This is a genomic window from Bacillus sp. ME78, assembly GCF_903970865.1.
Classification (GTDB): Bacteria; Bacillota; Bacilli; order Bacillales; family Bacillaceae_G; genus Bacillus_A; species Bacillus_A cereus.
The window spans coordinates 1-57671 of sequence record NZ_CAJCKK010000022.1 but is presented as its reverse complement, the minus strand read 5'-3'; the positions used below and the strand labels follow the sequence as shown (position 1 = coordinate 57671).

The following is a 57671-nucleotide window of genomic DNA, read 5'->3' as shown; positions in this document are numbered from 1 at the left end:
TTTTTTTCGTTATTTATGTTTTCTGATGTTCCGTTTCCTTTATCCCCATCAAATGCAGCGACAACTTGATCATATGTCATGTATTGTTTTAATGAATTATATGATTTGAGTTTATCATAATAATTTTTATTACCTTTAAACTCTTCGAGTTCCTTGATTTTATCGTTTAGTTCTTTTTCTTTTCTTGTATTATCGGAAATAAGTCTATCTATTTCTTTTTCGGAAAATGTTTTACTTGCAGTAGTAGCATTTGCTTCTTGAAGGCTTGGTACTATTAATGCCATTCCAAAGAATAAGCTGATTGACACTAAAAATGCTAGACTCGTAACAATAAAGGTCTTTTTAATTGGCTTTTTATTTATTAATTTAACTAGCGCAACAATAAAAGTAACGATGGTAACCAGTATGAATAAATAGAAAAACCATACTAATGTCTTAGTGAACGAATAGATAAGTATATCAGGATGATCGTCCTTTAGTTCAGATACGATAGTGAATATGGTGAAAAAGGTAATAATGAAAAATAATATAATCCCTGCAACTATAGTTACCAGTGATTGTTTTCTTGTCAGGTTCATGTGTATCCCCTTATAAAATGTAAGATTTCTCAACCAAGCATAACAAATCCAGTTACAACTATTTTGTCATATTTTGTCGAATGGAAATAAAAAAGAGAGCCGAAGCCCTCTAAAATCATTTATCAATAATTATCCCCACTAGATTCAAAATAATATGAATCTGAATTAACACAGCAGATACATGTTGTCTGTTGGATAAATAATGGACTAAGTGAAGCGTTAGCTGTAGTGGCATTTGAGAAAGTAATACTTTGAACATCCTCAAATAAGAAAGTTTTTCTATCTCCTGGTGTTAATGTAATTGTTTGTGGAGTTGTGGAATTAAATGTTCTGATAGTCAATGTAACAAACGCGGCAAATACAGGGCTAAAACTAAAGCGAATTAGAGTTTTATTGTGATTAGTTGTAAAATTTTCAAATAGGGTAATTGTAGAACCGGGTGGAATTTCAAGACTTGTAGGGGTAGTTTCAGAGCCGAAAATTGTAAATGTCTCTATGAAACAGTTATTGGAGCTTGAAGGGTTGCATGATTTGTCTTTTTTCTTGTAATATTTCTTTCCATCTTTACAGAAATAATCTGCCATATCTAATCATTCCTTTCAAAAAAGAGTTTAAGGCTGTCCCATATATATTATGAAGGTTGTATAAAAAAGTTCTAGTTTAAAAAGAGTAAATAAAAAAGGCTAGGATTTCCCCTAGCAAAGGGTTATGTCGTACAGAAAGGTACAAACTTAATGTTTGTGATTTCATTATATAGCGTTTCTGAGGTGGAAGGATTGACTCATAGCAATCTTTACGTAACTTTTACATGTAATTGAAGTATTTGATAACACAGACATAGACTTATTAGAAATTGAAATTATTAAAGGAATCTATGTATGTGTAAATTTTTAACAAAATTATTATTGGAATAAAAAAATGGTCCTTACTATTACGTAAGAACCCCATAATCGAAGAAAAAAGTCGTATGTGAAACCAAGTGGGAATCACAATAATATTTTAACACCTAAATATATAGTTGTCTATACAACTAATTAAAAAATTGTTATTTAAACGAAGAAGCCCTAGATTTAGGGATCTAGGGCTTCTTGTGTCGGTATAACTCACACAATTTTATGAAAAGAAAAGAACTTACTGAAGATAACACATGAATGTTTCGTAAATGTATCAAAAAAGTGAACAAAATAGTTATTTGAAAAAAGGACCTCTTACGGAAAGATAAGAGGCCATCAAAAAATGTTGTATTTGAAACACGTGATATTTCACGAAGGTATTATAATATTAATATCTATATATTATGTATATAAAATTTAAAAGTTTGGTATAAATAATAAACTGTATAAAAGTCTTATTAGAAAAAGAAGCCTTAGGATTATGGTGATAAGTGGACGGACAATCATGCTGTTTTAATGAGTTTACTAGATGAATATGAAGTGTACTGTAACGAAAATAATATAAATCCGATATGGAACGGTTAAGGAAATCAAACAAAAATTTCACTTTGTTATAAATGAAAAGGCAGTTGTTTCCGCAACCACCTTTTTATAAAACAGAGCAACTTTTTCAAATATAAAATATGAATGATACTGAAAAAGATTATAGGACGTTAGCCAATTTTTATAATTCAAGTGACGAATTCAAATTATGAGAAAGGACTATTGTATTGTACGAAATATTTTTTGAATGGTTACAAATAAAAAAGCAGCTAGCAAAAGCTAACTGCTCGGTTCTCCAAGGGGGAACAAGGAGAAAGTAACTTAATGGGTTGTCTACATTATTGACGGAATATTGAGTTTTATTCAGGGGGGTTACTAATTATGTAGGTTACATGAGAAGTCCTATTAACATCCAGGCTGCCCCGATTAGAACTAAAGTTTCAAATGTAATCCAAAATTTTCTCTTTTCTGGTTTTTGAAATTCTTTAATTACAGAAAATACGGCACTTATTCCTACGAGAGTGAAAAGAGCGATTCGAATTGTATCAGTCATGTGTATCACCACCTAAGATTTGAATAGTTTAATTATATATTAGTTTCCGTTTTGTGGAAATATAATAGAAAGTGAGGAATAACAATGGGACAAGGAAACCGTGGGATGGCATTTGAAATGCTTATTAATCTAGCAAATGAAATGTATCAAAGAGGGGGAGTGGCGCTTATAAACAAGCGTCCGACTCCTGTGAAGGTGTTAAAAAGCAAAGGTGGCCGTGTACTAAGTGGATTCTATGAAGCTAAGAGTACAGTAGACTATGATGGCGTGTATAAAGGACGAGCTATTGCATTTGAAGCGAAGTCTACAGAGAAAGATACACGTTTTGATTTAAAGAACATTGCACAGCACCAATTAGATTATCTGGAGAAAGCAGAGAAGATGGGAGCGATATGTTTCTTCCTAATTGAGTTTAGCAAGGACAAGTCAATATTCGTCGTACCACTATCAGTCATTCAATCTTATGTAAGGATGTCTCATCAACCGAAGGGCAAGAAGTCCATACCAAGAGCAGACTTTGATATTTATGGATACTTAGTAGAACAGACAGAACGAGCGCCAGTTGATTACTTACAATACGTAGATGAAGCAGTAGCACCGGTTATGTTTGATGGAATAATTCAGATTGATCAGGACCATAAGAAAGTAGCGAATAACATTGAGGTAGCAAAAGAGAAGATGGCTAATAAGAAACGTAAGTTATTAAAGGCTTAATGGATAACGGAACCATGCAGAGTGGATGATGGGGGCTACTTGCTATGCATGGTTCCCTTCTTCAACAAAGAGATAGTAAAATTTCACGTACCTGATGTAAATGTAAAAAGACAAATTCAGAAATAGGGGGATTCCTTCATGGAGAGACAATTAACTTTATTACCGGCTATTGATAGAGAGACAGAAAAACAGGTTCAGAAAGAAGTAGTGAAAATACTAAAGGAATACCGCGCATTGAAAATGCGTTTTGAGAATGAAGTGGAGTTACAACACGAAGGAATCAGTTTGTTCCCGGAGATTAGGGACACAAGATATATTAGCAATATCAAGTTCAAGCAGATCGATAAGGTTTTACAGTACGTTTTAGACTATGACGAGGCAGAAATCATCAAGAGGAAATACTTAAATGCAGATAAGCCGAAAGACAGCTTTATTTACACTGAATTATCGATGAAGAAAGATCACTTCTATTATAAGAAGAAAAATGCGATTCGATTGATCGCTACATCTTTAGGGATGATTTGAAGATATAGAAAAATAGTATATTTTGTAATATTTGTATGTTAATATATTTTAGTAATTTGTTTTTAATATATTAATAGGGAGATTAAATTATGTTTAAGAAAATGAATCTATTATCAGTTCTATTTGTAAGTATATTGATTTTACTTACAGGGTGTGGAGGCTCTTCGTTAGCTTTTAAAAAGGGAGACAAGTACAAGGAAAGTGATGGACGTAGATTTATAGAAGTAGTAGAAGATAATGAATGGAAAATGCACGAAAAGAAAAATCGTACTAATGAATATGCTTTATATAAAGTTGAGGAAACTGAATATAAGGCTGGGGAGTATGCTGTTGTATCATTATCTTTGAAAGAGCAATTTGGTAAAAGTGATCCTTTGCACTTGTCATCTGGACCTGAGAAATATTTAGTAGCACCTACTGATAACGGAATGTCTATTGGAAGAGTAGATTTTGATATGAATAATCATTGGGAAAAATTCCAAAAGAATTTTAAAGAAGCTGAAGATAAGGAAGCTTTTTTAAAGGAAGTTGCTGAAAAGCTTAATTATAAATATGAGAAAACAAACTAAATAGTACATATAGAGTAGAGTCATTATATTGATTCTGCTCTTTTTGTATTTAAAAACGTCGACAAAACGCCGATAAAAAAGGGGGAATTTTAGAAATGAAAATAACGATAAATTATATGTACAAGCCCTTTGACAACCGCATATCGAAGAGGATTAGTACACCTATAAGTGAAACGTTCTTATGCGAGAATGTCACGGTAACGTATACCGCATAGTAGGGCGGGCACGGCGGTACGAACCCGCGTTAAGACGAAAAGACCAATGAGTTAATTACAATGACATATTCCAGTGTGGCGGGTGTGAGATAATTCGCATTCGTCATGCTGTTTTTATTGTATTTATCAATCAGCTCGGAATGCGTCCTCTGGGTTGATAATAAATATAAGTCTATTTCTCTCTAATATGTCGGTTCTTGAAAATGGAATGGGGGTGGTTGCTCATGATTGAGTGACACTTGCATTCTAGAAAGCTAAAAAGTATACGTATCTCGTACATTAGTAATTACCCATGATTCTTATTAATGACCAAAACGAGGGCAAAGAGTTCCACTCTTTGTTTGAGCCAATACAGCGGAAACATTCCCCTTCCGTCCCTCTAGTGTATTGGTTCAAACAAGGCGTCGGAAGAAACATATACGTCTTGGATATAAATATTTTATAATTTGGCATTGGTCAGCTAAGGCCCTGCGACAGCCGATGTATTGACCAGCTTTATGGAGCATAAACGAGAGAGTCCCTAGCTCTCTTTGAACCGATGACAGCTCTTACGCATGGAGCGCCTACTGAACGTCGTCGGTTGAAAGAGGTTATGGAAGCTCTTGTGTTTCTTCCAGTCACCGAACGTAAAGCGCGTAGCTAATAAGGGCTAAAAAATTACATGATGCGGTGGCTTGGAGAAGGTTGAGAGTATCAGCCTTGATCTAAGAGAAATTTTTGCCATTTGTTTTCTCCCTTTTCTCCCTTTTCTCCCATCCTCTTGAAAGCTGTCACTTCGGTGATGGCTTTTTTGATATAATTAAAGAGAGGGGTGGATAAAATATGAATTTAAATGAATCTATACTTTATTTTGATAAAGAGAAGATAACAGAGGATAGAATAGTATCTCATGTTAGACATTATGTTGAACTAGCAAAAAGAGGTTTAAGTGTAATTGAAAATGATGATAAAGAAGCTATGAATTGTTTAAAAGAAATCAGAAGAACAATGTCTGAAGAGTACAAGTATTATACTAAATCTAAAGTCCAATCAATAATGTGGGATAGCGACTTGTATAGTACATACTATCACTTTATACAAGAAGCCTTTGTAAAACAAAACTCTCCTAATGCATACAAAACTTTAGGGAGTAACTTATATGATGTAATGGATTACGGAAGGCATTATTATAGAGAATATTTAAAGTGAGCATCCATAACGGGTGCTTTTTTCTTTGCTATATAGAAATTACATATTAAACAGACATTTATATACGTGGTTACTACACGCTAAGGAATAGTAATAAAAAGATGAGACCGATGAAACCATATAAAAACCAAAAGAATCCTAAGATGGGGAATGTTTTATGAAATTTAAGCATGGTAAACCTCCTTGAGTATATAGAGGATTATAATATATCGTCGGTCTATATAGAAGGAAAAACAGAAATTGGTATATGCTAAACGAGGGTCTGGAAAAAATGTACATTTGGATTAAAGGATTCTATGCAAATAGGTAGAATGTAATTACTTGGTTTACATTTTAATCCAAGGGGTACAAATTCGATGCGACGTGAAAAGGATTTGTTGAAACAATGGAAGGCGGATTTACAAGCTGTTCAAGAAGAGAAAAGGCTGAAGAAGAAGGCTAAGAAAAAGAATAAGAAATATAATATTCCGGGTAAGACAGCTGACTTCATGGATGGCAAGAATACTTATCGTAAAGAGAATGGGGTATGGAAACAAAGAAATAAATAATGTGAGGATAAATAAATTTGATTAAGTTTATAGCAATTATCGTAGGCGCTGCCGTAATCTGGGTGGCGTCTTGTTTGTTGTTAAGGAAAGATAAGACGTGAGATAGACTTGCAAATTAAAATATTATTAGTTTGAAACATAGACTAGTAAACAAACTATTTCTACCTTTTAATCATAGAATATGATGAATTCTACTTTTAGAGGAGGTAATCATATCTATGGGATGGGATAATAATTTTGGACATTCTCGAGATTGTAATAGATTTTGGGATGATTTAGTATTTTGCGGTTGTGGCCGTAGACGAAGAAGAAACGATTTTAACGACTGTCATTGTAAACGTGACTGCGATTGTGATGAGTGTCGTCGTAGACGTAATCATGACCGTGATCGTGAACATGAACATGGTGAACATAGAGAGTGGTAAATTCTTTTGAAAGAGTGCATATCTTAATCGCACTCTTTTTTATTATGCTTTTATTAGTACTTATTAACTCGAAGGATACAGTTTCAATTTGATTTAATACCTAACAAAACAAACGAACATAATGAACGAAAATAAATGTTCTACTTAACTGTCTAAAAGTTGATACTTTTAGATGATGCGGGGAAATGATGTGAAAAATCATTGAAATCATACCTTAAATCCATCTAAGGGTTAGTCTGAAATAGAATATATAAAACAATGATAACTTTTAAATAGTATTAGGGGATGATTGATGAAATTAGTTTGATATGCACGAGCTAGTATAAGAGAGCAAGATCTAGAATTGCAATTTGAAACGGTAGGAACATATGGTTGTACAAAAATATTCACTGAAAAATAGAACGGAGCGAAAAATCTTATGGAAACATAAAGTTGTTGAAATTTTTTTGTGAATTCATTAATATGGAATTATATTTATTGTTTATTTGATTCCGTTTATTCCCACACTTTATGTGTTGTGGTTGAGTTGTAGAAGCAAGTTGCGTCTTGTTTCAATTGTGAAAGGGCTTCTTTGAGCCGATTAGTGTATATATAGCTTATTTTGCTATGTACATTTTTAATCGACTTGAAGAAGCCCTTTTTGTGTTGTTTTCAAGTCTGTTTGATTGGTAGAACTCATTATTACACGGGGTAAAAATTATTATTTAGGGGGATTTATTTATGAATATCAGTTATGAAGTATCTTTATTTTGTTCTGCGCATCCAGATGAACTTATTCCAAGTTTACGTGCATTACGAATGAGAGTTACAAAAGAAGGGGCATTTTGGGAACGAGATTGTTATCAGTTTTCCGTTAAACCATCAAACTTGTCACAGCGAACAGCAAAACAAGCAGGGGAAATCTATTTGTATCATGTTCATTTTAATGGATGTGTACGGGATTTCCTTTTTTTATTGGAAAGATGTTTTAGAGGGACGAGTTTTCGCTTTACTGCTATCCGTGGCTTTTTAGATGTAGAAGGTTATTCACTTAAGAAATGGAAACCAATTCTACGTAACCACCATATAAACTCTGCAGATGTAGATTGTATTTTCAAGAAAGATGATCTTGTAATGATTGTGCATCACCATGGAGGTTTAGAAGTGGCTAAGCGTGCGGAGAAAGGTGAACAATTAAAAAAAGTAAACTTTCTAGAGATAGATAGCTGGTTACAAGCACTAAATCCTACAAAAGAGGATCTATTCTCTTTAACAGGTGTGAGTGTATCGTAATGAGTGAGTTACATAACTATATGGAAGTGTACAGACAGAGGGAATGATAGAAATCCGTAGTGAAAAATGACTATGAATTTCTGTCTTTTATTTTATTCAGGGGGATTTTAGTATGAATTTATTTGAACTGTTTGGTTTAGAGGTAGGAGAAGACATAATGGTACAAGATGTGAGAACAGATAAACAAGTTCGCAATCGATACAGTTATGATGTAGGTGAGAAATTAGTGGGAGCAAAGAAAGAAATACGAGCTTTAAAAGAATCATTTTTAGTATCATTTTCTCTAGATATTTTAGCGGAAATTGAAAAAGAATCCGCAGTAGAGGCGCTAAATGTATTGGATCGAAACACATTGATTCCATTTTCTTTTGAACAAGAAAAAGAAAATGATGTCCCGCCACGTGTTGCAAAGTTAAAGCAACTGCTAGTGGGCAGGATTAATAAGAATCCAATTGTAGATACACCGACTGCAAGGAAACTATATGTTCAAGCATGTAGAAGAATATGGCATGATATACAGTCGGTACATACCTCAGAACAATGGGTAGATCTTGTTGTCTCTTATGGTATGGAAATGAGCAATGGTTGGTCTGCATTTAGAAAAAATAAGAATGTAACATTCACATTTAAAAGAATGGTAGAGGAATATTTTGATGAGTTTGTTAATGCAAATGGTATGGAGTTATTAATATTAGGAAAGAAATTCATATCACTTTGTACAAATTCAAAAAGTGTTAATTCTACGTACCTTCGTGTATCACATGAGCTAACATGGAATGATTTACTTACGAAAAAGGTTACAACTCGTAAGAAATCCGCAGCTGTGTGGAGTAGGAAACTGCCAGATACCCTACAAAGAAAAGGGATAGGAGTAGAAATTGCTACCAAACCTGAAGACGTAGTTGCTATGTTTGGGTTAAAGGGGATGCAATTTGGTCATTATTGCACCGAACAATACGCAAAAGAACATATTGGGCATGTATCTGAAGCGTTACATGATTTAGCTCGTATATTGGGGATTCCACCTGAGTATATAGGGTTAGGAGGACGCTTAGGACTTGCGATTGGTGCGAGAGGAAGCGGCAATGCATTAGCACATTATGAACCTTCTACCAAAGTCATTAATTTAACTCGTGATAATGGAGTTGGGGCATTGTGTCATGAATGGGGACATGCATTGGATCATTTCTTATATGATTGTAGTCATGATTTTCAAAATGGTAGCCTTGCTTTCTTATCAAGTGGGAAGAGTATTGGGAATATCTTGCCTGCTATTATCAAGGAAAAGATGCAAGCTGTGTTAGATGCTTGCAAACAAGGAAAAGTGGCCAGAGTAATCAACGTGGAAAATGCCTACAGTAGAAAGTGGTATTTCTATGGTGGTGTTATCGATAGTTATGATGTGTTTAAAGGAAATATTTCAAATATTTTAGAATCACATCATGCTAGTTTGTGTAGGAAGCTTGATACTTTATCAGGAGCAACAAAGACGCGTATGGAGCGTAAAATTGAAAAAGAATTTGAGAAAACCGCACAAATGTTAGCTGCATATCATTATAAAAAAACAGGCGAAAAACTTGGTGAAATATCCTACCAAGTGAAAGGGTCTGTATACTTTGATACAGCCATTAAGTTAGATAAGAAGAGAACCAAAAAGTATTGGTCTACGAATCATGAGATGTTTGCTAGAGCATTTGAAGCATATGTAGAATCAGCTTTGCTAGATCAAGAACATAGAAACGATTATTTAGTTTGTGATACATATTCTTTTGTGTATCCGTTAGGAGAACAAAGAGAATATCTAAATAGAAGTATAAAGAGTTTAATGGAAGTATCTGTTCCATATATAATAAACACTATACAAGGAGTGGGGAAAAATGAATTATAACATTCAAAAAGGTCAATTTCGTTTAACAAGTGCTTATCCAAGAGGTAGCTGGTGGGAATTTTATCGTATTACTTGTCCGATTTGTCATGATACAGGTAATTGCATGTTACATGTTTCGCAAGAGAAGGTAGCATGTACGCGTGTAGAAAGTAAATGGATTTATGGAAAAAACACGGGCAATCCAAGCTACATTCACTACATAAATGGAAAAGAGAAGTATCAATTGCCTGAGGTGGATGAAGTTCAGATTCATGATAAGAAAAATAATGAGGAATTAGATGTGTTTAATCGTAAGTTAATGGATTTCATACGATTACAAGAGCATCATCATACACATTTATTACGAGATAGAAAAATGACTGAAGAACAAATACAAGTACGTCAATATCGCTCTTTTTTAAAACAACAAATTGAGTTAGAAGAGAATAATACATATACGACAGTTTGGGAAAAATTATTTAATCAGATTGGGAATAAAAACTGCTGGCAGGGAATTCCGGGATTTTATGAGATGAAGAAAGGTCAACTTTCTCTTCGTTTGATGTCAGGTTCTCCTGGTATATTGATTCCTTTTCGAAACCAGTACAATCAAATTGTTGGATGGCAGGTTCGTGTTGATAAAGTGAAAAACTCCATTCATATAAAATCGGCACCTACTGGAGTTCAAGTGGAATTAATCGAACAACCTAATGTTGTAAAGATAACTAAAAATGGTGATTGTATCTTTGAAGGCGAACTAGAAGTGAGCAAAAAGGTAGAGATTCCATTTCATGAGGAACGAATTGTTGTAAAGATTCATAAAGGGCAAAAATATTTGTGGCTCTCATCAGCAAACAAAAATCAAGGAACTGGTGCAGGAGGTAGTGAAAATCCACTTCCTGTACATGTAGCGGTGCCAAGCTCACATTTGAAACATTGGAAGTCTGGCACGTTGCATCAAACAAAATCAGTGCTGATTACAGAGGGACCTATGAAAGGTGCGAAACGTTCCACTATAACTGAGTAGTCTCATGAAATGTGGGGATATATTTGTAGAATATATCTAACTATTTACTCGAATTATTAGGTGAAAGTCCTAATCATGACTAATGAACATTGTCATGACTATAATACTCCAACGTGCGATGTGGACTGTAAGCTACATGGTGCGGAGCTTGGAAAAGTCGTAATTCAAGTAACCTAAAACCTCGGTCATGGTGAAAATAATGCGGTAGTCCTTAAAAGCAGTCTATGATGAGACAACAAACCCATGTGTGAACTGTCGTGAGGACCTTATTCTGAAAAGAATACAAAGTAAATAACTTACACTCTCTTTCATAGTGTAATGTTCTAACTAGTTGAAATGCTAGTTTGCATAGGAAAACAATTGTTCATTAAATTCCATATGATTTACCGGCAGAGAGTGGGCATCTAAGGACATGCAAATAAAGGGATAGAGTAAATGGAACGTTTGAAGGCTATGTTGGGAGAGATTACAGTCTCAATGAAACTCATAGCTGGCAGAGGTGTCATAGTAGTGATGATTGTTGTCTCAATGACGTTACTATAAGGAACCATTCCGAAGTGTAACAGAGAGGAAAAAACAACGGGAGCGAAGGACACCAGTCGGTAATTTAATATTTCTTAATCTATCAACGTCCAAATGAGGTTAATCCGAATAAACAGCTAATTCATGAAATCTACTCTTCTTTAACAATGAAATAAAGAAGGTGATGTAGTGAAGGTAAACAGACGATTGATTAATTCTGAAAGCGACCTAATCAAAACACTAGAGGATTTATACTTTATGTCCAAGGAAGGTAAAAACTTTTTCAGCATCATGGAAATATTATCTAATGAAGAAGTGATCAAAACCGCCATCCACAACATAAAGAGTAATAAAGGAAGCAAGACTGCGGGGATTGATGGGAAAACTATTGATGATTTTCTACAAATGGAAACATCTAGTTTAGTAGAGCTAATCAGGAACACTATTAATAGCTACACACCACAACCGGTAAAGCGCATCTACATTCCAAAAGGGAATATCAAATCCAGTAAGAAATCTGAAATGAGACCATTGGGTATCCTTAATATGATAGACCGCATTATTCAAGAGCTAGTGAGGATGTTCATTGAACCTATTGTAGAAGCTAAATTTTACAAGCATAGTTACGGTTTTCGTCCCTATCGTAGTGCGGAACATGCTCTAGCCAGAATGAGAGACGTAGCGCGTAGAAGCAAAACGTATTGGGTGGTTGAGGGTGATATCAAGGGTTATTTTGATAACATTAACCATAATAAATTACTAGAAATTATGTGGAATATGGTGATTAAGGACAAAAGACTGTTAGCCATAATTAAGAAAATGCTAAAAGCAGGATATATGGATGAGGGAAGGTATTACAAAACAGATAAGGGTACGCCACAAGGAGGAATCATTAGCCCCTTACTAGCAAACATTTATCTGAACGGTTTTGACTGGTTTATAGCCAAAGAATACGAATACCATCCATACACCAATAGGTATCAATCAAGAAAAGCTGCATACCAAAAATTAAGAAAAGAAGGACAATGTCCAACCTATTTAGTTAGATATGCAGACGACTGGGTTATATTAACAACTAGTGAAGAGAATGCAACGAGGTTGTTGAAAAAAGCAGGGAAATATCTCAAACATGTACTCCATCTTGATCTGTCGAAGGAAAAGACACTTATCTCCGACCTGAGGATAAGACCTCTAACATTCCTCTCCTATAACATGAGGTTTGGAATGACAAAGGAGAATAAGGAAGCACCGTTACTATATCCTAATATGAAAGCGGTTAGTAGGTCAGTTGAAGAGATTAAAGTTATTGTTAAAAAACTAAGGTACAGTCCGGACAACGAGTGGTTTGCTACAAACATAGAAAAAATTAACGAAAAATTGATTGGATTAAGCAACTACTTTAACAAGGGCATTAGCAAACGTACACTAGAGAAAATTGACAATAGGCTATTCTGGGGAGTTTGGAAGTCTTTTAAAAGTTATTTTAGATATGAAAAGGATACAAAGATGGCAATGAAACACTTTGTTCCTATGAATATTTTAGGAAATCGTATTAATAGACATGAAAAGTATCAAGGAAAAACTCTAGCAATAGAGATTGATGGTATCTTGATTGGTATAACCAAGAGTGCCATTACTCCAGTACAATACTCCAGAAACTTTAATCAAGATATGACACCTTATACGCCTGAAGGAAGAAAACTTTATGCCAAAACGATGGAAAAAGTTCCTCCTCTTGCGAGACCAGCTACATATAAAGCAGATGAGTTATTTATAGCTCATTCAGATAAGAGTCGGGAATTTACAAACTTCGAATATATGATGAACAAAGACTATGCGTACAATCGAGATAAAGGTAAATGTCGAGCTTGCTCATGCTACTTATATGGCAAGGCACATTGCTATTATAAAAAGAATACATTACCCATGGATGAAATCAACAAGGTCAAGAATTTAATCTCTCTTTGCAATGAGTGTCACTAGTTGGTACACAATAGCAAACCAATTGAAGGCACAACCAAAAGAGTGAAATTGATTGAAGAGCTGAGGAAGACAATAAGAGATTAAGAAATATAACAACGCACATCGCGAGATGTCACGTTGTACATAAGAACAAATTATCGATGGCAAGCCGTATGCGGTGAAAATCGCACGTACGGTTTAGAGTGGGGGAAAAGATGGAGATTATTTCAAAGTCTTACCTATCACTATCAGATCTAATTGCTGATTTGGTTCCAGAGAGATTTAATAAAGAAGAACTTTCTGAAGTAGGGACAACGGTTCTTGCGATTCCTGGTGTAAACGCTTGGCGAATTGCTATGCCTGTATTAAAGGATATGGGGATAGAAAATGTCTATTTAGCGTTTGATGCCGATTTAGTAGAGAATAAAAAAGTAAGAAAAGCTCTTATAGATTTTGCGACAGAGTTAAAGAAAGAAGGCTATAACGTAATCATAGCTGCATGGAACCCAACGCAAGGTAAGGGGCTGGATGATACAATGCAAGCGGGATTTAAACCTGTATTTAAGAGGTTGTGAAAGTCATAAAGTAGGTTGATATTTTAATAAATAGGTAGATTGAAAAAGATAGAGTTTGTAATTCTATCTTTTTCTTATATCCAATTACTACAGAGGATTTAAATTAACTAAAAGAAAGGTAGAAGAGAATATGAATACATCTATGAAAAAAAATCTAGTAAATTTACGAGTTGATTTTGCTTTCAAACGCTTGTTTGGAGTAGAGGGAAACGAGGATATACTCATTGGTTTTCTTAATGCGGTATTACAATCCTCTTTAGATGAGGAAATCATTTCTTTGCATTTAGATGATCCACATCTTCCAAGGGAGCAAAAGGATGATAAATTGTCTATTTTAGATTTGCGAGCTACTCTGAATAATGGTATAAAATTAAATATAGAGATACAGGTTCGCGACAAAAAAGACATGATTGAGCGATCTTTGTTCTACTGGGCTGGCATGTATTATTCCCAAATGACTCAGGGGATGAAGTATACAGAATTAAGACCAACTATTTGTATTAATATAGTGGATTTCATACTGTTTCCAGAAGAAGAAGACTTTCATAATGTTGGTGTAGTCATGAACAAAAAATCGGAGCACATAATTTCAGAGAATATGCAATTACACTTTCTTGAGATTCCAAAAGTAATTCGAGAATGGCAAGAAGATCGAATGGATCCATGGGATGATATATTAGCACGTTGGCTATTATTATTTCCTGCATATGAAGATGAGAAATTAACTACAATCCTGGAGGGAATCGCGATGGAAAAAGATCCAGTTTTGAAAAAGGCAATAGAGGATTGGGAGCGTTTAAGTAGTGATAAGGATTTTTTACGCATATATGAGGCAAGAGAAAAGGAAATAAAAGATAGAATTTCTGAAATAGAAACGGCAGAAGAAAAAGCAGTAAAAGAAACCAAAATACAACTAATTCAAAACTTAATTAAAGTAGGTGTACCTATAGAAAAAGTTGCTGAGGCTGCTGAGTTAACTATTGAAGAGGTAAATGAAATTTTACAAAATAAATAGGTGAAATTGATAAAAACAGGTAATTGCGTCATACATGCAATTGCCTGTTTTTTATTTTTCCCCATTCTAATTAATATTTCGAAGAGAATTTTAGCGTATATACCTTTTTTATAATCTATTGTGTTTCAGAACTTTTAAACTAAAAAAAGGAAATATATTGCATATTATAAATTATGGAATTAAAATATAAAGATATATAATTACACTTACAATGAACTTCCGTAAAGTGTCTAGCACATTTATTTAGATGAAGTAGTTGAGTGTACCCAAGTATTATTTTGAGGGGAAATAATCATATAAACGTAATTTGAATGAGGGAGATAATTTATGAAATTTAAACAAACGGTATTAGCAGGCAGTATTATGTTAGCAACAACATTAACACCAATGATAGATGCGCAGGCAGAAGACAAAAAGTTTAATGATGTTCCACAAGACCATTGGTCCTTTAATGCTATTACAGATTTAGCAAATAAAAATATTGTTGCAGGTTACGGGAATGGTATTTTTGGTTTCGGTGATAATATAACGCGTGGTCAAGTAGCTAGAATGATATATAATTATTTGAAACCAACAGATGACCCTAATGTTAAAAATCCATTTACTGATGTCAAAGGGCATATGTTTGAAAAAGAAATCTTATCTCTAAGTAAAGCTGGTATTATGAGTGGCTATGGTGATGGGAATTTTGGACCTGATAATATCCTAACACGCGAGCAGTTAGCTGCTGTGTTAACAAGAGCTTTTAATTTAAAAGCAACAGCAACTACCACTTTTAAAGATGTGGAAAAAAACTATTGGGCTACGAATGCTATCAGTGCATTACAAGAAAATAAAATTGCTGCTGGTACAGGAAACAATATGTTTGAGCCAAAAATGGTTGTAACTCGTGAGCAATATGCGCAATTTTTATACAATGCAATTAATATGAAAGAAAAAGCAACAACGGAACCAGATAAACCAGAAAAAGATAAAAATGGTGGTACAACAACGGAACCAGATAAACCAGAAAAAGATAAAAATGGTGGTACAACAACAGAGCCAGAGAATCCAGGTAAAGACAATGATAATGGGACAACTAATCAAGAAGATAAAGCACCACCTACATTAAATAAAGTAGAAGTAGGTAAAAAAACATACAAAGCAGGGGAAAGTGTACAAGTAAGTGTAGAAGCTGAAGATGACGTTTCTGGTGTCCAATATGTGTTCATAGATATAAAAGGCCCTGGAGGAGAAGAAAAGAGAGAGACAGCAAATTATGACTCTCAAACTAAAAAGTGGGTTGCTAATATTCCACTAAGCTCATATGCACAGTCTGGAGAATATATAGTAAGTACAATAGTTATGTATGATAATGCTGATCATCCTGTGGTATATAGGGGTGATAGAGATTTTAACGTGAATTTCAATGTTACTGCAAATTAATTCGTGAATTTTAAAATGTTAAAATTTAGTGATGTCGCATAATAAAAGCAAGATAGATGATGATTATTCTATCTTGCTTTTATTTTTCTTAAATATGTAAAGAAAGTCTTGTGTTTTAGAAATCGTATTGCTATAATATAAGGGTAATAAGATTTAATAATAAAATAAAAAATTAATCAGTTCGCATATAAGAGAAGACCTCAATATGCGCCATGTCCTTGGGGGACGTGTGCGTGTATTGGGGTCTTTTTGCGTTTTGCGAGCAAAAACACCTGGAGGTGCAGGAATTATGTTGAATTGGTTGTCTGCAAAACTTATGACAACATCAGTAGGAGATTTCTTACTGGCAAAAAGTAGTTTTTCGAAAGGGCTTGGTGGTAATGGTGGTGGCGGTAATGCTGAAACTGTTCAAAAAAGCATGAACACTTTGGTGAAAACCTTAATTGGTTTTGGGGGAATTTGGGTGGCAGCTTGCGTTGTATTTGCAGCTATTAAACTATCTGGAGCACAAGGGAAGAACCCTGAAAACCGTACACAAGCTATGATTGGTTTAGCTTGCGCAGCAATTGGAGGCTTTGTCATGATCAAAGCTTACGATATCGCTGCTTGGGTTACGACAATCTAACATAAGAGTTTGTACAAGCTCTCCTCTATTTGGGGAGAGCTTCTCTTATATAAGGGAGGAAAAAGAATGAGAAAAGTAACCGTTCCTGTTGATATGACTTCGGAACAAAAAACACTATTAGGTGTGCTGAGCAAACGCCAATTGATTTATCTATTAGGTGGTGGAGCATCCCTTTATTTATATGTACCATTTTTATGGCGACTATTTGCACCTATTGATGCGGTAGTAGCGTTTTTTATTTGCTTAATTTTAGCACTACCAACGGTAATTGGTGTTATAGCGTTTGCATTTATATATAAAGAAAAACAACACATGTATTTAGATAAGTATTTAATTATTAAAATGCGTAGCCGCTCTGAAAAAGGTAAGTGGAGAAAAGGGTACGAGCCAACTATATGGGCAAAGGAGAATTTGTAAATGTTAGAAATGATATATTTTGCGGCGATAGCCATTGTGGGATTTTTCTTTTATCGGAAAATGAATGGAAAACCGTTGTTTGGTTCTAAGAAAAAGGGGAAAAAGCAAGGTGGAGTAGAGAAACACACTACTGAAAAATCTGGAAAGAAAAATAAAAAAAATACGCCTGCTGAATCGGAAATTGATGAGGATAATGTTGACTTCTTTCGTACTTTTGTAGAAGACATTAAGGAAATTGATAATCATATGATTCGGTATCATGATGACACATTTGTCCTGATTGCGGAAGCACATCCAGTTAACTATTATTTACTCTCCAATATGGAACAAGAAGCGATTGATATCAAAATTGAATCATGGTTAACCACATTAGAGTTTAATACGAAAGTATATATTCAAAGTAAGTTTGTAGATTTAACAGATCCTGTACGAAAAATGACAGAAACGATGAAAGGTGCGAAAGACCTTACACCAGAGACGGTTCTATATGGTCAAGAAGTTATTGATAACTTAGAGTACTGGCAACGTTCGCAACCTCGATATGAACAAAAACGTTATTTAATTTATCCATACAAGGTTGATATTAGTACGATTACGGCTGATACAGAGGACGAGTTAGAAGAAAAGATTGTAGATAAGGCATTTAACGAACTATATCGTCGTTATAATGCATCTCGAAATCTACTATCGAAAGCAAAAATTAATGTAGAAATGTTAACGAAAGATAAATTAATAGAACTTTTATACGTAGCATTTAACCGTCGTAAAGCTGTAAAAGCTCGTTTCCAGGACTTAATTGAAAACGAGAATTTCTCGCTATATTCAACAGGGGAAACGAATGAAAGAAAACTAGAGTTAATAAAGAAAGTGTTAGCGGAAGAAAAGGCAGAAAAATCAAATAATGGGGTGGCGTAAACATGAAGTTGTTCGGAAAAAAGAAAAAGGAAAAGAAAAAAATAGAAGCAGAAGAAAGGGACGAATTGGAGCTAGAGGAGGAAGAGTTGGAAGAAGAGGAAATACCGACGCAATTAGACAATCAAACAACAGTGTTTGATGTTATTGCCCCAGAAGGAATGAAAATTGATGCAGAAGATTATGGGGTCATTAAACAATCTTTAGGAAATAATACGTTCTTCCGTCCGTTTTATATTCCACGTGATGGGTACCCGCGTATGATGCAAACCAATTGGCTCAACATGTTAACTTCGGCTGGGGAAGTGGATGTCATGATCGATATTCATAAAGAGCCAAAAGCTAAGGCAATGCGATCATTAGATATGCAGCTGACGATGTTACGCTCCAATCTTTCTTTCCAACGTACACGAGGAAACATTGACCAAGAAAAAGACTTAGATGCAAAAATTCAAGATACAAACAATTTAATGGATGAAATCCAGTTCAATGAAAACGACTCCTATATGGTGAGTACCATGGGTGTTGCGTATGCCGAATCAAAGAAAGAATTGGACGTTTTATGTGAGTATATTGAAGATGAAATGCAAGCATCTCACTTTAAGATAGCAAGTACTTGGAACCGTGTGAAAAGTGGTTTGAAAGCTACTATGCCACTAGGAGCACCAAATACGCTGCAAGATACCTATCGAAATATCGATAGACGTGCGTTATGTACATTTGCACCTTTTGTGTCAGGTTCCGGAAGGTTTAACGGTGGGATACCAATAGGAAAGAACAAAATTACTGGGCAAATAGAATTTTTAAATTCATTCGGGAATGCAGATTATCGTCCTCCAAACTATAACATTGGTGTAACAGGGATCTCGGGTTCCGGGAAAAGCTTACTTTTAAAAATGAAGTTAGCTCGTGAAACGTCACTTGCAGATACGCATGCAATGATTATCGATCCAGAAGGAGAATTCGTAAAAATTACAAAACGTTTAGGTGGTATTAATTTAAACATTTCACCTGAAAGTAATATCATTATCAACCCTTGTGCAATTGCTGTAACAGAACTTCAGATTACGGATAAAGATGAAGAGCTAGAAGCACTTGAACAATACGATAAGAAAGAACTCGTAGAGCGTGATGGCGTGAAGTATGTAAGATTTGTACCAATTTTAGAGAAAATCAATGAAATACTCGGATTCTTTGACATTATTATTCGCGGACAAGACTTTGATCAACCAGGATTAAATGTATTCCAGCGTACAATGCTAGAAGATGCAATCCGTGAAGTGTTTGATAAACATGGTATTACCTCACATCCTTCATCTTTATATACAGATGAAGTGAAGAAGGTGGATGGACAATTAATTCAGTCCCAAGTGAGAAAGTCAGAACCAGAGTTAAAAGAAATCTATGATGTCATAGTAGAACATCATGGAGACGATGTGAAAGCAGAAGAATTGATTGCCGCGATTCGTCCATTCTTACGCGATGGTTCAAAACCATTATTTGATGGACAAAGTCATTTTGGCCGTGGTGTAGAAACACAGTTAAATGAATCGCGTGTTGTTAATTTTAATATTAGTCATTTAGAAGAAGGATTCTTAAAACCAATTGCTTTCCACGTTATCTTGAACTATATCTGGGAGCATTGGATTAAGAGTCCAGAACATGCTATCAAACGAAAAGTACTATATGTGGATGAGATGTGGCAGTTTATCGACTATGAACAAACGGTTAACTTCTTGGAAAAAGTAGCACGTCGTTCACGTAAAAGAAATGCCGGTATGTGTTGGGCAAGTCAGGACTTTGTTCGTATTTTAGAAAATGTAAAAGCTCGTGGTATCTTGCAATCTACTTTCTCTTATTTCTTCTTAGAACAAAATAAGATTGATAAGAAAAAAATTCAAGAGAACTTTAATTTAACTGCTGGGGAATTAGATATTATCCTAAACAACCCAGGAAAAGGAGAAGGAATTTTCCGTGTAGGAGATAGTTCGGTTTGGATTCAAACAGATCCATCAGATAAAGAAATGATGTTCATTGAATCCAATGAAGCTGTACTACAAGAACTTTTAAATAATATGAAAAAGGTACAAGGGTACGCAGGTTAATAGCGTACCCTTGATAGGGAAGGTGAAATTATGCTTGATAAGATAATCGGATGGGTTGGCGGCTTAATCGTTTCTATGGTTAAGACCTTCCTTTCTCCTATCTATAAATTAATTGATTCTATCCCCGATTTAATTTTTGGTGGGAACAGTACAAAATTAAATTTTTTATTTAAAGAAGACACAGTTGGGAATGTATTGAGTTCGGGATTACCAGTCATGTTTAAATTTGCAGCCTTTTTAGTCTTAGTCAGTGCTGTAATTGCTGGTGCAAAGTATTCAGCAGCTGCCATTAATCCAACGAATCGAACATATATCATTGAATATGCGAAAGATTTAATGATTGTTTCTATTTGTATTTGGCATTTAGATTTCTTTTATAACTTTGTAATTGATATTAATACTTGGGTAACATCGGAGTTTAAAAGAGCGATAGGAGAACATTCACTAGATATTTTTAAACCAGGTCAGACCATTGCAAATTTGACAATGGATAATAATAAGGATGACTATTTATTTCAAATTTTTGCGATGTTGATTGAAGTTGGATTATCACTTTGGGCAAACTTCTTCTATTTAATGCGGGCAGTATCTATTTATATTTTGATGTTAATGGGACCGATTATGGTTGGTATGTGGTTATTCCCGCAAAAGAAACAACAAACGCTATATTGGATGCGTGAATTTGTTGGTACAGTACTCATCCAAGGTATCCATGCGATTACTATATGGTTGATTTTTGTACTAGTAGGCAAAGCAGATAATACCATTATTAAATTAATCTTATTTGCTATGTTTATTCCTATAGGCGAAATTGTAAAAGGGTTCATTGGTTTAAGTACAAATACGGTGGGAGCAGTAAATCGAGCAGGCACGATGCTTGGAATGGGTGCCTTAGCAAGTATGGCGGGCATCGTTAAAGGAATACGTGATGACCATCGTAGTAATAAAGAGAAGGCAAAAGCTAATAAAGAAGGCGAGGAAGATAAAAAAGAAGATGCTGATAATCCTAAAAATGCGTTGGGAGCCAATTTAGGGACAGATGTAGGTACAACATCTCGTGCAGCTCGTATGTTAAAAGCAGGTCAAATTGGAAGCATGGTTGGAAAAGCAACGGGCGGACTCGCAGGATTAGCAATGGGCGCGGGACTTGGACCAGAAGGAATGGCAGTAGGAACATTTGCTGGAAGTAAAGCAGGTGGAGTTCCTGGTGCTGTAGCAGGAAGAACATTAGCAGCTGGACTTGAAGGAGTTGCTAGTGCTGGGAAGCATATTGGTTCCAGTGTGAAGAAAGGTACAGACACGTATAAAGGGTTAAATGGGGAACAATATCCAGAGTTAACAGATGAAGATATTGCACAAGATTTAGCCACTAAAGATTTTGAAAATTGGAAAGCTGATAATCCTGATTCTGCAGTTGCGAGTCGTTTAAAACAAGCATTTCCTGGTGCATCCGATGCAGAGATTGCAAAAAAAGTAGCGAAAACAAATAGTGATCAAATGTCTCATTTCAAAAATCAGCGGAAACAAGATTTACAAAATATGAAGAAAAATGCTACACCATATGGAAACGCCAGAGATTTAGTCAACGCTGCGACTAATGCATTCCAAAAGGGATATGAGGCAGACCATAAAGATACATTTATGAGTCAATTACCAGAAAATATGTCAGCGGAAGAGAAAGAGAAAAAATGGAATGACCATCTGAACTCAAAAGTACAAGGATTTAGAAGCCATGTAGAACAGGTTGCAACAAAAGCTGGTGCAATGCCAGTTGATGCGAAAGATAAGAAAGGGAACAACCTGTTTGATAAGTCCTATGTGAATAAAGATGCTTTTGCTTCTCAACTTGCACTTGGAAAAGTTGGAAAAGTAGTTGAAGGGGTAAAAGGAGAAACACTAGAGAGTGGCCATCAAAATATGGGACAAGTAGACTCACTTGTGGGTGCGTCTACTGCTGCATTTAAAAAGGCATATAGTGCAGATCATAAGGCTGGATTCATGAAGCAATTCCCTGCAGATGTACCACAACAAGAAAAAGAGGCTGCATGGAACAAACACTTGAGTCAAAAAGTGCAAGGATTTAAAAATCATGCACAGAAAGCTGCCGAACAAGCTGGGATTATGCAACAACAAGATGGGACTAGCTTTGCTAATAAAGATGCCTTTGCTTCTCAGTTATCACATCAATTACAGAGCAATCCAAATATAAATGCAATGGGTGTATCTAGTGTATCTGGCATTCAAAAAGCAGTAAATGGTGTAAAAACACATAGTTTAGCAAATGGATATGGAAACCAGAAACAAAAAGGTGTAAGTAATGTCGGGAACTTAGTACAAGCATCTACAGAATCTTTTAAACAAGGATATGCAGCGGAGAACAAAGCAAACTTTATGAAAAACTTGTCTCCAACTATGTCTCAAACGCAAAAAGTAGAAGCTTGGCAGTCTCACTTGAATGATAAAGGTAATGAATTTAAAGCAGTTGCTCAGCAAGCGGCGGTACAAGCGGGAGCAATGCCCGTACAGGCAAAAGATACGAGTGGTAAGAGTCTACATAATCAATCGTATATTAATAAAGGTGCCTTTGCTTCGCAATTGACGAAAGGTTTACAAAGTCATGCTAGTCTTGGAACAGTGAGTCAACAAGTAGGTTCTGGAATTACTAGTGCGATTCAAGGTGTTCGTTCACACGGTGTTGCGACAGGTGGTGCAATCAATAAAGCTGTGTTTGCAGCTACGCAGACGCAAGCGAGTATGGCACGTGCAGGAAATCTGTCTGTTTCTGAAATTGAACGCTCATATGCGGATGCATCAGCTAGTGTAGCAAATATTTCGCAAAGTGCTGGGAAAATGACGATTCCAACTTCAGCAGTGGGACGTATGACACAGCAAAGTAAGATGGTTGGTGTAAGTATGATGGAAGGTGCCAAACATCTCGTGCATACAAAAGGTATGGAAAATGTATCACAAGCATACCTTAATGCGTCTAGTGCTGTTCAGCAGGCTGGTGGAAATGCAGTACAAAGAGTGATGAGTGGAACTGCAGCTGCCGTTCATACTTCGTTAGGAGGTAACTCAGCAGAACGCCATTACAGTGTGACAAAAGGATTAAGCTATGCAGCAGGTGTTATTGGTGGTGTAGGTGCTTATCAAGCGACTGCACGTATGGTAGGCAAACATAATCCGTATAACAAAGCTGTCCAAACAGAGGCAACAGAAATTCAAGAGATACTTAAAATGGTACCAACAACAACGGATGCTACTGGAAGACAATCAGTTGCTCAAGGTGCAGTACGTCTTGTTACGACAAATAATAAATCATGGATTGAAGCGAAAGATTCCAGTGGAATGACACAAGTTGTATCTCGTTATGGTAGTGGAGATAGTAGTATTCGTTCCGGACAAGTGGTATATCAAGATTTAAATATTTCAGACGGTCAATTAACACAGCATCGTAATGGTATGAAAGCTATGCCAGCGTATATTCAAGATTCTAGTGGCGGGAAAATTAGTATCAATCGTTCTATCAATATTAACCCAAATCAATTAGTAGGAAATCAAAATCAAAGACCTTTACAACAGAAACCAGTATTTACTGAACCGCCACTTACAGTAAATCATAAGGTAGACAATGGTCACTTCTATATGTCTGATTTAGACCAAGGGGGATACCAGAATGTGCAAATGGTGGTAGAAAGAGATCGTAGTTATATGGTTGCTACCACAACAGATGGTACAGTGTCACGTATTTCTCCGTTCGGAAAAGGAGATACGCGATTGCAAGCAAACCAAAGGATTGAAAGGGTTTGTGAAGTGCAAGATAGCAGTATTAAACCGAGAGAAGAAACCCTAGTAACTCATACACAGGACGAAGTTGTACGTACAGAGACACATTTGAATTTATCAGAACATGACCCACAAAACCTGATTCCATTTGCGCCAAACCCTCGCTTAGCGCAGCGAAGAAGAAGAAATAATGAAAATGGAAAGTATGGAGTGACAAGTCTATGAGTCAAAATCCTAACGATCCAAATAATCAGAAGAAAAGTAACCCTTTAAAAGATGCAACATCTCACTTTATTAAGAAAAAGGGGATGCAGGCAAGCGGGAAAATGGCAAAAATGGCAGGGAAAGCAGGAAGAGCGGCAGCGAAAGCTGCTGCCAAACTGCTAAGAGCTGGTATAGTAAAAATTGTCGGAGCTATCGTGGGAGCAGTAGGATTACCTGTTGCTCTCATTATGGCTCTTATTATTACTGTATGTGTTATTCTGGCATCTTTTGTACCATTTACCGATGATGAAAGTAAAACAGAAGAACAAGTGAAAAAGTATATGGAAATTTCAATGGCGTTAAACGTAGACTGGAAAGAGGTCGTCGCTTTTGACATGGCGCGGTATGATAATGATTTGACTGGAAAAGATCCTCACGATGCTATATCATATTTCTTGGATATCCAATATGAAGAATATACGGAAAAAGAGGTATGTGAGGCAGGGCCGAATGGTCCTTGTGAAAAAAAGAAAAAGGAGATGCAAAAAACCAAATCTGAAAGTTATTCCGGACCAGATGTAAAAAAGATATTGGGAGATACAGATTTTAAGAAAAAAATAGATGAAATTAATGCAAGCGGAAGTAAAAAGGTAACAGTATCTTCTCATGGTTTAGAGAAAGCGATGGAACTTGCAAAATTTAGTGAGAGCCAAAAAGATCGTGCTCGTGAGATATTAGCCGCAGGGATGTTAGAAGGGCTATATGGTCATCTTGCTCCTACTACTGGTGGATTTATTGGTGGTATGTGTGTAGGTAATGTGAGTCCTGGTGGAGAGCCTGTTAACCTTAATGCAAAAGTTACAGGATACCTTCCTAAAATTAAAGAAATGGCAGAAAAACATGGTGTTGCTCAATATGTTGGTATTTTGGCTGCCCAAATGATGCAGGAATCAGGTGGATCAGGAAATGACCCGATGCAGGCTTCAGAGGGGCATTATGGAGACATGAGCCCATCTTGTATAGGTGTAAAGGGGAATGCACGTGTAGGATGTATTAAAGATCCCAACATTTCTATTGAAGCAGGCGTACAAGAATTTAAAGATGTGTTAGCAAAGGCGAATGGAGATATAGCCCTAGCCTTACAATCTTATAATTTCGGGTCAGGATTCATTAGCTATGCATTAGCGAAGGGTGGTTATTCAGAAGAAACAGCCATTGAGTTCTCAAGAAGTAAGAATCATTTAAACCCAGCTGGTTGCTCCGATCCAAATAACTTCAGGACAAAGGTTAACGCGTGCTACGGGGATTACACGTACGTTTCTAAAGTTTTAAAGTATTACAAAGATTTAGGTTGTGTGGCAGATGCATCTGGCGAATGGATTTCTGATAAAGGTTGGAAATGGCCAACGAAAAGTGGTCGTATTACAGATACATTTGATGCAGTTCGTAAGGGAATACAACATAATGCTGTAGATATTGGGGCTATGACCACCGGAAAAGCTGGAGACCCAGTATGGTCGATGGAAGTAGGTATTGTAACAGCCCAAACAGGAAATGTAAATGGTGGTGGTCTAGGTGTTTATGTAGACCATGGAAATGGTATTGTATCCCGTTACTTACACTTAAGTAAAATATTAGTTGCACCAGGAACCATGGTAACAAAAGGACAAATAATCGGGGAGATGGGCGGTTCTAATTATAGTAAAAAAACTGGTTTACTTAATATGAATGGATATGCTGTCCATTTAGATTTCCAAATTCGTATTAACGACCAACCAACGGATCCAATGAAATTCTTTAAGAAAAATGATGATCCAGGTCTATCATCTGGTGGTGCTCCTACAATGACAAATGCTAAACGACAAAAGGTATTGGAAGAAGCAAAAAAATGGGTTGGACAAGGGAAAGTGAGCTATGTATCCGGTGCTAGAAATCCAGCTGCAGGTAGTGCAGATTGTTCTGGATTCACACAATATGTGTTTAAAACCAGTATAGGTGTTCAGCTAGGAGATTGGACAGGTGCTCAAATTGGACAAGGAAAACAGGTGCCAGATATCGGTCGTGCACAACCAGGAGATTTAATTTTCTATGAAAATCCTAACCATGTATCTATTTATTTAGGGAATCAGAAAATGATTCATATTGGTGATAATAAGGGTGTACAAATTACAGGTCTAAACTATACGGCAAGAGGACAACATATGTCGCAAATCCGTAATGTAATAGACTGATAAGGGACGAGAGTAGATGAAGAAAATAATCAACATTTTATCCAATATGCCTCGTAAGTACTTGGTCATATTAGGGATTATCGTACTAGTGGCAGGTGTTGCTGCTTATAATACTATTCATGATTATATGATGAAATCACAAGTGCAAGAGGAAGAACAAGTAAATCAAGATGAAATCGAGATATTAGGAGATAAACCAAAGGGGTTTGATACAAAAGAAGAAGAATATATTGCGAAAACAAAAACAGTTGAGGATTTACTACGAAAAATTTCTAATGGTAGTTATGATGTACCGTATTTATTTACAAATGCTGGATTTGGTATTGAGCCAATGAAAATGACAAGTAATGAACGTATGCTTGCTACAGAAGCTGTTCAAAGATATTTCCTAAATGGGGATAAGTTTTACAATGCACGTATTACCAAAATTGACCGTGGGAAAAAAGTAGATACATTTCATATAGAGGTTTTAATACAACAGGTAAACTTCTTGGAACCACGACAATTTAAAATTCAGGTAAATCAGTATGCACAAATTGTAACACCAATTGAACAAATACCACATGGACAAGAAGAAGTACCTGTGGATTAACTGAAAGATAAGGGTTGTGAATAAAAATCACAACCCTTATTAAAAAATATAAAGAGCACCTAAAAATATTGAATATTCACAATTTTCTGATATAATAAAGTTATGGTTAAATGGAATTTATATATATTAGTGAAATGGTATAGATGCGGAGGTAAAAAGAATGAGATTATTATTTGGAACAGCAGCAAACTATTTTGCAGGATATTCATCTGGAAGAGGTTCGGGATTTTTAGGGACATTATTTGGATGGGCTTTATTAATAGGTAGTGGATACCTGTTGATCACAAATTGGGATAGTATCACAGTTTGGATGCACAGTTTAGATATTGTAACAGGATTAGATGGTTATGAAGACATGAGCAATGGATTTATATTCATCTGCTTGCTTGTAAGTGGTTTTATTTTCATGCTATTGTTACCAGTCTTCGCAATTGTATTAATAGTGGGTGTGGTATTCCTGAATATTGTCATCTGTACAATTGTATTATTAGTATCACCAAGTACATATAAAAAAAATAAAGATGTGGAGAGTGAATGGAAATGAGTACAATTCTAGTTTTAGGTGGTTCAAATGGTAGAACATTAGAGAAGTTAGCGAAAAAAAGAGATTGTCAGGTAATTTTTCACGATGGAAAAAATCATGGTGGTGTAAAGAAAACCTTTCGTAGTGTTATAAAAAAATGTGATGTTATTGTAGTGCAGAAAGGTGCATGTGGTCATGTGTCTATTGATGTAGCAAAAGAATACGCAAAGAAGTATGATGTCCCACTTTTATTTAATCAGGGTTTTGGAGGAACAGGTGCGTTAGAGATTGGGTTAAAGTATTTGCAGGCTGCATGAGGTTTGATACATATGAATGGAATTATAATTGCTAAATTGATATATATATAATTTAAAGTATGATAGGAGAAAGGGACATATTTAATAATTTCCAAGTGTTATTGTAATGAGCAATATCGAAAAGATAAAGAAAGTGGAGGATGTAAATAAGAATATGAATAGTGATACTAGATATAAATCGGGTTTCATCATTTTGATTTATTTTATAATGACACAATTTGTGGGTATAATAGGTGTACAATTGCTAGCGAAGACAGGCTGGTATGATATTCAAGGAAACCAACAGCAAGCAATCCAACAACTTCTAGTGCATTGGGAACTAATTGGATTTTCACTTACGTTAATAATCATTTTTCTTATATATAGTAAAGAATTAATAAGTGATCCAAAGTTATCGACTAAATTATCAAGAAATTCATTCGTATGGATTTTAGTTGGGATTATATTAGTATTTGTTGCGCAGATGGTTGGTAGTTTGCTAGATAAGAGTTTATTTCAGTTAACTACACAATCAGCAAATACGTCTAGTACAGTTTCTGCTGCAGCAATATCCCCTGTGGCACTTATTTCAATTGTTCTTCTTGCACCTTTAGTAGAAGAGTTTGTTTTTCGTTATGCGGCCATAAATATCTTAACTCGAAGGTTTAAACAAACCTGGGGTATACTAATAAGCTCATTTTTCTTTTCTATTATACATTTTGACTTTCCATTTATATTTGGATATTTTCTAATTGGACTTGTACTTGCTGTAGTATATGTGCGTACTAATAGGTTACTAGTATCATTTTTTGTTCATGCTAGTATGAACTTTATTATTGTTATGCTTCAGATTTCTTGATGAAATGGAAGACAAAATCGCGCAATTTTTCATTGACATCTATAACGAATAAAAAACTATCTTAAAGATTTATCAACTAATGAATATATGATTACAAATATCTTTAAGTCAGAAGGTGTTGAGAAAAATTCAATTTGCAAAGAACGAAAAAATTTGACTTTTAATTTTGGATAAAGCACAAAGTATAACTATCACAGTGTAGATACACCAAACAGCCAGGGAACAAAAGTAAATGAAGCTCAAATGAATAAAGTATTAAGCAAAAGTGGAATGTAAAAAACAACTTGGAGGGAATACATATGTCAGCATTTTTAAATTTAATTGCTTTAATATCATTAATTACTTCAATCGTATTTTTCGTGAAAGGGTTCAAGAATAAACCGAAATTCAAGAAAGCCACTTTATTCTTTTGTGCAACATGGGTTTTATGGTTCGTATCAGCTATGATTGACCCGGAACCAACAAAGGTAAATGGAAAGCAAGAAGCTAAGGCAGTAGATAAACAGGAAGCAAAGCAAGAAATAGAAACTAAAAAAGAAGAAAAGGTGAAACAGGAAGAGGCCAAGAAACAGCAAGAAGCAGAAGAAAAGGTGAAACAGGAAGAAGCTAAGAAACAGCAAGAAGCAGAAGAAAAGATGAAACAGGAAGAAGTTAAGAAACAGCAAGAAGCAGAAGAAAAGATAAAACAGGAAGAAGTTAAGAAACAGCAAGAAGCAGAAGAAAAGATAAAACAGGAAGAAGTTAAGAAACAGCAAGAAGCAGAAGAAAAGAAAGATAGCGGGTTAAATGAAGTGCAAGCACAAGAAAAAGCAGAACAATTGAAGCTGGCGCAAGGTCAGGGTGCGCGTAATAAAGATGTCAAGTTATCACAATTAGGGGTTCAAACAATAAAAGATGGAATCAAATATACGACACCAGCGCAAGATATTCACATTGAAGCGAAAGATAGTTTAACAAGAATTGTTGCCATTATGCCAGTCGGAACAACGAAAGAAAAAGCAAAAGAAGTTGGCGATTCATTGGCACGACAAGTAGCAAGTTTTGGAACGATGGGATTATATGTTGATTTACGCTCACCTAGCAAAGACTATTTAGGCGAATATTGGGAGAATTTTAGCGGTGATATTGGTATCTTTGACAGTAACGAAAAACAGTTAGCACGTGGATACATTAATAAATTGAATCCAACTAAAATAAAATGGTAACTTTGACAGAAAACGAGTTATTTTTTTGGGGGGATTAGTTGTATTTGTAGTTTGCTGGCGATACTCCAAATTACAAATACCTGATGAGTATAAACGTTTCTATAAATCTACTAGTGTATGTTTGTATCTATAATAGGGGTACCGCCACATCGCTATCAAGCTAATAAAAAGAAATGCTCCCTAAAAAACGAAACTCAGGAAGAAGCAAAGGCAGTTGTAAACGACATTATTACTGATCCTAACGGAAAAACACTCTTAACTGTTGCTATGGCATTGGTAATAGGAGGGATATTTATGGTTGGTAGTATTGTAAATTATGACTATGAACCACCTGTAAATCCAAATATACGAAACGATCATTCTTTCTCATTATGTTCACTGGTAGCCTTTTTAGAGAAGCTAGATGTGTTTATAATAAAACTAATGAATTGGATAATATGTAGCCTATAAAAAATCCTTGCCATTTCCATAAGATGGCCAGGATTTTTTATGTACAAAGGAAAAGACACCCTAAGGTGCCTTTCTCCGACTAGAATCACTTTAATTTTAATAACATCATTTTACAACGACAAATATATCTTTAATCTTTTATATGATATTTTATCATTTTTTTAGTTAATTGCATGTAACTGGTGAAAAATAAGTTATTTTTTGTAAATCCCTTTTCTCCATATCCATTCAATAGGACCGTAGCGGAAATATTTACTCCAAATTTTGCTTAATATAATTTGCACAAAGATAATTAAAATCCCGAAGATACATAGTTGCCAGTAATATACCTGTGAGACATCTTTGAAGTACAACGAAAGAATGACAAGGGTTAGTATACTTTGGCTAATGTAATTCGTTAAAGCATACTTGCCTACGTTCATAAAGGGTTGCAGCCACTCTATATATTTTTTATTCTCACAAACCCTAAGTAGAGTACAAATATAGAATATAGCTAGCATTTTCCCTCCAAATAAAATCCATAGTTTTATATCCTGAGAGTAATAGACATCCGTATTTATAAAATAGTAGATAATAGGACAAGAGAGAAGGCATGAAATGCATAACGAACTCCACTGGATAAATCTAATTTCCTTTATTAATTCCGGTACCTTTTTAAAAATATCTTTCTTACCAGCCCATAAACCAATTAAAAATAAGCCTATATATTCCGGAATTCCTATTAGTAATTGTTGAAATTCCTCGGTCATTAAAAAGAACAGACGAGCTCTTACTTGATGTGAATAATGTGTAAAAAGATTTACAGTGTGATTGGTAGTGTTGCCTGTAAACATATATTGATAGTAACTTGGTACTACGGAAATAGAAGAACTTGCTTGTATAAATAAAATAGCATGTAGTGTATAGCTAACAAGTAGAGAGATGCAGCCAACTATAAAAATAAGCTTTGTAGATCGCTTATAAAAGAACAATAGGATAAAACCAGCTAAGGCATATGCGTGTAGAATATCTCCATACCATAGAAAGATAAAGTGGAGTAAACCAAAGAGTAGCAAAATGCACAATCTACGGCTAAACAGTTTATACATAGAATAGCCTTTTTCTTCCGCGTTTTTTATAAAGATATAAAATCCTACTCCAAATAAGAATGCAAAAATAGTATAGAATTTTGCTTGTATAAACAAATCTATTAAAAAACGAATCAATTTATCTGTACCAGAGTAACCGGCTTGATTAAAGGGATCTAGTCCCGTCATAGTAGGTAGATTAGCAAATAGGATACAAATTATGGATATTCCCCTTGTTATGTCTAAAGAATGAATACGAGCGTTTTGTTGCATGTAAATTCCCCTTTCTTACAAAGAAAAACGAGCACTATATTAAGTAGCGCTCGAATTACGTCTCGCAAAAAATCCGTCATATGTGGCAGCTGACACTGCACCTTCTAGGCGTTCAATTTCTTCGCCTCTGTTATAAGCTACAACAACTGGAGTGCCAGGAATGTTGAACTCTTGAAAGGCACTTTGATTTTCTGGTGTAGAAATATCAATACGATAGATGGTTCTATCATGCTTTTTTGACATACTATTGATATCTGGTGCAGCCTTTTTACAATAATGGCAGGTTGGTTGATAGTAATACGTAATAAACTCTTCATGGGATTGTATTTTTTGCTTTAATTCTTCTTTTGAAATATCTTTAATATTTTTGGGTGATTCTTTTGTTTCTGCAGCTGACACCATTGTTTTGTTTGGTGTTACAGTCTCTGGGTTAACAGATTCATTTTTAGTTAAAGTAAAGATAACGATACAAGTAACGCATAACGTAGTGACAATTGCTCCAATTTTGTAGATTTTTTTCATAGTAAATTCCTCCTTAAAATAAAAAAAGGACAAACCTCGCCCGAGTTAACTGGGCGTAAGGTTTGTCCTTCACGCTACGTACAATAGAGTATAAACAATGGTAACAAATTTTCTACTTATATTTTAACATGGAATCTATATAAAATACTATATAAATATTTAGGTTAAGAAACAAAAACCAAGAAATTATTAATAATTTCACGTACCATATAATTAATAAAATACAATCCAAAAAAGAAATAAGGAATTCTATTTTATTAAATGAAAACAGAGTAGGTGGAATGATATGAAATATTGCATATTTTGCATATTGAATATTATGATATACTTTCGAGGTATGATACATATTTTCTTTAGATTGGAAAACTAAACCTTATCTACCCATTTTCAGGGGCACCGTATGGCGTTTTTTTTCTAAAGTGAGATACATTTTTTATTGTTGAATTTGTTGTGTAAAGCGGGAGATATAAATTTAGAGAATTGACATTTTAAAACATGAAGAATATAATTCATATATGAAATATATTTTTTGTCTCAGAGAAATAAAAAGATATATAGGATACTTATAAAACCCCATGCGTAGTATTTGGCATAAAAATATCATTATTTATATCTAAATTGTCTAGTATAGACTTCATTCTCTGAAGAAAGGGTGTTTTCTATGCAAACAGCGGCAAGGGAGTTATACAGTGTTATTAGAGATGTTTATCATCAATTACAGTACAACCTTGAAACAGAATTAGAACAGTACAACATTAGCACTGTGCAATTTGGAGTAATGCAAATATTATCTGAAACGGAAAAGGCTTCTATGTCGGATTTGAAGCAAAAAATTGGATGTGCTCCTAGTAATGTGACAACTATGATTCAAAGAATGAAAAGAGACGGTTTTGTAGCAACCACTAAAAATCCATCTGATCAAAGAGAAACTCTAGTCTACTTAACTGAAAAGGGAAAAGATACCAAAGATAAGGTGGCTATTCAATACAAAACATTTCTTGAAGAAAATTTTTCCTATTTTAACGAGGAAGGGTTTAGTTCTTTATTTGAAACTCTCAATGACTACAAGCAGCATTTATCACATGTTAAAAAGGGATAAACAAAAATGTAACTACTAGTTACATTTTTGTTTAAAATATATTTCATATACGAATCATTTTTAGGTAATTACTTCATATATGAAGTAATTCGGTTATTTGATTCATATATGAAACAAATTTATTGAATAAGGGGAGAGATTAACATGAATGACAGAGGAATAAAACCCATGTTGTTTATACTGGCAATTGTAGCATTTTTTATTGGAATGGATTCTTTAGTAGTATCACCATTGATTCCTGATATTGCAAAGGCAACCGTAACACCCATTGAAAAAGGAGGATGGCTCATTACCTCTTATGCTCTATTTTACGGACTAACAGCACCGTTATTTGGTCCGATTTCAGATAAAATTGGGCGAAAACAAATGATTGTAACTGGAATGTTTATTTTCTCAGTAGGTACTTTTTGTACAGGGCTGACACAAGATTTCAGTACAATTTTAGTATTCCGTGCTTTAACTGGATTATCAGGAGCAATGGTTATGCCGAGTATTTTTGCGTTAATAGGAGATAAAATCCCTTATAAAATGCGTGGAATGGCAATGGGGATGATAATGGGAGCAATGGTTGGATCCACTGTGTTAGGTGTACCAATAGGCGCATTCTTAACTTCTATTGGTAATTGGCAGTGGACATTTTATGGTATAGGAATATTAGCACTTTTAGTTACATTTATTGCACTTGGTGCATTGCCTAAAACACCAGCCACAAATCAAATACCAGTATCAGCACCAGTTGCAATGGTTTCAGCTATTAAAACAGCATTTACAAATTCATCTGTGTTTTTCGCATTATTATCTACGTTCTTGTGGACAATTGGATTACAAGGCATGTTCTCATACATAGGCGTATATTACAAAGAAAATTTTGATTACAGTGTTGAAAAAATTGGGATAGTAATTTTTCTTGCAGGTGCCGGTAGTATTATCGGTAATGTAATTGGTGGTAAATTATCTGATAAAATTGGTAAAAAATCCGTCGTATCAATCGCTGCCGTGATTGCAGCAATAGGAGTTATTAGTTTTTCACTACTTACGAATTATGCTGTGCCTGCAATTATTGTTCACGTTTTATGGAGTGCGTCTATTGGTTTAGGTCAATCATCGTTAACAGCGTTAATATCAGAGTTAAGCCCGAAAATTAGAGGAACAGTAATGGCACTGAATAGTTCTGCAATGTATATTGGGATGATGTTTGCATCAGCAGGTGCTTCATGGTTGCTTGTTGATGGAAAAACATTTTTAGCAATCGGGATATTATGTGCAATTGCTAGCTTTCTAGTCTTACCAATAGTTCATTATTTGATCAAGGAAAGTCCTACTTCAGCGCTGAATGAAAAACAAGAACAAGTAAAATAGTACGAAAGAAACATACTCCACAAATCTATATTTTAGTTCTTTCATTAGGAAGAGGCTTACTATCTTTTATAATTTAAATCTCAAAGTAACAATAAAAAGGACTGAATTATGTATTTAACATTATTCAGTCCTTTTTATTGTTTAATATCTATCTTGTTGCTTTTATTTTAATAAATGTGGAGATTCATTCTGTATTCTTTTCTTCGAAGAGTCTATTGTACTAATATTGTGTTTTAATTCCTGGTTGTTTTTATGTTTAATTAGAGAACAAACACTTACAAATGCGACAAAAGACAGACTCACAAGAGAATTAATTCGATTAGATGGATCTATTAAGAACATAATAAATGTACCGGACAAACATAAACAAGTAAAGATTGTAATGTAAGGAAATAGCCAAAGCTTAAAGGCCGGTTCTATTTTATAGCTTTTTCTTAATTTTACTTGCGCCAAACATATACTCATCCACAATAGTAGAATTGTAACACCAGGTACGCTCATTAAATAACTAATTACTTTATCTGGTGTGATGTATGCAAGCAATGAACCTATAAATAAGCAAAGCCCACATGTAATAACGGCATAAAATGGGATCCCATTTTTATTTAATTTACTTAATGTCTTTGGGGCCTCATTGTCTTGGGCGAGTGAGAAAAGTAATCTGGAAGTCGCATATAACCCAGAATTCGCTGCAGAAACTACTGCTGTTAATAGAACAAAATTCATTATGTGAGCGGCGCTATTAAGTCCTAGTAAAGAGAAAAAATGCACAAAAGGACTTCCATGACCAGCTATCTGATTCCATGGAATTAACGCGCAAATAATGATAATTGGAAGTGCATAAAAAAGTACGATCCTAAAAATAAGCCCCTTTATTACTCCTGGTAATACACTTCGAACATCTTTCATTTCGGTAAGTGTTACACCAATTAATTCAGAACCACCATAGGAAAATATAACGATTAGAAGAGCAGAGAAAACACTATTAAGCCCTTTTGGGAAAATCCCTCCGTTATTTGTTAAGTTCATAACAGAAGTGGAAGAATCATTTGAAAAGATTCCAAATATGAAGCAACTACCCAATATAATAAAGATAATTAAGGTAATAATTTTTATACTCGCAAAACCAAACTCTATCTCCCCGAAATACTTAACGTTAATAAGGTTAATTCCAATCAGTATACAGGCTACCAATAAGCTTAGAGCCCATAGTGGTATAGTAGTAAACCAAAAACGTAAAAAGCTGCCGGCAGCTAAAACTTCAACGATTGTAACTAGTGTCCAATTGATCCAGTATAACCAACTTACAATAAATGAAATTCGATTCCCAAATGCCATTCTAATTAATGAATGCATACTAACATTTGGGAATGCTGTAGCCATCTCCGCTAAAGCGCCCATTACAACTAATAAAAGTAATCCGGCTAAAATATATGTGAATATGACAGCTGGACCGGCCAATGAAATTGTATCAGAACTTCCCATAAAAATTCCGGTTCCAATTGTCCCTCCAATGGCTATCAAATGAATATGCCTTGCTTTTAATGAACGTTCTAATGATTGTTTTGTCACAAATAAAACTCCGTTTCTACTATCAAATTAGGGATTTTAACCATGATGTAAAAAGAGTTCTATGGATAGTCATATTGAATTAATTAAAAGAGTGAATTAACAAATTTCTTATGTCAGAATACCATTTTTTTCTTGAAAAAGGAAGTATCTTGAAGTATATTATTTTTTAGATAGTCTTTAAACTTCGAAATTTCGAAATATTAAAATGTTATTATTTACAAAGAAGAATTCGTGTGTTATAACTTTTTTAGGGAGTTTTAACCAAAAGAGTAAAATTAAGTTAACTTATTATCCAGGTAAATTAGCTTAATGGTCTTATTTTACAGAGATATTTCATATATGAACTTCATATATGAAGTTCATGTGTGAAATATATTAAAAGAGTAAATTTAACGATTTTATCTTAGTGTAGCTGGATCGAAAGGGGCAGATAATGGAAATATTAGAGGTGGATCATTGTATTATTGGTGGAAGCCCAGTTGGTTTAACTCTAGCATTATTACTTGGTAAACAAGGGAAAAGAGTAGCTGTTTTAGAGCGTAATCAAGATTTCAGCACTATCAAAGGTGGAGTAGTAATACAACCTAAAACATTGGAATTGTTTGAACATATGGGGATTCTTAACAAACTTGAAAATGTATCTGAAAAAATTTTAGGTGTAGTGGAATACAGTGGTCAGAAAACCCTTTTTGATGCAATGTATTCTTCTAATGCGAACTTAAAACACCCGTTTGCATTAGGAATATCTAATGCGAATTTACAAGAATCTCTCTTATCCTTAGTAGCATTAGAAAAGAATATTGTTTTATATCCAAATGCATCTATTCAAAATTTACGTGAAATGGCTACGAATAAATATGAGGTAGTTGCCGATTTTTCTGGAGAATTAAAGGTGATTAAACCAGATCTGATTTTTGCTTGTGATGGCAAATTTTCTAAAACAAGAGAAATGGCCGGAATTCAGGCGGAAATTGAAGAATTTGATCAAGTAAGTGTGATAATGAAAATTAAAAGACCTACTAATTGGTCAGCAAAAATAAGATTATATCATGGGAAGAATAGGTTATTTGCTATTCCTCTTAAGGATAACTATCTTTACCTAATTTACCTAATAAGCAAAAAGGAACTCGATGTTTTAAAAGGATTATCTATGAATGCATTAATAAATGAATTAATTAATCTTGAACCTGAATTAAAAGAATGTTTAGCCACTATAAAAACTTGGGATAGCGTATTGAGTATACCGTTCTATTCCGCCAAACCAGAAAAATGGAGTAATAGAAATGTAGTTCTGGTAGGTGATAGTGCACATGCAGTACATGTATACGGAGGACAAGGAATGAATATGGCTTTGCTAGATTGTACCCTTTTAGCCCGTTTATGTGAAGAGGCACAAGATTGTGGTTTAGTCGGTAAACATTTTGAAGAAATTCGAAAACCCTTTACCACTGAATTTCAGGATAAGCAGCAATTATATTTAGATAATAGCAATGGGGATGACTTAAATAAAAGTATTTATGCCGATAATTTTAGTTCATTAGTTATAGGCCAAAGTTTAGAAATACCTATTGTAATTAATAGATAATATAAAAATACTTATTAATGGAGGAATTTACAATGCTTTCAACACAAACACAAACAAGAACACTGGATGGTAATACTGTAACAATTGAAGATGTAGTTGCAGTGGCTAGGGAACAAGAGAATACATATTTGTCTAATCAAGCTGAAAAGAAAATGGCTGCTTCCAACGAATTAAAGGAAACATTGATTTCAACAAAACAGCCTATATATGGGGTTACCACTGGATTTGGTGATAGCTGTAAACGTCAAATTTCTCCTGAAAAAACTATTGAATTACAAAGGAATATGGTGCACTTTCAATTAAATGGGGTTGGACCTATTACTAATGAAGAAACAACTAGAGCAACCATGCTTGTACGTGCGAATTGCTTAGCAAAAGGGAATTCAGGTATAAGACCGGTTGTTGTAAAACAATTAATCGAGTATATAAATCGCGGAATATTACCACTCATCCCAGAACGTGGTTCACTAGGAGCTAGTGGAGATTTAGTGCCATTAAGTTATATAGCTTCAGCATTAATAGGGGAAGGTGATGTTCTTTACAAAGGGAAAGTAAGGGATGTAAAAGAGGTACTGCAAGAAGAGGGATTAGAACCCGTTATTCTTGAAGCAAAAGAAGGATTAGCGCTAATTAATGGTACTTCATTCATGTCCGGATTTGCAACATTAGCTATTTCAGATGCTGAAGAATTAGCGTTTGTTGCAGACTTATGTACTGCAATGGCTTCTGAGGCTCTTTTAGGAAATCGGGCTCATTTTAATAAATTTATTTTTGAGGAAAAGCCACATCTAGGTTCATTGAAAAGTGGAGGGAATATTTCCTCATTTTTATCTGATTCAAAGCTTTCCCGAGACTACTCACAGATTTTAAGTGCTAATGACTCAATTGCTGAAAATGGATATTTAGAATTAGATGTCCCAATTCAAGATAGATATTCAATTCGATGTGCTCCCCATATTACAGGTGTTCTTTATGATACTTTAGAATGGGCTAAAAAATGGGTTGAAATAGAAATTAATTCTTCTAATGACAACCCACTATTTGATATTGAAACAAGTAATGTACTTAATGGTGGTAATTTCTATGGTGGTCATATCGCTCAAGCAATGGATTCTTTGAAAGTAGCTGTGGCTAATATTGCTGATTTACTAGATCGTCAATTTGAGCTAATTGTCGATGAAAAATTTAATAATGGATTAACTCCAAATCTAATTCAAGTAGTCTCTAAAGACGATTATGAAGCAGGTTTAAATCATGGATTTAAAGGAATGCAATTAGTTATTTCATCTATTACAGCAGAAGCGTTAAAACAATCAAATCCATCTAGTGTATTTTCTCGATCAACTGAAGCTCATAACCAAGATAAAGTAAGTATGGGTACTATGGCTGCAAGAGATGCACGAACTATTGTAGAAATTGTTCAAAATGTAGCTGCAATCCATTTATTAGCACTGTGCCAAGCAGCAGACTTACGTGGAGTAGATAAATTGAGCTCTACTACGCGTAAAGTATACGATTTAATTCGAAAAGATATTCCATTCGTTGAAAAAGATCGTCGTATGGATACAGATATTCAACACGTTGTCTCACTAATTCGTCAACGAGTATTCAGTAAAAATATTTAATTGAGTGAAAATCAAATAAAGATGTGGTATTCAGTACCTCATCTTTATTAAATTAAAAAAGAGGAGCCATAAAAAATGCTACATGTTACTGATGAATTAACAGATGTTCGGTTAACTGTTGAAAATCGTATAAAAGAAATTATTGAGGATACTGGGAAAACTATTGAATTTTGGGATCAGGAAACTCTAGAAAGTTTCACATTAGAATCTTTAAAATTAACAGTAAAACAAGCTGCTAAATCTAACTTTTATCAAGACCGTTTTGAGAATAGTAATATTGATATACAATCATTTGCCGATTTTGAAAAGCTACCATTTACATATCCTTTTGAAATTAAGAATAGATTATCAGATATTCTAGCAATTGGTATGGACGAGGTGCAACAAATTAATATGAGTTCTGGGACGACTGGAGGTCCTACAACTTATATTGCATATTCATTATCTGATCTAAATGGTGATGGTGCTTACTATGCTCCAGGTGGATTATTTAAATTTGAAACTAATGAATTGGTATTTATAGCATTACCTTATGAAATGGCAACTGTAGGTACCGGATTACATAGAGATGTACGTAGACAAGGTGCTGCCATTCTTCCTGCTGGTAAAGGTGGTCCTTATAGTTCACAGGAACGTTTAATCCAAGCGATTCATGATATTAGACCAACAACTTTGTTTAGTACACCAAGTTATTCCTATCATTTATCAGAAGTTTATAAAGAAACTTATCCAAATGATATTATAAGCATTAAAAAGGTTGTTATCGGTGGAGAAGGTGCTTCTCAAGGAATGCGGGAGTTAATAGCAAAGTCTTGGGGAGCAGAGGTTAAACAATTTTATGGTAGCACCGAAATTGGTTGTGTAGGGTATACATGTGAACAAGGGCATTATCATTTAACAGCTGGAAATGCTTATTTAGAAGTAATTGATGATAATGGAGAAAGAGTTCCAAATGGGACAACAGGGAAAGTGGTTTTAAGTACATTAGGGAAAGTTGCTACACCACTTATGCGTTATGAAACAGGTGATATTGGTTTGATTGAAACAACACCTTGCGAATGCGGGAGAACATTACCACGAATTCAAATATATGGCCGATCAGGTGACCAAATAGTAAATCCTAAAAATGGACAATATATTTCTCCATATGCTTTTGAAAATATACTATTAAGTGTTATACCAAATTCAAAACCATGGTACCATGTGGCAGTTAGAGAGAATGGTGTTTATTTTGTAGCGGAAAGACCTGATATTTCGGATGGAGAATTACAATCCTCTGAAAAGCAATTCAAAGAAATTATAAGTAAGAGATTTTCTTTTGAATTTGATGGGATTGAATGGGCAGCTGTAGGTTCGTTAGATCGCCCAAACACTAAAGTTAGAAGAATTAAGAACGAAATTTAGTTTTAGGGACAATTCAAAACATTAACTTGATGTTCATCTGGTACCGCTAGCATTTGTTTAGCGTTATAGGAAGTTAATTTTTAATAAAAAAGCAAACTCCTCCCCGAACGGAGAGGAGTTTGCTTTTTTCAACAATGTAAAAACAATTAAAATGCTTGTTTGTTATACTCCTTAATGTATCTGAACAATAAGGTTGTCCCTACTATATTAGACACAATGCTGACTCCTAACATTACAGCCCATGCAACATTCTGAACGCTCATTGTCAAAGTTAACATGAGGAAGCACATGCCAACCGCAACAAACAAGAAACCTAAAAGTTTATTCATTATTGTACACCTCCCTTTTATATTTTGATATTATAATTAAGTGATATATCACGTGATTTTTGGTGCATATGGTATTCATGTTAAGTTAACATAATGTCTTATTATCAGTAGTCAATAATGAATAGAATTTTCTTTATGGGGAATTTTTACTCTTTAGGTTAATGGTGATGAGGGTCTCGAAATCTTAGCTTGATAGCGATGTATGGTGACCCCTGAGATGGAAAAAAAAACATATCTGAAATATGGATAACCTTCTTCGCATGTCGAATAATAAAAAAGGACTTTAATAGACGTTAAATGTTCTTATATACACTACATGATAAAGGAGGATTTGGATTGATAACAACACAACATCAACATCGTAAACTCTTTTCGGAAATCAAAGTAGATACAGAAAAAATCGGCCATGAGTTAGAAGCGCTTATTGCTAGCACTAGCCCTGCTGAGAGAGAAGAAGATAGAGTAGTAATGGACGATACCAATATTCAAATTGTTCGTAAAAATCAGAAAAATCTGGACGATAGTGAAATTGAGGCATTTAAGAATGCAGTTAATAAGTTGATTCAAGATGGGACTTATAAAAATTTAACCGAAATCCATGCCGATATGTCCCACAATCAGCATGGTTCCATGGGTGCAAAGGGAGCCTTAAGATTTTTATCATGGCATAGACGCTTTCTATTAGAATTTGAAAAAGAGTTACAAAAAGCCGACCGTTCATTACGTCCACAAGCGACTACACTCATTACTATCCCGTATTGGCGATGGGTGGATGATTTTCCATCTTGGTTAGAAGGTTTTCTACCTGCAACTGATCCAGAAAGTGGTAATCCAGTACCTCCTCGTACATATAAGAATGCTGATTCAAGCCTAAAACCTACTTCTAGTGATGTCGACTACATCATTAATGGCTTTGATCATCAGCTGTCTGGATTTACGGTTAACAAGTATACAAAATTCACGTATGGGTTAGAAGGAAATGGAGTAAGATCAGATGGCACAGAACTTCCTGCCCATAACCAGGTGCATCAGTGGATCGGGGGGATCATGGATGACCTCAGTTATTCCCCTACTGATCCAATGTTTTGGTTACATCATGCTGAGGTTGATCGTTTATGGCATATTTGGCAAAACAATAATCCTGGTCTTAACCCACCATTAACGGGGGTAAATAAGATAATGGATCCATGGCAAGAAGACTCAGACCAACTTGCTTCAATAACAGTTCTAGGCTATAAATACGAAAGTGATATCCAATAAAAAATCCTGACATTAACAGCAACTTCAAATGTTATCATGGTTGATCCAGCTGCAGACCAAAGTGTAGGACACACGATTATCAAATGGAAAAAGATTTTTTTCAACCTCTCTACCTTGACTGGTGGAGGGTTTTTTTACATAAAGATAAATTTATTAAGTTTGGGAGAAGTCTTCGAATGTATGTCATTAATTCAAATTCCATATTTTATCCATAATTTTTATAGAACAAGAGATGTACAATTATTATCATCTTTTGTCGAATTTCTCAAATGTAAAGGCATTAAATAACCTTGCTTGCATAAAACTTATGCTATCTACTTCTTTAGAACACCTTAAGGCGTTATTGTTTGCCTTTATGGCAACGAATGATGCTGTTGGGGCTCGTTGTAAGACAAATACGTTTACATGTCTTCAGTGTAAAACCCTTATCAAAATAAGGTTTTTTACTCCTAAGTTTAGATAATTAGAAAAAAACACGCTAAAAAAATACAATAAGCTGCCCATATGGACAGCTTATTTACATAATTACCGTTCTCGGAAGTTGTTTGATTTGTTTTTTTACCATTTTAAATCTAATAAAAGCTGAATTACTTGAAATACCATTTGAAAGCATTTGTGTATAAGATTTTATCAGTAGCTTGTTCATCAAATAGTTGTTGAATTAATTCAATATCTGTATACTCAAAAGATCTTTTTGCTCTTGTAGATGGTAAATCTGTTCCAAACATAAGAGCATCTGGATTAATTTCATAAATCGTTTTTAAGGCACTTTTAACATTCAAATCTACACGACCAAAACCAGTAGCTTTCACATGTACCCCTTTATCAACTAGCTTTAATAAATGTGGTAGTCCTTCTTCAGATAACCCTAAATGGTCGATTGATATTGCTGGTAATTTTTCAATAGTTGATGCAATTTCGGGCAACTCTTTGGCATCAATATAAAGCTCACTATGCCACCCTACTAGATTATGAACTCTTCTAGCAAAGTAATCCAACTTTGATAAATCTTCTGAACCGCCTCTTTTAATATTAAAGCGTAATGCTTTTACCCCATTTTCATTTAAATTTAGTATTTCTTTGTCAGTCACTGTAAAAGGTAATTGTGTTACACCACAAAATGTTGAACCCACTTGTTTAAGTGCCTTTAATAAATATTCTTGGTTAAATCCTTGGAATGACCCTGATACAATAGCTCCACCTAATACATTTAAATCAGAAGTTGTATTTTGATAATCTTCTACAACATAACTGGGGGGCAAATATCCTTGGTTTTCGATAATTGGAAAGTTAAAATCGATAATATGAAAATGCGCATCAAAAATTCTCATTATAATTCCCCTTTTTTCTTTAACATATCAAAGAGGATATATAAAATAAATTATGGATTTTCAATGTAAATTCATAACTATATCTTATGGAATTTAACTGCCCTGTTAAATAGTCTATACATTCAAGGTTAACATAACGCATCATTATAAGAACTGAATAAGGATCTTCAAATTGAAAGATTCCTATCTTTTCTACCTAGATGTAAAGGGGGTATGTGTAATCATCAGCTGTGGCTATAAAATTTCTCATTTCATAAAATGCTCCACCGGATTCGTCCCAACATCGAGAGAATACCTCATTAGGGAGGGAAGTGATCATATCTCCTTTCCATACATACTGAGCATTATTTGTGCTACGGGCGAAGAAGAAAAATTTTTTATTTTTCGCTTTTTCGCCAAACACGGTTACTTGTCCTCTAGGTGGAATTTGCCACCAACCTTTTTTTCTCCATTGGCTACCAGTACAGCTTCTGTCATAGAAGGCGATGGCTACCTCCAAGGTTAAACTAGTATCGTTTCTAAATGTAAGTGGCATTGCTGTTACTCCTTTCCCTTGTATAGTAATGTGTCACAGAGTCATGGATAGGAGAATATGCATAATTTAAATTTTGCTCATTAGTATCTTTACCATAGGTATAATTTGAAGGTACTGATTCTGAAATAACTCGGTTTGCTACTCGATTTAAGTCATAAGTAGGTAGCATATACCAAGGGTCTGTTTTATATTGCTGATATGGATGGTTATATTCATAATGTAAATCCAGATTAGGTTTCAATAAAGGTATATAATATGGATGACACAAAGACAAACACTCCTTATTATAATTGTATTTTTCTGGATATTATATTCAAATGTGTGATTTTCAGGTGATTGTCTATATATAATTGGGTGATTGTCTATATAATAGGATTCGTTTTGATGGTGTTAGATTTTTTGGTTTCAAAAATACAACTTAATAATATTTGAAATGTGTCAGTACAATTGTATATGTTTTGAAATATATATTTTAAAAGTAATTCAAAATCTTTATTTATCAGGATTTTTCATGTTATGTTTTTCTTATTACCCTTTTTTGAGGGGATGAGTAAAAACACTCTAAATATAAAATGCTAATTGAAGGAGGAATATTTATGAATTCAAATTCATATGAATCTCAACCAATTAAAGCATTGGAACTACTTTCTGCTATAACTATAGGTAATGCAACTATTGATGATTTAATTATTGAACTTAGAAATAAGAAATTGAATTTTCAGTATCCTGAATTACAGAAAAAAATTCGCCAGAAATTGTTTCACAAATTGTTCAAAGAGTTCCACAGATACCATTTTTTAAATGGAAAAATATACAATCCAGAAGATATTACATATTTTAACGGACAAGAGTTACATTTTGTTTTATCTACATCTGGTGATTATATGTTAGCTGTTGATAATCGGAGATTGTTTAAAATTTGGTTAAGGTTAGCTTTTAATGAAATTTTCGGATGTAATAATTCACCATATGAATTAACAGAATTGAGACCTTTTCTTTTTCCTGATATGTTGGATCCTCTTACGTTTACACCTAAGACCTATTTTTATGAACATATAGACTATAATGGGGATTATCTTTCTTTAAGTCCAAACCGTGGATATAAAAATTTAACAAATGTGAGAATGAGTATTTTTGAGGATTGGAATGATAAAATTTCATCATTTCAAATGAATAACACTAGAGTTACTACATTATATGAACATATTAATTGGGAAGGCCAAACATTAACTATGTTTGGTAGTGTATCTAATTTACGTATATACGGATGGAATGATCGAGCTTCATCAATTGCTACTTGGTAATTTACTTATTTTCAGTTGTTTTGTTTAAAATAGGAAATTTAAATTTTGATATGATTAGAATTTTTTATGGTGATATTTAAATGAATACTTATTCATAGATAGTTGACATAACGTCCTATTATTGGTAGCAATACAAAGGAAAATACTTACTCACAGGAGGAATCTTCTTTTTTAATTTCTATATCTCTATTCATCCTTTTATACATTTCTATCCTGGCATTGGTTTTAGGGTTCTTGTTTTTTATGGAGTTAGGAAAAAATCTGCATAAAATCTTGCATAATCTTAATCCGGGGAATTCAAAAGTCCTGACGGTATCCCTCGCATAAAATCTCCTTTAAATTATGAGGATGCAGTTAGTGTAGTAATCTTATAACGTATAAAAAGACACTATAGAAAGTGTCTTTTTATACGTTGACATACTATGAAAGAAAATGTAGTGATTAATAATAATGTGTTGGATACTTCTTGATTAATTCTAGTATAACATCAATATAGATAATTTTAAATGCGATCTTACGTATATATAGATAAATTTATATTTATGTATGTCGTTCGTTATCTTCTTTTCGCTTTTATAATTTGTTATTCTGATTTGCAATAACGATAATCAGTTAGTAAATTAGAATTAATTAAAGAACATAAAAAAACTAGGGGGAATATGTTAAAATATACATTCAAGTAGCTAGAATGGTTGCACCTACTGTAGAACCAAGCTAGTCTCCGTCTTTAATTATATTTTGCAAAAGAACCAACAATAGTAATTTAGTATAATAACTTAATACTTGCTAGGATAGTAAGTACAACAATAACAAATACATTGCTCATTTTCCCTCTATATTTATCTAATACCGGTATTTTACTGATCGCATACATCGTTAAAAGTAGAGGAATAAGGTTATAACTATAAAGAGGAGATTATACATGTTAGAAACTCTTGAAATAAGAAAAAAGCAACACGAAATGAAAATACAAAAATACAAAAAAATACAAAAATACTACAACCCATTTTTGTTGGTAATCTCAATCATTTATCTTTTCTATTTTATCTACATTGATAATTCTCTCTCTGTATACCTATTACTACTTTGCGTTATCGGTTTTATTTTTTGGAGTATAGGTTTAGCAATTCATTTAAAACTCTACTACGAACTAAAAGGAAAACAAAAGATTATGAATATGGAAACAATAAACGAAATCAAAAAAAATAAATATATGAGTCCAGGAAGAAAAGAGCGTTATCTCAAAGATTATAACGCAACAAAAGGTGAACTAGAAAAGTTAATGATTTACGCTAAATTTATGTTAGAAGCTAAAGAAAGAGAACATGAAATAAAAGATGAGAATAAAAATATATAAAATATTGTTAAACAGGGAAATAAATTGATGAGATTTGAAAACAATGTCTGTTAAGAGAGGATAAGGTTTAATATTCGAACTTAGCTATCAATGTTATATAAAAAATATTTCATCGAGTAAAGCTATTAATTTTGTAGATAAAATTGTAGTATTAAATGCAGATAATATTAAGCAAAAAACATCTAATCCGTTTGTTCAGATGTTTTTTATGGCTAGAAATATGAAAATTTATAAAGAAATAAAAGGACGGGATAACATGAAATCAACAGGTGTTACAAGAAAAATAGATGAATTAGGGCGTATTGTTCTTCCAAAAGAATTAAGAAGAACATTGGGAATTGTAGAAAAAGATCCTTTAGAAATATTTGTAGAAGATGAAAAGATAATTTTACAAAAATATAAATCACATGATGCTTGTACAATAACTGGTGATATTTCAGAAAAAAATATCTCTTTAGCTAATGCTCAAATCGTTCTAAGTCCTGAGGGGGCTGAACTTTTAATTAAAGAGATCCAACAACACTTAGTAAAATAGCTAATTACATTAATGGTTTTGCTTAACCTAATGATATTATTCTTATCCACATAAAGAGAAAGACATCTTGTAGATGTCTTTTTCTTTACCATAATTCTACTACTTTTTCTTTCACCAAAAAATATATCAGCATTTTTTCATATCTAATTCATTCTCCTATTTGAAATATATTTTTAATATATTTCAAATAGGAGAAATTTAAATTCATAAACTAGTATAAAAACAAACGTATTTTAGTAAAATAGGATACAAAAAGAATCAGGGCACTAATATTAAGGTATCGCTTTGTTTTCTAATTTTTAATTTGGTTGTGTTATATTCATTGTTCAGTAAGCGATTAGCTTAGGTGAAAAATATAATCACTGTTTCCTTTCTGATATATAACATTAGTGTAAAACAAAAAAGATAAATTGCATTCGTATTATTTATAATAAGTCATACTTAATTTTTAATAGTTATCCAAAATTTTATGGTACAAGAGAAGGATTTACAATTCTATGAGAAAAAAATAGGAAGAAATCCATACATCAAATCGAGAATCTTCCTATTATATATTGTTTACTAAAACAATGAATTTCCTATATCTATTGTGGCCAAGTTTTGACGTCTTGTACGTTCTCTTAAATAACGCTCAGTCGTCATAATAGATTCATGTCCTAAATAGTCACGTATTTTCTTAAGCTCGACACCTTTTCCCATCAAATGATTTGCAAAGAAGTGCCTACAGGTATGAGGAGTAATTCTATCTTTTCGATAACGTAGAAAGGGTAGGTTTGTTTCTTCAATTTTTTCTGCTGCATATTTTGATAAGTAGTCGGCTCTATAGTGAGAGCCATCTGCTTTAGGTAGAAAAGCAGATATACTAGAGGCGTCCAATTCACTTTTTTGCTTACGCAATTGACGAAGATGACAAATATCATCGAGTACATCCTCAAATATACGGACTTCTCTAGTTTTATTTCCTTTTCCAACTACACGTAGGAGATAAACATTTAAAGAAGGATGGAATGAAAGATCAGCCCAATTGGCGTTTGCAACTTCCTCAATTCGGAGACCAGTGGTGGTAAGAAGGAAAAACAAGGAATACATAAAAAAATTTGTTTTTTTCAGTGTATCTAGAATTTCATTCACTTCTTCTGGAAACAGGTCCCGGTTGACCAACTCTTCTTTTTTTACAGATACTTTTTTAAGGCGACTACTAAAGTTATCTGAGAGTCCATTGTTATCATAAATATATTTTAAAAACTGTTGAACCACTGTTTTCTTTCGGCGTAATGTAGTGGCAGCATACTTCTTACTTAGTTCATAGAAATATCTTTCCATCTCATTATGGGATAACTCATGAATAGTTCCTATTTTTTCTTTTATGTACCGAAGAAAATGAGACAGATCATGCAGATAGATCTTTTTAGTGCGGTCACTTCTTTTTTTCGTTAAAGAAGGTTCATCATGTAAAAATAAGTAAACCAATGATTCTTCATTTAATTTGGAATAATCAATATTTCGGATGCCCATACCCATAATTTTTTCAAAATGACTGTCGTCAAAAAAATCCGATTTGGATTTTACAATTTGAGTATTATGTTCATAATTTATAATATTCAAATTCAAACACATCCTTTATTGTAATGAAATGATAAAAATATATTTTTATATGAATTTTAATAACTCTAATTATACCACAATAAATGCATTATTTATTGTGGTATATAATGAAATATTTAAAAATATGTTTTCTTTCATTTATTTAATATTTACGTTTATGAAAGTATAATTGAAACGTTTAATAGTTTTTTTGTATATTTCAATCCAAATTCGATAGGAGGAGATTTTTTTTGAGTAATCTTCGTCGGAAAATTTTACATGAGATCTATGATTTAGAATATACCCATTGTTCAACTTGTCCTCTGAACAACCTATCAATGAATTGTACAGATGAACAACAACTGGAAAAACAAAGAAATTACAAACACTGTAAAGGTTGTCCCATCTTCGATTCCATTCGTGAAAAAGGGGAGCAATTGAATCTTTTATCAAAAAAGAGTACATTTAATAAGGTAAGAGAACGTTATATGGATAATCCGATCAAGTATCTGCAGTATAAAGAGTATTCAATAAAAGATGTAATAAAAGAAACGGGTTTGACCAAATATCAGTTAAGAAAATTTAAACAACAACTAGAATGAATGTTTCGGATGAGGTGAAATATGAACTATTTATCTTTAGAAGAGGTATGCGATAGGGTAGGTTTAACAAAAAATCAATTAAGCTATTTAATAAAGTATAAACAAATCGAACCTATCAATCCTACTACCTGGAAAGCAGATGGAGGATACCGTTTTGAGCAAGAAGATGTAGAAAAGTTAGAGGAATTATACAAAGACTCTTTAACATTAAAAGAAGCAGCTGAATTTCTAAATAAGTCTAAGACTTACGTTCATAATGCCGCTAAAGACGGGATATTGCCCTTTAAAGAGATTGCAAAAGGGAAATCTACTGAACGATTGTACTTAAAAAAGGATTTGGAAGTTTTCAAAGAAAAAATTGAAAACAAATCAAAAGAGGAATCAAAAGAAAAAAAGCAGCATTTAAGTCTCTATCTTGATGAAAAGGTAGTAGAAGCAATAAAGAAAAAGGCTGCAAAGAAAGGGTATAATGGCTACAAGAAGTTTGCTGAAGACATTTTATCTGCAGAAGTAAAAGAAGAAATAGAAGAATAGAATTCTAGAGAGAATAGATCCCTAAAAAACGAAAAAACGTTATAAGGGGTCTATCTTTGTTTTTAAGAAACTTTTCAACTCTCGAATCTTATTGTATTGCTGATATAACCAACGTTCTTTATAAACGAATTTGAGAACCCTTTTTTTGAGTGTGCCCCAAAAAAATTCTCTTAAAATACAAAAAAAGTAACATATATACTATATATAGAAAATTTTTGAAGGGGTAATGAGAAATTTAAGACGATTTTATTCAAGGTAAAAAAAGCACTCGAATTGAGTGCTTTTTTTATCATTTATCTGGTACATAACATGTGTTGTTATCCATATGGCATTTTTCTATCTTTGTTTTAGTATTCCCTTTTTTATCTCTGTAAAAAATTTTAACTGTCCCCTTGGCGCCATTATAATCAAATTCATATGCATTAGGGTATTTGTCTCTAACCCATATTAATCCTGAACCAGCACTTGCCGGCATTGCAGAAATAAGTAATGCAGATGTTAAACTTAGCGCCCCAACTATCTTTTTAATTTTTGACTTTGACATAAATAATCCCCCCTTATTATTTTATTAACTTATTAGAATAATGTAACTAATAGGTTAATAAAATGGTAACATATACCACAGGTATTTAAAATCAGTAAAACTTGATAAATAAATATTATAAAATTCAAAAAACAATTACTATTTCTAATAAAATTTAAGGGTAAGTGTAAAAACCTTTAAGTAAACATATTTTAATTATAGTAAACTAGATTATTCGAAAATGAATGTATCAATGTGGATTCTCTATTTAAATGAATAGGAATATGGTAAAATAGAAGTATAACTGTATATCGTGTGAAGGTGGGCTTGTTATTATCCCTTCTTTCCATTTGGAAGGAAAGGGGGTGATATAACATGGAATTTTTGTTTGAACTTTTAAAAGAAGTTGCTAGAGCAGTTGTGCGTGAGGTTTCAGCATACGCACTGAAAAAGCAATTCGAAAAAAAAGACAACAAAAAACCCGCGCTTCACCGACCAAAGTACAAGCGTGGGTCTAAAAGAAAAAGATAATGCATAATAACAGCCACCTTGACAGTAGCAGTTATGGGACGGGATGTTGACGCATCTCGTCTTTATTAGTTTATGCAATTCAGTTAAGTACTATACTTAATATATATTGGGTATGCATTCAATATATATCTAATCTACAGTAAACATACCATATTTTTATTTTTTGGTCAACGCTTGGACATATTAGAGGCTAAGCAATGGGGTTTATACTGTAATTCATAATGCAAGTGACTTTAGAGCAATAACAGTAGTTTTACAGGGAAGGGTTCATTTTCCCTAAAACAAGTAAAGCTATAAAAAAGTAAAATTTTCGTTTTGGGGATATTCATATTATTAGTTTAACAGAAATATAAGGCAGCCCTATATGCTCTAAAAAAGACACCCTAAAGGTGCCTTCAACAATTTGAATTACTGTATTAGTTAGTTGGCAGGAGATGGAATTCTAGATGCTGCAAAACGTGTGCCGTTACCTGCTATAATTTGACCAGCTAAACTAGGTGTAGCAACTACTTCAACTATATCCCCAGCATTTAATCTTAAGATATCAACTGTTTCCACAATATTATCCCCCTTGTAATACCTACTACATTTACTGCGCCATGGACTTCCTTATCAGGTCCTATAGACACACCGTTTACTGCAATAGATACAGTTATTTGATAAGGAGTGGTCTGAATAGTTGGTTGAAAATGTACAGATCCTATAATGTTATAAACCCCATCCTTTTTAGGAATAAATTTGGATGTAGTAGTATTATACTCGTTTGCTAAATCAAATTGTTCGTTCTGATACAATACTTGAATCGTTGAATTTGCTGCAAGTGCTGTAACTGATAAAGCCATTACCACTATTAACATGATTATTCTCGTAAATTTGTTCTTCATTCAAACCACTCCTTATATATAACGTAATTTCAACTCTTATAAAGAGCTAAATTACTTGTATAAGTATATAATAAAAAACCTTAAAACTGTATATTTTTATATATTATTTTTATTATATTAATAGTGTAAAAAAGAAGGGAAGGAGAGAGAATCTACCAATTACTATAATGTTGATTTCCTCAATATACATCAATATAATAATAATGTCAGAGCATGCTCTGATCAGTCAAAGTTATAGGGGTATAACAGATGACATTCATTGTTAAGATCATAAAATCGGATTCACTTATATGAAAAATACAAGCCTTTCTAATTGTAGGGAGGCTTGTATTTTTATTGTCCGACTACAAACATAAATATGATTTAAAAATAATAATGCAAATTAGGAATTTATTAAATAGTTACTATTAATTTAAAATAGTAACGTTATATAAAACAATAAACTATTGTCCCTCTAATTCTTCATTTAATTGACTACCATCAATTCCAATTTTTTTCAGAGTTTCGTCATCTACTTTTATAAAATCGCCTAATGCATCATCAAGATAAGGATAATCTAATGTTTTATTTTTTAATGTGATTTTTCTTTCTTCTATTTTTATTCTTCTATTTCCTAACCATATCTGAGGTGGATTCTTAAGTACATTTAATAATTTTTCTGATGTAATATCACCTTCAAAATCAGGCATTCTATAAACGTAAAGCTTATTGTTAAAAGAAATACCTGGTGGTATACGATTTAGAAAACGGATAAAGACAGAATGATCAACTATGTAAGTGTTATTAACAAATAGAGGTTCTCCTAACATAGCTGTAGTTAAAATTATTTTATGGATTTTTTTCGGCTTCCAATTTTCCGGTAAATCCAATTCCTTGCATACAATTCCCATATTCTTTATATAGAAATCAGCAATTCTTTCTAACTGTTCAGTTGTACTTCTTTCATCACTTGTCTCTTTAGCTTTTGGTTGATGAGCATAGAGCTTTAATAATAAATTGTAGTACTCTCTATATGTTGAAGGTTGGCCAAACGCTTTTATTTCAACAAAAAACAATTCATTATTAAGTTCAAACGCTGCATCACACTCAAAAGTCTCTCCCTTATGACTTTGTTTTAATCTTTTTGCTAGTATACCCTTCGTGTTTAGTGCTTTTAATACATCAGTTTCCAATCCAGTTCCTTTGAAAGAAATATCTATGTTGTTATTAACTAACAATGATACAAGAGACATCGAAGGATCAATACTTGCAGCAATTGAAGGGATAAGAACTAAAGCTCCATTAAATTCAATAAATGGACAGTCTAAAAGGTCCTTCGAATCATTATTAAATATAAATTTTTCAATTATGATATCAGTGCTAGTTCTAGAAATCCCTCTTTTAACAAATAGTTTTTTCCAATATTTCTTTTCTCGAAAAATAGTCCAATTCCCTAACGAAATCGGGCGTACATACCCATTATTAAATCTATTTTCCAGTTCTTTTTTTGACTCCAATATAATAATTGTATAAGCCCGAATCCATTCAGTAAGAGATACATTTAAACATTTTATATTCAAATCGTGGGTAAGTAAGAATTCTCCTATAGCAATAGAATAAAATACCTCATCTTCACATAAATATTGTTTTGGAGCTAATTCTACTGATTCCGTATTAACTTGAGCAGTTACCTCTGAACTTAAGAAGTCATAATACCATTTATTTTTCTGGCTTATAAATCGTATTTTCGAGGATTCCTGAGCCCTTAAGAAACCATCGTTATTTAGTTTGACGTTAAAATTATTATTATCTTCGGTTATGATAGCATTACTAAATTTCCATTTCTGTTCCAAATTTATTAGTGATGAAAATATGTCAAAAAGTTCAATATGATCTCTAGCAGCCCGAATTTCGTTCATACTTACATGTTCTAATTTCTCTAAAGTACCGTTTTCATACTGTAGATATTTCAATATTCTACCTGCATTCTCTACAACACTATCTGCAATTCCTTTAGCATGATTTATAACATCTCCAACGGGTAACACTTCTGCTTTACCTGGATCGTATAAGCTTATAACAAAAGGATAAGACTTTTTTATTTCCTGTAACGAACGCCCTTTTATATATTCGGTTAATGATCCCATCCAAATTTCTAAGGCTACAATAAATGAAAGGACTCTTTTACTTTGAGGAATCTTATTTAATGCCTTTGTTTCTCTTAAATCCCTAAAATCTTGAAAAATGCTATTTAATGAATTTATGGTTGTAACAAACTCATCAATATGCTCTTTACAATTTGGATAACGCGCCTCAATTAATGAAACTATTTCTTTATAAGTATCATTTATTTTTGAATGGTAAGGATTAAAACATATCCCCGAAAGTCTTACAAGATCTAACGTTTCTTCTACAGTATGTTCTTTCATAAAAACTTCTAAATGGGTTTTAAAACGCTTTTTATTTCTACTTAATTTCTCTAATTCATAAAAATCCCACAACATCAACTTATGCACTTCCCATCACATTTATTATTAGCGATATATTAATAATAAATGTGATTTAAGAAATTTTCAAAATAATAGCTCGTGAGCTATATAATATTAAATTCTACTTATTCAGGAGTAGGTGTCCAAGTATCTAAAGTGATTTGAAGAAGACATGTTGAAAAGTTATCCAACTACTCCATATAATGAAAAAGAAACAAAATCACTATAAAACTAAATATATTTAGTTTGCAGGAAGGGGAATTAACATGGGAGGGACAATTGAACTAACAAGGTTGTTTTCTTTATCAAAAAATATGCTAATACAAGGCATTGATTATCAAGTTATAAATGGAATAAGCTATAAAAATAATTTAGAGATATGCGCAATTTTCAAATATGATTATGAGGATATAACTAGCAAGAAAAAGTATGATAATATAGCAAATAAAATATACACATTGGGCTTATTTAAAAAGGGAACTAGAGATTTTTTTGAATTACCATTAAAATACGAAATTAAAGGGAATTATAAATCATTTAAATTACCGTTAGTAGGTCCGAAAGATATTTTATACAAAAAACTTCGTGAGTTTCTGGAAATTGATTATACAAAAAACGGTCCTTTTAAACCGCTAGATTTCTTCAAGTTTCTACATAAAGCTATTCCTACCACAGCCAGTATTCATAATAAAGATAGATTGGTTTGTTCATATTCATATCCTACCAGCAAAGATAATGAACATGAAAAAATTTATTTTCTTAGTTTCCTTAATAATGATTTAAGTGGAAAAAAAAGAAGCTTAGAAAATAAAGCGAAAACAGAGAAACTTTTACCAGATGCTCATAAGATTATTGGCACAAGGAATATTTCTGTACGTTTTACGCATATACCAAAAGATGAAAGAAAAGAAAAAGAAGAAATAACGACTAAATTTAAAGAACTCAAATTTCAAATATATAAATAGTTTATCAATACGGATAATAAGTATAAAAGTAAAAAATTAAATCGTTTAATAACGGAAAGTCACTAAAATCGGTGTTTTTAGTGAAGATTTAAAGTTGTATGTCATTGTACATTAATGTTCGGCGCCATAAACTTAGATTACTAACTTAGTTGAATTATCATTCATATAAAAGTTCCCAAATTTGTGGCGCCAGACAAAAATATTGTAGAAAGACATAAAAGTCTAAACTAAAATCTCATGAATAATCGTTGATAAATAGCCATTATCATAAATTTTGTAGGTACTTTCATGTCTCAATAATGAGACATGAAAGTTTAAACTTTATGAACATAGGACAAGAAACTCTAAACTACTTAGCTTATAATAAAATACCCACGAAAGTATTTCACTTATACAAAAGACAAGAAGCTTCTTGTTTTAACTTTAGAAAAAGCAAATTTATATCGATATAACACAGTCATAGATGTTAGTTCAATAGCATCTATATACTTATTGGTATGGGGATTTTCCCATTTGAAACCTATTGCTTATTTTTCCATCTTTTCGATGATAGGAGCTTTAGCGGATAATTCACCGGTTGCCATATTATTCATAAAATATGCCCCATAAATAGTAATAGTATCTCCAATATTTATATCCTGTAAGATTTCAGGGGAAACGATAGCACTAACAGTCGAATCCTCATTAGAAATTTCAATAGCGTCATTTGATTTATTGATTACATTTCCAGTGTGCATTTTATATTGTTTTTTTAGTACGTTTTCTTCATTTTCTTTTTGAACAATTGCATATTTAGCTGTATCGGGCTGCCCAAATACAAGACCATCTATAAAAATAGGTGCATAAATAGTAACTGTATCTCCAATTTGAATATCTTTAAGGATTTCAGGGGAAGAAACCATAGCATCTAAACTTGTATTTCCATCAGAAATAATTAAAGACTTTTCTGTTTTAGCAGTTACTTTACCAGAACGTTTTTTGTGTTGATTTAGTAAAGCTTTTTCTTTTTTATCGGCTTCTGATATCGACTTCAATTTATCCATACCTGTAATAGGAGTAACTGTCTTACTTGCCAACTTTTCGATGATAGGAGCTTTAGCGGATAATTCACCAGTTTCCATATTATTCATAAAATATGCCCCATAAATAGTAACGGTATCTCCAATATTTATATCCTGTAAGATTTCAGGGGAAACGATAGCACTAACAGTCGAACCTTCACTAGAAATACTAATTGAGTTATTTGTTTTATTAATTACATTCCCAGTATGCTTTTGGTATTGGTCTTCTAGAACATTTTCCTCATTTTCCTTTTGAACAATAGCATATTTAGCTGTATCGGGCTGCCCAAATACAAGACTATCTATAAAAATAGGTGCATAAATAGTAACGGTATCTCCAATTTGAATATCTTTAAGGATTTCAGGAGAAGAAACCATAGCATCTAAACTTGTATTTCCATCAGAAATAATTAAAGACTTTTCTGTTTTAGCAGTTACTTTACCAGAATGTTTTTGGTGTTTATTTAGTAGAATTTGTTCTTTTTTATTTTGTGTTGAAACAGCTGTCTCAGTAGTTAAAGATCGATTTTCTATTGAAATTGACTCACCTTCTTTACTATTGATATCCATATCCTTACTGTTGACTTTTTCTCTCAATTTATCTTTTATTTCTTTAGAAAACATATCTGTTTTAGCAGTAAGTTGAGCAGCTTCAGCTCGTGTTATGAATCTATTTGGTTGCCAGCCGTTATCAGTGCCATTAGAAATTTTTAAATCAATTAAAACATTGGCGAATTTTTC

Annotated in this window: 49 protein-coding genes and 4 pseudogenes (1 of these 53 running past the window's edge); 38 read left to right on the top strand and 15 right to left on the bottom strand. The window is 33.4% G+C overall.

Annotated features, from left to right (window positions below):
• The 3 genes from H6481_RS20845 to H6481_RS20835 all read right to left on the bottom strand — a co-directional run.
• Positions 1 to 578 carry the 5' portion of a hypothetical protein gene (locus tag H6481_RS20845; protein ID WP_182813074.1) on the bottom strand. 127 nt of this gene lie to the left of the window's left edge, so only the first 578 of its 705 coding nucleotides appear in the window; its start codon is at positions 576 to 578; the stop codon falls past the left edge of the window.
• Positions 579 to 700: 122 nt separating this feature from the next.
• Positions 701 to 1162, bottom strand: a complete 462-nt coding sequence (locus tag H6481_RS20840; protein ID WP_088114968.1) for a hypothetical protein — start codon at positions 1160 to 1162, stop codon at positions 701 to 703.
• A gap of 1240 nt (positions 1163 to 2402) precedes the next feature.
• The gene (locus H6481_RS20835) at positions 2403 to 2567 is read right to left on the bottom strand and encodes a hypothetical protein (RefSeq protein WP_088114967.1); all 165 of its coding nucleotides are present in this window, start codon (positions 2565 to 2567) and stop codon (positions 2403 to 2405) included.
• A gap of 84 nt (positions 2568 to 2651) precedes the next feature.
• Between H6481_RS20835 and H6481_RS20830 the strand changes: the two genes are divergently transcribed.
• The 25 genes and pseudogenes from H6481_RS20830 to H6481_RS20710 all read left to right on the top strand — a co-directional run bounded on the left by H6481_RS20830 (position 2652) and on the right by H6481_RS20710 (position 30614).
• A complete protein-coding gene (locus H6481_RS20830; protein ID WP_098828110.1) occupies positions 2652 to 3281 on the top strand; it encodes a Holliday junction resolvase RecU in 630 nt (209 codons plus the stop codon).
• A gap of 138 nt (positions 3282 to 3419) precedes the next feature.
• Positions 3420 to 3806, top strand: coding sequence for an ArpU family phage packaging/lysis transcriptional regulator (locus tag H6481_RS20825; protein WP_182813072.1), 387 nt, complete (start codon positions 3420 to 3422; stop codon positions 3804 to 3806).
• Positions 3807 to 3895: 89 nt separating this feature from the next.
• The gene (locus H6481_RS20820; RefSeq protein ID WP_182813070.1) at positions 3896 to 4375 is read left to right on the top strand and encodes a DUF5512 family protein; all 480 of its coding nucleotides are present in this window, start codon (positions 3896 to 3898) and stop codon (positions 4373 to 4375) included.
• A gap of 1037 nt (positions 4376 to 5412) precedes the next feature.
• A complete protein-coding gene (locus tag H6481_RS20815) occupies positions 5413 to 5778 on the top strand; it encodes a hypothetical protein (protein WP_182813068.1) in 366 nt (121 codons plus the stop codon).
• 356 nt (positions 5779 to 6134) lie between these two features.
• Positions 6135 to 6326 carry a hypothetical protein gene (locus H6481_RS20810; protein ID WP_086404364.1) on the top strand — a complete coding sequence of 64 codons (192 nt, stop codon included), beginning with the start codon at positions 6135 to 6137 and terminating at the stop codon, positions 6324 to 6326.
• Between the two features lie 218 nt (positions 6327 to 6544).
• The gene (locus H6481_RS20805) at positions 6545 to 6751 is read left to right on the top strand and encodes a hypothetical protein (protein WP_182813066.1); all 207 of its coding nucleotides are present in this window, start codon (positions 6545 to 6547) and stop codon (positions 6749 to 6751) included.
• A gap of 720 nt (positions 6752 to 7471) precedes the next feature.
• The gene (locus H6481_RS20800; RefSeq protein WP_182813064.1) at positions 7472 to 8023 is read left to right on the top strand and encodes a hypothetical protein; all 552 of its coding nucleotides are present in this window, start codon (positions 7472 to 7474) and stop codon (positions 8021 to 8023) included.
• Between the two features lie 112 nt (positions 8024 to 8135).
• On the top strand, positions 8136 to 9911 hold the full coding sequence (locus tag H6481_RS20795; RefSeq protein WP_182813063.1) for an LPD1 domain-containing protein: 1776 nt from the start codon (positions 8136 to 8138) through the stop codon (positions 9909 to 9911).
• A pseudogene (locus tag H6481_RS20790) lies at positions 9901 to 10887 on the top strand (hypothetical protein); the annotation flags it as partial. The gene H6481_RS20795 and the pseudogene H6481_RS20790, both read left to right, overlap by 11 nt.
• A 741-nt stretch (positions 10888 to 11628) precedes the next feature.
• Positions 11629 to 13422, top strand: a complete 1794-nt coding sequence (gene ltrA, locus H6481_RS20785) for a group II intron reverse transcriptase/maturase (RefSeq protein ID WP_182813061.1) — start codon at positions 11629 to 11631, stop codon at positions 13420 to 13422.
• A 200-nt stretch (positions 13423 to 13622) separates the two neighbouring features.
• Positions 13623 to 13976: pseudogene (locus H6481_RS20780) on the top strand (DUF3854 domain-containing protein); the annotation flags it as partial.
• A 130-nt stretch (positions 13977 to 14106) separates the two neighbouring features.
• Entirely contained in the window at positions 14107 to 14991 is an 885-nt protein-coding gene (locus H6481_RS20775) for an Rpn family recombination-promoting nuclease/putative transposase (RefSeq protein ID WP_182813059.1), read from the top strand.
• 327 nt (positions 14992 to 15318) lie between these two features.
• Complete coding sequence (locus tag H6481_RS28955; protein WP_259347385.1) at positions 15319 to 16416, top strand: S-layer homology domain-containing protein; 1098 nt, start codon at positions 15319 to 15321, stop codon at positions 16414 to 16416.
• A gap of 205 nt (positions 16417 to 16621) precedes the next feature.
• Positions 16622 to 17041, top strand: a complete 420-nt coding sequence (locus H6481_RS20765; protein WP_182813058.1) for a hypothetical protein — start codon at positions 16622 to 16624, stop codon at positions 17039 to 17041.
• Positions 17042 to 17107: 66 nt separating this feature from the next.
• The gene (locus H6481_RS20760) at positions 17108 to 17458 is read left to right on the top strand and encodes a PrgI family protein (RefSeq protein WP_016090329.1); all 351 of its coding nucleotides are present in this window, start codon (positions 17108 to 17110) and stop codon (positions 17456 to 17458) included.
• A complete protein-coding gene (locus H6481_RS20755) occupies positions 17459 to 18373 on the top strand; it encodes a hypothetical protein (protein WP_182813056.1) in 915 nt (304 codons plus the stop codon).
• Positions 18374 to 18375: 2 nt separating this feature from the next.
• Positions 18376 to 20475, top strand: coding sequence for a DUF87 domain-containing protein (locus tag H6481_RS20750; protein WP_182813054.1), 2100 nt, complete (start codon positions 18376 to 18378; stop codon positions 20473 to 20475).
• A 30-nt stretch (positions 20476 to 20505) separates the two neighbouring features.
• Entirely contained in the window at positions 20506 to 24486 is a 3981-nt protein-coding gene (locus tag H6481_RS20745) for a hypothetical protein (protein WP_182813052.1), read from the top strand.
• Positions 24483 to 26696: a lysozyme family protein gene (locus H6481_RS20740; protein WP_182813050.1), complete on the top strand. Its 2214-nt coding sequence runs from the start codon at positions 24483 to 24485 to the stop codon at positions 26694 to 26696. Before H6481_RS20745 ends, H6481_RS20740 begins: the two co-directional genes overlap by 4 nt.
• A 16-nt stretch (positions 26697 to 26712) precedes the next feature.
• Positions 26713 to 27288, top strand: coding sequence for a hypothetical protein (locus H6481_RS20735; protein ID WP_182813048.1), 576 nt, complete (start codon positions 26713 to 26715; stop codon positions 27286 to 27288).
• 160 nt (positions 27289 to 27448) lie between these two features.
• Positions 27449 to 27832, top strand: coding sequence for a hypothetical protein (locus tag H6481_RS20730; RefSeq protein WP_182813046.1), 384 nt, complete (start codon positions 27449 to 27451; stop codon positions 27830 to 27832).
• Positions 27823 to 28128, top strand: coding sequence for a DUF2325 domain-containing protein (locus tag H6481_RS20725; RefSeq protein WP_062821598.1), 306 nt, complete (start codon positions 27823 to 27825; stop codon positions 28126 to 28128). The genes H6481_RS20730 and H6481_RS20725 overlap by 10 nt, the downstream gene beginning before the upstream one ends.
• A gap of 154 nt (positions 28129 to 28282) precedes the next feature.
• On the top strand, positions 28283 to 28966 hold the full coding sequence (locus H6481_RS20720; protein WP_182813091.1) for a type II CAAX endopeptidase family protein: 684 nt from the start codon (positions 28283 to 28285) through the stop codon (positions 28964 to 28966).
• Positions 28967 to 29265: 299 nt separating this feature from the next.
• Positions 29266 to 30171 carry a multimodular transpeptidase-transglycosylase / penicillin-binding protein 1A/1B gene (locus H6481_RS20715; protein ID WP_182813044.1) on the top strand — a complete coding sequence of 302 codons (906 nt, stop codon included), beginning with the start codon at positions 29266 to 29268 and terminating at the stop codon, positions 30169 to 30171.
• A gap of 129 nt (positions 30172 to 30300) precedes the next feature.
• Positions 30301 to 30614, top strand: a pseudogene (locus tag H6481_RS20710) (hypothetical protein).
• Positions 30615 to 30815: 201 nt separating this feature from the next.
• On the opposite strand, the gene H6481_RS20705 reads toward H6481_RS20710, so the two are convergent.
• Positions 30816 to 31961, bottom strand: a complete 1146-nt coding sequence (locus tag H6481_RS20705) for a DUF418 domain-containing protein (RefSeq protein WP_182813042.1) — start codon at positions 31959 to 31961, stop codon at positions 30816 to 30818.
• Positions 31962 to 32000: 39 nt separating this feature from the next.
• A complete protein-coding gene (locus tag H6481_RS20700; protein ID WP_182813040.1) occupies positions 32001 to 32483 on the bottom strand; it encodes a thioredoxin family protein in 483 nt (160 codons plus the stop codon).
• 661 nt (positions 32484 to 33144) lie between these two features.
• Between H6481_RS20700 and H6481_RS20695 the strand changes: the two genes are divergently transcribed.
• Both H6481_RS20695 and H6481_RS20690 read left to right on the top strand, forming a co-directional pair.
• Positions 33145 to 33582, top strand: coding sequence for a MarR family transcriptional regulator (locus tag H6481_RS20695; RefSeq protein WP_074603209.1), 438 nt, complete (start codon positions 33145 to 33147; stop codon positions 33580 to 33582).
• A 144-nt stretch (positions 33583 to 33726) separates the two neighbouring features.
• Positions 33727 to 34941, top strand: a complete 1215-nt coding sequence (locus H6481_RS20690) for an MFS transporter (RefSeq protein WP_182813039.1) — start codon at positions 33727 to 33729, stop codon at positions 34939 to 34941.
• 162 nt (positions 34942 to 35103) lie between these two features.
• On the opposite strand, the gene H6481_RS20685 is transcribed toward H6481_RS20690, so the two are convergent.
• The gene (locus H6481_RS20685; protein WP_182813037.1) at positions 35104 to 36513 is read right to left on the bottom strand and encodes an amino acid permease; all 1410 of its coding nucleotides are present in this window, start codon (positions 36511 to 36513) and stop codon (positions 35104 to 35106) included.
• 433 nt (positions 36514 to 36946) lie between these two features.
• Here H6481_RS20685 and H6481_RS20680 point away from each other — a divergent pair, with 433 nt between their 5' ends.
• From H6481_RS20680 to H6481_RS20665, 4 genes are all read left to right on the top strand, one after another.
• Complete coding sequence (locus tag H6481_RS20680) at positions 36947 to 38098, top strand: NAD(P)/FAD-dependent oxidoreductase (RefSeq protein WP_182813035.1); 1152 nt, start codon at positions 36947 to 36949, stop codon at positions 38096 to 38098.
• Positions 38099 to 38130: 32 nt separating this feature from the next.
• Positions 38131 to 39723 carry an aromatic amino acid ammonia-lyase gene (locus H6481_RS20675; protein WP_259347384.1) on the top strand — a complete coding sequence of 531 codons (1593 nt, stop codon included), beginning with the start codon at positions 38131 to 38133 and terminating at the stop codon, positions 39721 to 39723.
• Between the two features lie 75 nt (positions 39724 to 39798).
• Complete coding sequence (locus tag H6481_RS20670; RefSeq protein WP_182813031.1) at positions 39799 to 41127, top strand: AMP-binding protein; 1329 nt, start codon at positions 39799 to 39801, stop codon at positions 41125 to 41127.
• A gap of 665 nt (positions 41128 to 41792) precedes the next feature.
• Positions 41793 to 42716: a tyrosinase family protein gene (locus H6481_RS20665; protein ID WP_182813028.1), complete on the top strand. Its 924-nt coding sequence runs from the start codon at positions 41793 to 41795 to the stop codon at positions 42714 to 42716.
• A 587-nt stretch (positions 42717 to 43303) separates the two neighbouring features.
• Here H6481_RS20665 and H6481_RS20660 read toward each other — a convergent pair.
• Together H6481_RS20660 and H6481_RS20655 are read right to left on the bottom strand one after the other, a co-directional pair.
• Positions 43304 to 44047: an amidohydrolase family protein gene (locus tag H6481_RS20660; RefSeq protein WP_182813026.1), complete on the bottom strand. Its 744-nt coding sequence runs from the start codon at positions 44045 to 44047 to the stop codon at positions 43304 to 43306.
• Between the two features lie 196 nt (positions 44048 to 44243).
• Entirely contained in the window at positions 44244 to 44582 is a 339-nt protein-coding gene (locus H6481_RS20655) for a DUF1036 domain-containing protein (RefSeq protein WP_182813024.1), read from the bottom strand.
• Positions 44583 to 45178: 596 nt separating this feature from the next.
• On the opposite strand from H6481_RS20655, the gene H6481_RS20650 reads away from it, so the two are divergent.
• On the top strand, positions 45179 to 45886 hold the full coding sequence (locus H6481_RS20650; protein ID WP_182813023.1) for a peptidase inhibitor family I36 protein: 708 nt from the start codon (positions 45179 to 45181) through the stop codon (positions 45884 to 45886).
• A gap of 763 nt (positions 45887 to 46649) precedes the next feature.
• Here H6481_RS20650 and H6481_RS20645 read toward each other — a convergent pair.
• Positions 46650 to 46769: pseudogene (locus H6481_RS20645) on the bottom strand (septum site-determining protein); the annotation flags it as partial.
• A gap of 39 nt (positions 46770 to 46808) precedes the next feature.
• On the opposite strand from H6481_RS20645, the gene H6481_RS20640 reads away from it, so the two are divergent.
• Together H6481_RS20640 and H6481_RS20635 are read left to right on the top strand one after the other, a co-directional pair.
• Positions 46809 to 47243 (top strand): hypothetical protein, encoded by a 435-nt coding sequence (locus H6481_RS20640; RefSeq protein ID WP_182813021.1) that lies wholly within the window; start codon positions 46809 to 46811, stop codon positions 47241 to 47243.
• 256 nt (positions 47244 to 47499) lie between these two features.
• Positions 47500 to 47778 (top strand): AbrB/MazE/SpoVT family DNA-binding domain-containing protein, encoded by a 279-nt coding sequence (locus tag H6481_RS20635; RefSeq protein WP_182813019.1) that lies wholly within the window; start codon positions 47500 to 47502, stop codon positions 47776 to 47778.
• Between the two features lie 561 nt (positions 47779 to 48339).
• On the opposite strand, the gene H6481_RS20630 is transcribed toward H6481_RS20635, so the two are convergent.
• Positions 48340 to 49383: a tyrosine-type recombinase/integrase gene (locus H6481_RS20630; RefSeq protein WP_182813017.1), complete on the bottom strand. Its 1044-nt coding sequence runs from the start codon at positions 49381 to 49383 to the stop codon at positions 48340 to 48342.
• A gap of 230 nt (positions 49384 to 49613) precedes the next feature.
• On the opposite strand from H6481_RS20630, the gene H6481_RS20625 reads away from it, so the two are divergent.
• The gene (locus H6481_RS20625) at positions 49614 to 49964 is read left to right on the top strand and encodes a transposase (protein ID WP_182813015.1); all 351 of its coding nucleotides are present in this window, start codon (positions 49614 to 49616) and stop codon (positions 49962 to 49964) included.
• A gap of 21 nt (positions 49965 to 49985) precedes the next feature.
• Entirely contained in the window at positions 49986 to 50498 is a 513-nt protein-coding gene (locus H6481_RS20620; protein ID WP_182813013.1) for a helix-turn-helix domain-containing protein, read from the top strand.
• A 289-nt stretch (positions 50499 to 50787) separates the two neighbouring features.
• Here H6481_RS20620 and H6481_RS20615 read toward each other — a convergent pair whose 3' ends face one another.
• A complete protein-coding gene (locus H6481_RS20615) occupies positions 50788 to 51042 on the bottom strand; it encodes a LacI family transcriptional regulator (protein ID WP_098951264.1) in 255 nt (84 codons plus the stop codon).
• A 354-nt stretch (positions 51043 to 51396) separates the two neighbouring features.
• Between H6481_RS20615 and H6481_RS20610 the strand changes: the two genes are divergently transcribed.
• Complete coding sequence (locus H6481_RS20610) at positions 51397 to 51552, top strand: hypothetical protein (protein WP_182813011.1); 156 nt, start codon at positions 51397 to 51399, stop codon at positions 51550 to 51552.
• Between the two features lie 420 nt (positions 51553 to 51972).
• Here the strand turns inward: H6481_RS20610 and H6481_RS28950 are convergent, their stop codons facing one another.
• The 3 genes from H6481_RS28950 to H6481_RS20600 all read right to left on the bottom strand — a co-directional run bounded on the left by H6481_RS28950 (position 51973) and on the right by H6481_RS20600 (position 54919).
• A complete protein-coding gene (locus tag H6481_RS28950) occupies positions 51973 to 52110 on the bottom strand; it encodes a hypothetical protein (RefSeq protein ID WP_259347383.1) in 138 nt (45 codons plus the stop codon).
• The gene (locus H6481_RS28945) at positions 52089 to 52436 is read right to left on the bottom strand and encodes a hypothetical protein (RefSeq protein ID WP_259347382.1); all 348 of its coding nucleotides are present in this window, start codon (positions 52434 to 52436) and stop codon (positions 52089 to 52091) included. Before H6481_RS28945 ends, H6481_RS28950 begins: the two co-directional genes overlap by 22 nt.
• Positions 52437 to 52879: 443 nt before the next feature.
• Positions 52880 to 54919 (bottom strand): hypothetical protein, encoded by a 2040-nt coding sequence (locus H6481_RS20600; RefSeq protein ID WP_182813089.1) that lies wholly within the window; start codon positions 54917 to 54919, stop codon positions 52880 to 52882.
• A 251-nt stretch (positions 54920 to 55170) separates the two neighbouring features.
• On the opposite strand from H6481_RS20600, the gene H6481_RS20595 reads away from it, so the two are divergent.
• On the top strand, positions 55171 to 55869 hold the full coding sequence (locus H6481_RS20595; protein WP_166689723.1) for a DUF6037 family protein: 699 nt from the start codon (positions 55171 to 55173) through the stop codon (positions 55867 to 55869).
• 527 nt (positions 55870 to 56396) lie between these two features.
• Here H6481_RS20595 and H6481_RS20590 read toward each other — a convergent pair.
• On the bottom strand, positions 56397 to 57671 hold a 1275-nt coding region (locus tag H6481_RS20590; protein WP_182813009.1), incomplete at its 5' end, for an S-layer homology domain-containing protein.

What these genes read in the sequence shown, in the direction of transcription:
- H6481_RS20615 (WP_098951264.1), bottom strand. Translation starts at nt 51,042, where the DNA reads ATGTCAAAGTCAAAAATTAAAAAGATAGTTGGGGCGCTAAGTTTAACA.
- H6481_RS20640 (WP_182813021.1), top strand. Translation starts at nt 46,809, where the DNA reads ATGTTAGAAACTCTTGAAATAAGAAAAAAGCAACACGAAATGAAAATA.
- H6481_RS20650 (WP_182813023.1), top strand. Translation starts at nt 45,179, where the DNA reads ATGAATTCAAATTCATATGAATCTCAACCAATTAAAGCATTGGAACTA.
- H6481_RS20805 (WP_182813066.1), top strand. Translation starts at nt 6,545, where the DNA reads ATGGGATGGGATAATAATTTTGGACATTCTCGAGATTGTAATAGATTT.
- H6481_RS20795 (WP_182813063.1), top strand. Translation starts at nt 8,136, where the DNA reads ATGAATTTATTTGAACTGTTTGGTTTAGAGGTAGGAGAAGACATAATG.
- H6481_RS28945 (WP_259347382.1), bottom strand. Translation starts at nt 52,436, where the DNA reads ATGAAGAACAAATTTACGAGAATAATCATGTTAATAGTGGTAATGGCT.
- H6481_RS28955 (WP_259347385.1), top strand. Translation starts at nt 15,319, where the DNA reads ATGAAATTTAAACAAACGGTATTAGCAGGCAGTATTATGTTAGCAACA.
- H6481_RS20670 (WP_182813031.1), top strand. Translation starts at nt 39,799, where the DNA reads ATGCTACATGTTACTGATGAATTAACAGATGTTCGGTTAACTGTTGAA.
- H6481_RS20655 (WP_182813024.1), bottom strand. Translation starts at nt 44,582, where the DNA reads ATGCCACTTACATTTAGAAACGATACTAGTTTAACCTTGGAGGTAGCC.
- H6481_RS20815 (WP_182813068.1), top strand. Translation starts at nt 5,413, where the DNA reads ATGAATTTAAATGAATCTATACTTTATTTTGATAAAGAGAAGATAACA.
- H6481_RS20835 (WP_088114967.1), bottom strand. Translation starts at nt 2,567, where the DNA reads ATGACTGATACAATTCGAATCGCTCTTTTCACTCTCGTAGGAATAAGT.
- H6481_RS20635 (WP_182813019.1), top strand. Translation starts at nt 47,500, where the DNA reads ATGAAATCAACAGGTGTTACAAGAAAAATAGATGAATTAGGGCGTATT.
- H6481_RS20840 (WP_088114968.1), bottom strand. Translation starts at nt 1,162, where the DNA reads ATGGCAGATTATTTCTGTAAAGATGGAAAGAAATATTACAAGAAAAAA.
- H6481_RS20730 (WP_182813046.1), top strand. Translation starts at nt 27,449, where the DNA reads ATGAGATTATTATTTGGAACAGCAGCAAACTATTTTGCAGGATATTCA.
- H6481_RS20660 (WP_182813026.1), bottom strand. Translation starts at nt 44,047, where the DNA reads ATGAGAATTTTTGATGCGCATTTTCATATTATCGATTTTAACTTTCCA.
- H6481_RS20750 (WP_182813054.1), top strand. Translation starts at nt 18,376, where the DNA reads ATGAAGTTGTTCGGAAAAAAGAAAAAGGAAAAGAAAAAAATAGAAGCA.
- H6481_RS20735 (WP_182813048.1), top strand. Translation starts at nt 26,713, where the DNA reads ATGAAGAAAATAATCAACATTTTATCCAATATGCCTCGTAAGTACTTG.
- H6481_RS20810 (WP_086404364.1), top strand. Translation starts at nt 6,135, where the DNA reads ATGCGACGTGAAAAGGATTTGTTGAAACAATGGAAGGCGGATTTACAA.
- H6481_RS20620 (WP_182813013.1), top strand. Translation starts at nt 49,986, where the DNA reads ATGAACTATTTATCTTTAGAAGAGGTATGCGATAGGGTAGGTTTAACA.
- H6481_RS20775 (WP_182813059.1), top strand. Translation starts at nt 14,107, where the DNA reads ATGAATACATCTATGAAAAAAAATCTAGTAAATTTACGAGTTGATTTT.
- H6481_RS20720 (WP_182813091.1), top strand. Translation starts at nt 28,283, where the DNA reads ATGAATAGTGATACTAGATATAAATCGGGTTTCATCATTTTGATTTAT.
- H6481_RS20825 (WP_182813072.1), top strand. Translation starts at nt 3,420, where the DNA reads ATGGAGAGACAATTAACTTTATTACCGGCTATTGATAGAGAGACAGAA.
- H6481_RS20725 (WP_062821598.1), top strand. Translation starts at nt 27,823, where the DNA reads ATGGAAATGAGTACAATTCTAGTTTTAGGTGGTTCAAATGGTAGAACA.
- H6481_RS20745 (WP_182813052.1), top strand. Translation starts at nt 20,506, where the DNA reads ATGCTTGATAAGATAATCGGATGGGTTGGCGGCTTAATCGTTTCTATG.
- H6481_RS20830 (WP_098828110.1), top strand. Translation starts at nt 2,652, where the DNA reads ATGGGACAAGGAAACCGTGGGATGGCATTTGAAATGCTTATTAATCTA.
- H6481_RS20700 (WP_182813040.1), bottom strand. Translation starts at nt 32,483, where the DNA reads ATGAAAAAAATCTACAAAATTGGAGCAATTGTCACTACGTTATGCGTT.
- H6481_RS20610 (WP_182813011.1), top strand. Translation starts at nt 51,397, where the DNA reads ATGGAATTTTTGTTTGAACTTTTAAAAGAAGTTGCTAGAGCAGTTGTG.
- H6481_RS20755 (WP_182813056.1), top strand. Translation starts at nt 17,459, where the DNA reads ATGTTAGAAATGATATATTTTGCGGCGATAGCCATTGTGGGATTTTTC.
- H6481_RS20765 (WP_182813058.1), top strand. Translation starts at nt 16,622, where the DNA reads ATGCGCCATGTCCTTGGGGGACGTGTGCGTGTATTGGGGTCTTTTTGC.
- H6481_RS20680 (WP_182813035.1), top strand. Translation starts at nt 36,947, where the DNA reads ATGGAAATATTAGAGGTGGATCATTGTATTATTGGTGGAAGCCCAGTT.
- H6481_RS20600 (WP_182813089.1), bottom strand. Translation starts at nt 54,919, where the DNA reads ATGTTGTGGGATTTTTATGAATTAGAGAAATTAAGTAGAAATAAAAAG.
- H6481_RS20675 (WP_259347384.1), top strand. Translation starts at nt 38,131, where the DNA reads ATGCTTTCAACACAAACACAAACAAGAACACTGGATGGTAATACTGTA.
- H6481_RS20800 (WP_182813064.1), top strand. Translation starts at nt 7,472, where the DNA reads ATGAATATCAGTTATGAAGTATCTTTATTTTGTTCTGCGCATCCAGAT.
- H6481_RS20715 (WP_182813044.1), top strand. Translation starts at nt 29,266, where the DNA reads ATGTCAGCATTTTTAAATTTAATTGCTTTAATATCATTAATTACTTCA.
- H6481_RS20760 (WP_016090329.1), top strand. Translation starts at nt 17,108, where the DNA reads ATGAGAAAAGTAACCGTTCCTGTTGATATGACTTCGGAACAAAAAACA.
- H6481_RS20740 (WP_182813050.1), top strand. Translation starts at nt 24,483, where the DNA reads ATGAGTCAAAATCCTAACGATCCAAATAATCAGAAGAAAAGTAACCCT.
- H6481_RS20705 (WP_182813042.1), bottom strand. Translation starts at nt 31,961, where the DNA reads ATGCAACAAAACGCTCGTATTCATTCTTTAGACATAACAAGGGGAATA.
- H6481_RS20820 (WP_182813070.1), top strand. Translation starts at nt 3,896, where the DNA reads ATGTTTAAGAAAATGAATCTATTATCAGTTCTATTTGTAAGTATATTG.
- H6481_RS20595 (WP_166689723.1), top strand. Translation starts at nt 55,171, where the DNA reads ATGGGAGGGACAATTGAACTAACAAGGTTGTTTTCTTTATCAAAAAAT.
- H6481_RS20695 (WP_074603209.1), top strand. Translation starts at nt 33,145, where the DNA reads ATGCAAACAGCGGCAAGGGAGTTATACAGTGTTATTAGAGATGTTTAT.
- H6481_RS20690 (WP_182813039.1), top strand. Translation starts at nt 33,727, where the DNA reads ATGAATGACAGAGGAATAAAACCCATGTTGTTTATACTGGCAATTGTA.